Below are 41,258 nucleotides of genomic sequence, written 5' to 3'. Positions count from 1 at the left end.
GGGGGGGGGGGGGAGGAGGGAAGGAAAGAGGGCCCCCAAAGCGCGTTGGTTCTTCTCCTTGGGGGGGGGGTTTTGTCTTTTGCCCCCCCCCCCCGCACCCCGTCCGAGAAGGAGGCTGCGATGACCGCCGTCGTCGACGTCGAGCAGGCCGGCACGCCCGCGCCCGCCGCCCCTCCCGCGCCCCGCCGGCCGCACCGCGGCTGGGCCCGGGTGGTGCGCTACCGGTGGCTGCTGGTGATGATGCTGCCGGGCATCCTGTACTTCCTGCTGTTCCGCATCTGGCCGATGTGGGGCGCGCAGATCGCGTTCAAGAACTACGTGCCGTTCCTGGGGATCCAGGGCTCGGAGTGGGTGGGCTGGCACCACTTCCAGGAGTTCTTCTCCAACCCCGACTTCCCGCGGCTGCTGGGCAACACGCTGATCCTGGCCGCGCTGAGCCTGTTCGTGGCGTTCCCGCTGACGATCGTGCTGGCGCTGCTGCTCAACGAGGTCCGCCTGTCGGTGCTCAAGCGCACGGTGCAGACGCTGGTCTACATCCCGCACTTCCTGTCCTGGACGGTCGTGGTGTCGCTGACCGCGCTGCTGTTCGCGATCGGCACGGGCCCGCTGTCGTCCTTCCTGGACGGGCTCACCGGCACGGAGACCAACTACCTGGCCGACCCGGACTGGTTCCGTCCGCTGATCCTGCTGCAGACGATCTGGAAGTCCACCGGCTGGGGCACGATCATCTTCCTCGCCGCCCTGGCCAGCGTGGACCAGGAGCAGTACGAGGCCGCCGTCATCGACGGCGCGGGCCGCTGGCAGCGCACCTGGCACATCACGCTGCCCGCGATCCGCCCCACGATCATCGTGATGCTCATCCTGCAGACCGGGGAGATCCTCAACACCGGGTTCGAGCAGATCTACCTCATGTCCAACGCGCTCAACCGCACCGTCGCGGACGTCTTCGACACGTACGTGTACTTCACCGGCATCCAGCAGGGCGCGTACTCCTACTCCACCGCGGTGGGCCTGTCGAAGGCGATCGTCGGGCTGGTGCTGATCTTCGGCACCAACTGGCTCGCCAAGCGCTTCAACCAGCAGGGGATCTTCTGATGGCCGCACCGCTCACCACCGTGCCCACCGTGCCCACCGTGCCGCCCGGCCGCGCCTCCCGGCGCGCGTCCAGGCCCTCCACGCAGCACCAGCGGTTCAACACCCGTGCGGGGCGCGCGTTCGACGTCGTCAACGTCGTGCTGCTCGTCGCCGTCGGCCTGCTGGCGCTGCTGCCGTTCCTGTACGTGCTCGCGGGCTCGTTCGCGACCGAGCTGGAGATCACCACGCGGCCGTTCTTCCTGTGGCCGCGGGACTTCACGACCGACTCCTACGCCTCGATCCTGACCTCGGACGCGTTCGTGCGGGCCTTCGTCACCACCGTCGTCGTGACCTTGGTCGGCACGCTCGTCCAGCTCGCGCTGACGGCGCTGATGGCCTACCCGCTGTCGAAGGTCGACCTGCCCGGGCGGCGCACCATCATGACCGTCGTCGTGTTCACGATGGTGTTCTCCGCGGGCATGATCCCCACGTTCCTGGTGGTCAAGCAGCTCGGCCTGCTCGACTCGTACTGGGCGCTGATCCTGCCGATGGCGATCAACCCGTTCAGCCTGATCATCATCAAGAACTTCTTCCAGCAGCTGCCCCAGGAGCTGGAGGAGTCCGCGAAGATCGACGGCGCCCACGAGCTGCAGATCCTGCGGCACGTCGTGATCCCGCTGTCCAAGCCGGTGCTCGCGACGTTCGCGCTGTTCTACGCCGTCGGCATCTGGAACGACTACATGTCCCCGCTGCTGTACCTGAACGACCAGGACATGTGGACCCTGCAGATGTTCCTGCGGCAGGTCACCGCGTCGGCGTCGCTGTCCGCGCAGGACATGGGCGCCGAGCTGCCCCCGCCCGCGCAGGGCATCAAGTTCGCGGTGGTCATCGTGGCCACCATCCCCGTGCTCCTGGCCTACCCGTTCCTCCAGAAGCACTTCGCCAAGGGAATGCTCATCGGGAGCGTGAAGGGCTGACATGACCATCCACCTCGCGGGCGACTCGACCGTCGCCCCCACCGACCACGGCCGCACCTCGGGGTACCCGGAGATCCCGCTGCTGGGCTGGGGCGACGAGCTCGCGACGTTCACCGGCGACGTCGTGCGCAACCACGCGATCGGCGGCGCCACCACGGCGTCGTTCCGGGCCGAGGGACGCTGGGAGAAGCTGCTCGCGGAGCTGCGGCCCGGCGACACGGTGGTGATCCAGTTCGGGCACAACGACCAGAAGGAGCCCGACGAGCTCGCCGCCGAGGGCGGGTACACGGACCGGCTCGCGCAGTTCGTCGCGGAAGCGCGCGCGAACGGGGCGCGGCCCGTGCTGGCCACGAGCGTCGAGCGCCGCCTGTTCGACGGCGACGGCCCCGACGCTCCGCTGCGCTGGTCGCACGGCCCCTACCCGGCGGCGGTGCGGACGCTCGGCCACGAGCTCGACGTGCCGGTGCTCGACCTCACCGCGTTCACGCGCTGGCTGTACGGGTGGCTGGGCCGCGACGCCTCGGCCGCCCTCTTCCCGCACGGCGCCGCCGCGGCGGCGGGCCTGCCCGTCGACGAGAAGCTGGCCACGGACAACACCCACTTCACGACGGCGGGGGCGCGCGCCGTCGCCCGCTACGTCGGCGAGGCCCTGGCGTCGCTCGACGGCGTGCACGACGCCGAGGAGCCGCTCGGGGCGTGGGTGATGCAGCCGTGACAACGCCCGTGGTGGCGGGGACCTACCGCAACGCCCTGGCCGGTCCCGGCGACCTCGCCGGGTGGGTCGCGGAAGGCCCGGTCGGCGTCGAGCACCGCGACGACGGCCTGGTGCTGCGCAGCACGGCCGACGAGGCAGCGCTCGACGCCGACGGCCGCGGGGACCACGCGCACTTCACCTACTGGTGCCCGGACGTCTTCCCGGCGGACGTCGAGGTCGCGTGGGACTTCCGCCCGCTGGCCGGCGACGGCCTGGCGATGCTGTTCTTCGCCGCCACGGGCACCGACGGCCGCGACCTCTTCGACCCGTCGCTGGCCGAGCGCACCGGGTTCTACCCGCAGTACCACTCGGGGGACGTGTCGACGCTCCACGTGTCCTACCTGCGCCGCAAGTGGGCGGCCGAGAAGCGGTTCCGCACCTGCAACCTGCGCAAGAGCCCCGGCTTCCGCCTCGTCGCGCAGGGGGCCGACCCGCTGCCCGGGCCCGACGACGCCGACGGCCACTACCGCGTGCGCGTCACCAAGCGCGGCGCCGACGTCTCCTTCGCGATCGACGACCTCACCCTCTTCACGTTCCACGACGACGCGCCGCTGGGCGCCGGCCGGATCGGCTTCCGGCAGATGGCCCCGCTCGTCGCCCACTACCGCAACCTCGAGGTGACCCCGCTGTCATGACCACCGCCCCCGCCGCATCCCCGCTGACCGAGTCCGTCGAGACCCCGGACGGGGTCGACGTCCCGCTGCGCTGGCTCGACGACGTCGCGCCCGACCTCACGGTCGGCGGCGTCACCTGCGGCGTCCCGTTCCGCCCGGGCGTGGTGCGCGACGCCGCGGCGCTCGCCGTCGTGGACGCCTGGGGCCGCGCCGTCCCCGCGCAGACGTGGCCGCTCGCGACATGGCCCGACGGCAGCGTGAAGTGGTCCGGCGTCGCGCTCGGCGCGGCGACGCCGCCCAGCGCGTCGTACCGCGTGGTCGCCGCCCCGCTGGTCGAGCCGGTCGGGACCCAGGACGTCGTCCCGACGGGCTCGACCGACGGGGTGACGGTCGTCGAGCACGCGGACGAGGTGGTCGTGGACACGGGCGCGTGCACGGTGGTCGTGGGGCGTTCCGGCCCGGACGCCGTGCGGTCCGTGCGGGTGCGCGGCGTGGAGGTGGCGCGCGCGGGGCGGCTGGTGTCCAGCAGGCAGGACCGCCCGGAGCCCGACCACCGGGCGCGGCGCGAGTCCGTGGGCGTCGTGCGCGACGTCGTCGTGGAGCAGGCCGGACCGGTGCGCGCCGTCGTGCGGGTGACGGGCGCGCACCGCGACGTCGACCGGGCCCACGAGGACGGCGCGCCCGCCTGGCTGCCGTTCACGCTGCGCCTGGTGCTCGCGGCCGGGGCGCCCACGTTCCGGCTCGTGCACTCGTTCGTGTGGGACGGCGACCCCGAGCGCGACTTCCTCTCGTCGCTCGGCCTGCGCTTCGACGTCCCGCTGCGCGCCGCGCACCACGACCGGCACGTGCGCCTCGCGGGGGCGGACGGCGGCCTCGTGCGCGAGGCGGTGCAGGGCGTCACCGGGCTGCGCCGGGACCCCGGCGAGGAGGTGCGCGCGGCCCAGGTGGCGGGCCGCGCGACGCCGCCGCTGGAGGAGTGGGACGAGCGCGTCTCCGGCCGCCTGCGGTGGGTGCCGACCTGGGAGGCCTGGTCGCTGCGGCAGCTGAGCGCGAACGGTTTCACCGTGCACAAGCGGACGGCCCCCGACCGGCCGTGGATCGACATGGCGCAGGGCACGCGGTCCGAGGGTCTGGGCTACCTGGGGGACACGGGCGGCGGCCTCGCCGTCGGGCTGACCGGGTTCTGGCAGTCGCACCCGACCGGGATCGACGTCGAGCGCGCGACGTCCGACGTCGGGTCGCTCACGACCTGGCTCTGGTCGCCCGACGCCGCGCCGATGGACCTGCGCTTCTACCACGACGGCCTCGGCCAGGACACGTACGACGACCAGCTCGACGCCCTCGAGATCACGTACGAGGACTACGAGCCGGGGTTCGGGAACGCGCACGGCATCGGCCGCACGCACGAGCTCACCGTCACCGCGTTCGCCGGCACGCCCGACGCCGACGCGCTCGCGCGCCTCGCCGCGGGCACCGCCGTCCGGCCCCAGCTCGTGCCCGTCCCCGAGGCGCTGCACGCGGCGCGCGTGCTCGGCGACTGGGACCTCGTCGACCGCAGCACCCCCGAGCGGGCGGCGCTGGAGGACCGGCTCGCCACGATGCTCGACTTCTACGTCGGTCAGGTGGACCAGCGCTCCTGGTACGGGTTCTGGAGCTACGGCGACGTCATGCACGCCTACGACCCCGACCGGCACGTGTGGCGCTACGACGTCGGCGGCTACGCCTGGGACAACTCCGAGCTCTCCCCGGACCTGTGGCTGTGGACGTCGTTCCTGCGCACCGGCCGGGCCGACGTCTTCCGGCTCGCCGAGCGCATGACCCGCCACACGGGTGACGTGGACGTCTACCACGCCGGCCCCTGGCAGGGGCTGGGCAGCCGGCACAACGTGCAGCACTGGGGGTGCAGCGCGAAGCAGGTGCGCATCTCGACGCCGGCGTACCGGCGGCCGCACTACTTCCTCACCGGCGACGAGCACACCCGGGACCTCATGCTCGAGCTGCGGGACTCCGACCGGAACTTCCTCGGGCTCGACCCGACCCGCAAGGTGCGGCCCGACGCCGCCACGTACCGCCCGCGGCCCGAGGCGTTGGCGGTCGGGCTCGGCACGGACTGGAGCGCCCTGGCCGCCACGTGGCTCGCGGACTGGGAGGCGACGGGGAACGAGCGGTCGCGCGACCGGCTGGTCGGCACCATGACCGACATCGGCGCGCTGAAGCACGGCTTCTTCACCGGCGAGGCGCTGTACGACCTGGGCACCGGCCGGTTCGCCACCGACCGCGACCGCGTCACCGTCTCGCACCTGTCCGCCGTCTTCGGGCTGGTGGAGATCTGCTCGGAGCTGGTGTCGCTGGTCGACGCGGGCCTCGTCGACGCACCCGGCTTCACGGAGGCGTGGCTGCAGTACTGCCGCCTCTACCTCGCGACGCCGGCGGAGCAGGAGGCCGAGCTCGGCGTCGCGCCGTCCGGCACGAACCTCGAGCAGGCGCACTCCCGCCTCGCCGCGTACGCCGCGGCACGGCTCGGCGACGACGGCCTGGCCGACGTCGCGTGGCGCGCGTACTTCCGCGGCGGGGAGTTCATGGGCGAGGAGGCCTTCCACCCCGTGCCGGTGCTGCCGCCCGAGACCCTGGTGCGGATCGACGAGGCGCGGACGCTGTCCACCAACGACGCCGCCCAGTGCAGCCTCGCGACGATCCAGAACCTCGCGCTCATCGGCCATCGATGCGGCCGGGTCTAGGGCCGAAGTGCGCCCCGCCCAGCAAGAGCGGGGCGCATTCCGTGATCGCACGACTACCTGGACAATTCGGCCTCGCACTCTGGTGAAACGGCCGCCAGGACGAACCACGAACCGTCGGACTCGATGAGCTGACGACCTTCCTCTTCGCCTGAGGTCGTACCGAAGAACACGACCTGGAGTTCGAACGGGGCTGCCGTGACAGTGTCGTCGTCCTGACCAGGGTGTGAGACGGTCTCGAAGCGTGTCGACGGATCCGGAAGAGCGACCATGGACCTCAGTGCACCCAGCTCGGCCTGGACACAGGTGTCAGGCACCGCGGATCCGAGAATGACGGTTCCGGTGTCCCGCGGGTCGGGGTACGCCATCACGTTCCGTAGCGCACCGCTGTCGCTCGACCGTACAGCGTTGAGGTACTGCGTGGTTGCCTCCTCGCCGCCTGTCGCTCCTCCTGCCGTTGTGCTGCACCCCGACACGAGGAGCGTCGTGACGACCGTGAGTCCGGCCAGGGCGCGTGCGTGCGAGCTCAACGGGTCGAGGTCCAGCTCAGACTGGTGCGTGTCGCCTTCGGCTTGTAGCCGGTGTAGGTGCTGCCGTGCGCCGTCTGCTTCACCTTCGTCCACGAATAGGTATACCCAGGCCGTGAGGTGCTGAAGGTGTACTTCGGCACCTTTCCGTTGGTGACCTTTTGCGAGTACGAGAGATCCGTCTTCTTGATGATTGCAGCGTCACCGTGCGCCCATCGCGCTGCGGTGGTGGAGAGGGACGTGCGCTTCACAGTCGTCGAGCAGCCGATCTTCTGCGGCAGGGAGATAGAGAAGCCCGCGAACGAGTAGCCGACGCTGAATGCTGTTCCGCACCCGGTCCGTGAGCGTGAGAAGGTCGGTGTCGCCGAGTACACGTTGGAGCGGGCGGCCTGCGTCGACGCGACCCGCTGCGCCCAGCCACCGCTGCGTCCCGAGAACCCGCTGCTGGCGTTCTGCGTCTTGGACCACGTCGACGTGATCTCCGAGATGTAGTAGTCGGCGGACTTGTCCGAGTCCTTGAGGCGGTACTTCCAGGTGCAGTACTTCACGGTTCCACCTGCGCCGTGGGGCTTGTACCCCGGGTAGTACCCGCTGACACGGCCGTTCCCCACTCCCGCACGCCAGGAGAGCGCGCTGCTGCACCCTGACGACACGATGGTTGCAGGCACGGAAGCGGAGAGCGCGGAAGCGTGTGGAGCCGCTACGACGGGAGCCCCGACTGATGTCGTCGCAATCGCGACAGCGAGGACCCATCGTGTCCATCTTCTCGGGGCGTCGTGCATCGTACGGGTTGGGCTGGGCGAATGTTCGGTTGTGGCGCGCATTAACTTGTCTCCCGCGTGAGTGTGATGGCCGCGGCCTCGAAGAGCAGACCGAGAGGAGGCTAGGCGGCCGCTTCGGCAGGTGTAGGGAGATTGCGGAAACGTCAAGCCCGTCGTGGTGGGGTGTGGTGCTTGATATCTTCCGGCCGGACGAGCGGAGGTTGGATCTCAGGTGCCGACGATCACGCAGCTTCGAGCGCTGTACGCGATGTCTGAGCATGGATCGTTGACCAGCGCCGCTGCCGCGCTCGGCTACACCGTTAGTGGGGTCAGCCGGCAGCTGGACGCCCTTGAGGCGGTCATCGGCGGCTCCCTCCTCTTCCGCGGGTCCTCGGGATGGATGGTGACGAATCTCGGTCGGGACGTCTTGGACGAGGCGGAACCGTTGCTCCTTGCCCACGACCGGATCCGCCTGATCGCGGCTCGCCATCGAAGAACGACCAGGAGCGGGGTGGGCCGACCTGATGCGGCACGTTGCGACCAGGAGCCCCGGCTGGCGGGACCGGTGGGGTGAGAGCCACCAAGTACGCTGTGCGGCGGCAATCTTCACCGGACGTTCACGGGCGAGCGGCAGCGGTGAGCACGACGGCCCGCACGCGGGCCCGACGGACGGAGCACCATGAGCCTCGGCTGGACCAAGCACGGCGACGGAAGGCACGTCGGACCCGGCGACGTCGTCGCCCCCGACGAGCGGCTGAGCTGGCCGCGCACCATCGGCATCGGCATGCAGCACGTGGTGGCGATGTTCGGCTCCACGTTCATCGTGCCGCTGATGACGGGGTTCTCGCCTGCCACGACGCTGTTCTTCTCGGCGATCGGCACGGCGCTGTTCCTGCTGATCACGCGCAACCGGCTGCCCAGCTACCTGGGGTCCAGCTTCGCGTTCATCGCCCCGATCCTCGCAGCGACGGCGTCCCACGGGCAGTCCGTGGCGGTGGGCGGGATCCTCGTGACCGGCATTGTGCTGGCCGCGGTTGGCGTCCTGGTGCACTTCGCCGGCGCCCAGTGGATCGACGTCGTCATGCCGCCGGTCGTCACGGGCACGATTGTCGCGCTCATCGGCCTCAACCTGGCTCCGGCCGCGTGGGGAACCTGCAAGGAGAAGGTCGTCGACGGCGCGATCGTCCAGACCTGCGACAACGGGTTCCGCGCGGCACCCCTGACGGCGACGGTCACCCTGGTCGCGATCATCCTCGCGACGGTGCTGTTCAAGGGCATCCTCGGGCGGCTGTCGATCCTGGTCGGCGTGCTGGTCGGCTACATCGCTGCGCTGCTCCTGGGCGAGGTGAGCTTCGCCAAGGTCGAGGCGGCCGACTGGTTCGGCTTCCCGCACTTCGTCACCCCGTCGTTCGAGCCGGCGGTGCTGGGCCTGTTCGTCCCCGTGGTGCTCGTGCTGGTCGCGGAGAACGTCGGCCACGTGAAGTCGGTCGCGGCGATGACGGGCAAGAACCTCGACGACGTCGCCGGCAAGGCCCTGTTCAGCGACGGCCTCGCGACGACGCTCGCGGGCGTCGGCGGCGGCTCCGGCACCACGACGTACGCGGAGAACATCGGCGTCATGGCCGCGACCCGCGTCTACTCGACGGCCGCGTACTGGGTGGCCGCCGCGACGGCCCTGCTGCTGTCGATGTCGCCGAAGTTCGGCGAGCTCATCGCCACCATCCCGGCGGGCGTGCTCGGCGGGGCGACGACGATGCTCTACGGCATGATCGGCATCCTGGGCGCCCGCATCTGGGTGCAGGGCAAGGTGGACTTCGGCAACCCGGTGAATCTCACCACCGCCGCCGTCCCGCTGATCATCGGCATCGCGAACTTCACGTTCTCCGCCGGCGACCTCACCTTCGAGGGCATCGCGATCGGCACCGCGTCCGCGCTGGTGATCTACCACGGCATGCGGGCGATCGCGCGGTGGCGCGGCACCGGCCAGGAGCCCGCATCGCCGGCGTCGGCTCCCGCGGCGGCCGGGACGACGGACTGACGCCAGCCCGGGTGGCCCGGTCCTACTTCTTGGACAGGGTCACCTGGGGGATCGGCGTGATCTCGTCGGCGGGCACGCACCCCTCGACGTCCTCCATCGGGGTCTCGGCGTTCAGCAGCACGCTGTCCTCGCTGAGCGGCGGGCTGTACTCCTCGCCGACCAGCAGGTCGACGGTGTCGCCCTTGCGGTCGTCGAGCACGAGGCGGACGTCGGGGTACTGGGCCGCGAGGGTGTAGGCGCGGGTGATGCCCTTGGTGCCGAACCGCACCTCCGACTGGCCCAGCTTCTCCACCCAGTTGCCGGTGTCGACGATCTTGAACCCGCGCTCGCTGAGGACGTCCTCGTTCGCGCCCGCGAGCGGCTCGCTGCCGTCGGCGGCGTTGTAGACCCGCACCTTGACCTTCGAGTACGGCACGGGCAGGGCGCCGTCGGGCTGGCCCTTGACCTGCGGCAGGCAGGGCTCGGGCTGCGGCGCCTCGGCGACCGGCGTGTAGATGGGTCGCGAGAACGGCGAGCTGAACGCGCCCGAGTACATCGCCGCGGCCGCCAGGCCCGCGAGCAGCAGGAACGCGATGAGGAGCCCGAAGACCACGGCCTGCCGCTCGTGCTCGCGCTTGCGGCGCGTCTCGCGGACCGGGTCAGGGGCAGGTGATGTCACGCGAAGAAACTACCCGAGTTCGAGGGATCGTTCGCGGGAGCGCCGCCGGTCGTGGCGGGAGTCACCGGAGCACGAGGACCCGGGCGTGCAGCACGGGCCGCTGCTGGAGGGCGGCCCGCACGGCGCGGTGCAGACCGTCCTCGAGGTACAGCACGCCCTGGTACTCGACGACGTGGGCGAAGAGGTCGCCGAAGAACGTCGAGTCCTCCGCGAGCAGGTGGTCGAGGTCCAGCGTGCGCTTCGTGGTGACGAGCTCGTCGAGACGCACCTGGCGAGGCGGCACGTCCACCCAGTCCTTGGCGGTGACGTGCCCGTGGTCGGGGTAGGGACGGCCGTCCCCCACGGCCTTGAAGATCATGGCTGCCATCGTAGGGGCGGGCCTGTGACCGGCCGCCTCGTTGCCTCGCGATACGGACACGATCCCGTCACGATCCCGTCACGGGCGGGCCCCGTGGGGGCCCGTGCCGTGCCCGGGAGGACGGGCCTGGTCACGGCCGGGGCGCTGTGGCACGCTGGGACCGACAGCAGCGTGGGAGCGCTCTCATCATGCGGGCGCCGATCAAAGGAGATCGCCGTGGTCCTCGGTTCCTCTCGTCGTCCCTCCACCCCGACGGCGGTCCGGTCGGTCGTCGTCCTCGCCGCGGCCGCGGGCCTCGCCCTCGGCGGGCTCTCGGCGTCGGCGGCGCCGCCACCGCCCCCGGACCCGCAGCTGTGGGTTGACCCGGACAGCTCGACGATCGGTCACGTCGAGGAGCTCGGCCTGACGGGGGACGCGCGCGACGACGCGCTCGCGCTCGCGGGCGTGCCCTCCGCGAGCTGGTTCACCGGCGGTACGCCGCGCGAGGTGAAGCAGGACGTCAAGGACGTCGTCGTGCACGCGCACGCCGACAAGGCGGTCCCCGTGCTGGTCGCCTACAACCTGCCCTTCCGCGACTGCGCGCAGTACTCCGCGGGCGGTGCCACGTCGCTCGCGGAGTACACCGCGTGGATCGACGGGTTCGCGCGCGGGATCGGGAACAAGCAGGCGATCGTGGTCCTCGAGCCCGACGGGCTCGGCATCATCCCCTGGTACACGACCGTCGACGGCAACCAGGAGTGGTGCCGGCCGGCGGAGGCGGACCCGGCCACGGCCGCCGCGGAACGGTTCGCCATGCTCAACCACGCCGTCGACACCCTCGGCGCGCTGCCAGGAACGAAGGTCTACCTCGACGCCGGCAACAGCAAGTGGCTCAACGTCGGAGACAACGCCGACCGCCTCCTCAAGGCGGGCGTCGACCGGGCGGACGGGTTCTTCCTCAACGCCTCGAACTACCAGTACACCGAGAACTCGGTCGCGTACGGGCGGTGGGTCTCGTCGTGCCTCGCGCTCGTCACCCAGGCGGGCGGGGCGTTCGGCGACTGCGGGAACCAGTACTGGAACGGCGGCCCGGCGAACGGGTGGTCGGGCGTGGAGATGTCGCCGTACGGGCGCTGGTCCGCGGACGCCTCCGACCCGGCGCTGAGCACGGCGGGGGTGGACTCGCGGTACGCCGAGCAGCTCGGTGACGTGCGCGCCACGACGTCGTTCGTCGTCGACAGCTCGCGCAACGGGCAGGGGCCGTGGGACCCGGCGACGTCCGAGAACGTGTACGCCGACGCCGAGGACTGGTGCAACCCGCCCGGCCGCGGGCTGGGCCTGCGACCCACGCTGGACACCGGCGAGCCGCTGGTCGACGCCTACCTCTGGATCAAGGTGCCGGGGGAGTCCGACGGCCAGTGCTTCCGCGGCACCGGCGGGCCGCTCGACCCCGAGCGAGGCATGGTGGACCCGCCCGCCGGGCAGTGGTTCGTCGAGCAGGCGGACGAGCTGGTCGAGCTCGCGGTGCCCGCCCTGTCCTGACCGCCGCTACCGGCGCAGCTCCACCAGGTGCCGGGCCGAGTGCGCGACGAACGGGCCGTCGGCCCGGATCCGTTCGTGCAGGTCGCGCAGCTCGGTCCGGTACGCGTCGACCGTGAATCCCGGCACCATCCACACCACCTTGCGCAGGAACCAGACGACGGCGCCGACGTCGTGGAACTCGATCCGCAGGCGCTCGGCCCGCAGGTCGACGAGCTCGAGCCCGGCGGCGCGGGCGGCGGCCATCTCGTCCTCCGGGTCGCGGCCGCGCCGGACCTCCTCGGGCTGGGGGCCGAGGAAGAGCTCGACGAGCTCGAAGACGCTCGCCGGCCCGACGTGCTGCGCCAGGTACGTCCCGCCCGGACGCAGCACGCGCGCGATCTCCGCCCAGCGGGGCACGACCGGGTGCCGGCTCGTGACGAGGTCGAACGCGCCGTCCGCGAAGGGCAGGGGCGGCGAGCCCGGTCCGCCGTCGTCGTGCGCGACGACGGCCACGCCGCGCGGGTGCAGCAGGCGGGTGGCGGCCGCGACGTTGGGCGGCCAACCTTCGGTGGCGACCAGCAGGCGGGGGAGCGTCGGCGCGGCGGCGAGCACCTCGCCCCCGCCCGTCTGCAGGTCGAGCGCGGCGTCGACCGTGCCGAGCCGCTCGTGCAGCAGCCGGGAGAAGCGCCAGCTCGGGCGTTCCTCCGTGGCGCGGCCCTCCAGCCAGGAGAAGTCCCAGCCGGACATCGGTGCGGCGTCGGCCTCGGCGACGAGCTCGTCGAACGTGCGGTCCATCCCGCCATCCTCGGACGCCGACCAGGCGGTTGCTACCGAAATAGCCCGCGACGAGGGCGGATACCGGTGGCAACCGCGTGGTCGGCGCGGGCCGGCCTCGACGACGACGGGCCCGGGACCACTCTCGTGGTCCCGGGCCCGTCGGTCCGGCGGAGGATGGGGGATTCGAACCCCCGAGGGCGTGAACCCAACACGCTTTCCAAGCGTGCGCCATAGGCCGCTAGGCGAATCCTCCTGGAGCGCGACCCGCATCCTGCGCGGGCAGCCCCAGAAGAATAGCCGACACCCTGCCGTGGCTCCGAATCCTGCCGGGGTGACGGCGGTCTCTATCCTGTCTCCGCCGTGTCGCTGCCGCCGGTTTCGGGACGGGGCGGGGTCTCGGTTAGGCTGTCGTGCAGACCCCTCGTGCGGCACCATCTCGCCGAACTCCCCCAGGGCCGGAAGGCAGCAAGGGTAAGTGAGCTCTGGTGGGTGTGCGAGGGGTCCTTCACGTCAGACCCGGCCCTCGCAGCGTCGCGAGAGTGCCGCGGGTCACAGAATCCACCATGCGGACGGAGAATCGTCCACTGCATGAGATTTCCCGGCGATCGGCTTGGTGAACCGGGCAGCGGGTGGTCACTCTGAGGGCATGCCCCGCATCGCTCCCGCAGCCACCTCGACCGCGCGCACACGCCGTCGCGGCGAGATGTGCCGCGTCGTGATGACGACGGGCCGCATGACCACCTGCCGAATGTGCGAGCTCGGCTGACGCCTCCCCGGCATCGCCCGACGACGTCGTCGTCGCCCCTCCCCGGCCTGCCGGGGAACCCCGTTCTCTGCCGCCTCGAGCTGATGGCCGTGGCCGCCGCACCCACCCCGCTCTCTCACCGGCGCCGTACCCGGCGCCCGCCCGGAAGGACCCACCCGTGTCCCGTACCACCCGCAACCGCCTCCTCACCGTCACCGCGATCGCCGCGGCCGCCACGTTCACGCTGTCCGCCTGCGGCGGCGGCTCGGGCAACGCGGAGGGCGACGGCACGCTCCGCATCGGCGTCGTCGGCGCGTCCGACGACAAGTGGGCCGTCTTCACCGACAAGGCGAAGGAGGAGGGCCTCGACATCGAGCTCGTCGACCTGCAGGACTACACGCAGGCCAACCCCTCCCTCTCGCAGGGCGAGCTGGACGCGAACCAGTTCCAGCACCTGCAGTTCCTCGCCGGCTACAACGTCGACGCCGACGACGACCTGACGCCGATCGGCGCCACCGCCGTCTACCCGCTGGGCCTGTACTCGGAGAAGCACACCTCCCTCGAGGAGATCCCCGCCGGCGGCGAGGTCGCCGTGCCGAACGACCCGACCAACCTGGCCCGCGCGCTCCTCGTGCTGCAGGACGCCGGCCTCATCGAGCTCAAGGACGGCGGCAGCGCCGTCTCCACCGAGGCCGACGTGCTGCCCAGCTCCAAGGTCACCGTCACCCCGGTCGCGGCCGAGCAGACGCCGATCCAGCTGAAGTCCGTGGACGCGTCCATCGTCAACAACGACTTCCTCGCGGACTCGGGCCTCGACCCGGAGTCGGCCCTGTTCCAGGACGACCCCGACTCCGACGCCGCCGCCCCGTACATCAACGTGTGGGTCGCGCGCGCCGAGGACAAGGACGACCCGGACCTGAAGAAGCTGGTCGAGATCTCGCACTCCGACGAGGTCGTCGCCGCCGAGCAGAAGCAGTCCGGCAACACCGCTGTCATCAAGGACAACTCGCCCGAGGAGCTGCAGGAGATCCTGTCCGGCCTCGAGGACGACATCCGCAACGCCTCCTGACCCGACGACGGCCGGGGAACGCGGGCCAGCCCGCGCGCCCCGGCCGTCGTGCCGGGCACGATGGACGGCAGACCGGTCGGGCGGGCGACGGGCAGACCAGTGAGGACGAACAGGTGAGCGACAACACGGCCGGACCGGCCCCCGGGACGCCGGCGATCGAGCTGCGCGGGGTGTCGAAGACGTTCGGCGAGGGCGACCGCGCGGTGCACGCCGTCGACGACGTGTCCCTCACGGTCCGCGCGGGCGAGATCTTCGGCGTCATCGGCTACTCCGGCGCGGGCAAGTCCACGCTGGTGCGCCTCGTGAACGCGCTGGAGACCGTCACGGCGGGCTCCGTGCTCGTCGAGGGCACCGACCTCACCGGGCTGCCGGAGCGCAAGGTCCGCGGGATCCGCGCGCGGATCGGCATGATCTTCCAGCAGTTCAACCTGCTGAGCTCGCGCACCGTCGCGGGCAACGTCGCCTACCCGCTCAAGGTGGCGCGCTGGCCCAAGGAGAAGCGTGCGGCCCGCGTGGCCGAGCTGCTCGAGTTCGTCGGGCTGTCCGACAAGGCGCGCGCGTACCCGCGCCAGCTCTCCGGCGGGCAGAAGCAGCGCGTGGGCATCGCCCGTGCCCTCGCGACGTCGCCCACCATCCTGCTCGCCGACGAGGCGACGTCCGCCCTCGACCCCGAGACCACCCGCGACGTGCTCGCCCTGCTGCGGCGCGTCAACGCGGAGCTCGGCCTCACCATCGTCGTCATCACGCACGAGATGGACGTCGTGCGCTCCCTGTGCGACCGCGTCGCCGTCATGGAGCACGGCAAGGTGGTCGAGGTCGGCGACGTGTACGACGTGTTCTCCGCGCCCAGCGCCGACGCCGCCCAGCGGTTCGTCGGCACGTCCATGCACGACCGGCCCTCGCCCGACGCGCTCGCCCGACTGCGCGAGCGCCACCCCGGGCGCCTCGTCACCGTCGGCGTGCGGGAGGGCGCGAGCTCCGGCACCGAGCTCTTCCGCCTGCTGCGCGAGCACGAGGTGGACGGCTCCGTCGTCTTCGGCGGCATCAGCGAGGTCGGCCAACGGCCGTTCGGCTCGCTCACCGTCGAGCTCGTCGCGCCCGACGACCGCATCGCGGCGTTCCTCGCCGCGCTGCGCGAGCGCGCCGAGGTCGTCGACCTGGGCACCGCTGCGCGGCCGGTCGACGACCCGCGTGCGATCCGCGCCGACCGCGCCCCGCAGGGCGACACCTCCGCGGCGCCCGACGACGAGCTCGGAGATCCCTACCGCGAGGCGCGTGATGCGGTCACCCGCCACGGCTTCTTCGGCAACCTGGGAGGTCGCTCATGAACCGCGACTGGTCCACCCTGTGGCCGCTGCTGTGGGAGGCGTTCGGCCAGACCCTGCAGATGGTCACCATCGCCCTGCTCACGGGCGGCATCGCCGGCCTCGCGCTGGGGCTCGCGCTCTACGTGACCCGGCCGGGCAACCTGCTGGCGAACAAGGCCGTGTTCGGCGTCCTCAACGTGGTCGTCAACATCGTGCGCCCGATCCCGTTCATCATCTTCGTGACGCTGCTCGGGCCGGTGACGCTGCAGGTCGTGGGCACGACGCTCGGCACGGAGGCGTTCATCTTCCCGCTGTCGGTCATGACGGCGTTCGGGACGTCGCGGATCGTCGAGCAGAACCTCGTCGGGATCGACCCGGGCGTCGTCGAGGCGGCCCGCGCGATGGGGGCGTCGTCGTGGCGCATCATCACGACCGTCCTCGTGCCCGAGGCGCTCGCCCCGCTGATCCTCGGGTACACGTTCCTGTTCATCGCCGTGCTCGACATGTCCGCGATCGCCGGCCTCATCGGCGGCGGCGGGCTCGGTGACTTCGCCCTGCGGTACGGCTACCAGCGCTACAACTGGATGGTCGTGCTGGTCACCGTCGCGGTGATCATCGTCATCGTGCAGGTCGTGCAGTGGGTGGGGAACCGCCTGGCGCGCAAGGTGCTGCACCGCTGACGCCCTCGACGTAGCACCTGGTGGCGGTTCGACGGCCTGAATCGTCACCAGGTGCTACGTCGAGAGCACGCGCGGACCGGCCTGTGCAGCGGCCTCGTCGGTGTCGGCTGCGGCGTCTAGGGTTGGGCGGGTGACGACAGCCCTGTACCGCCGCTACCGGCCCGAGACGTTCGCCGAGGTGATCGGCCAGGAGCACGTCACCGCACCGCTCATGCAGGCCCTGCGCAGCGGGCGCGTCAACCACGCCTACCTGTTCTCCGGGCCGCGCGGGTGCGGCAAGACGACGTCCGCCCGCATCCTCGCGCGCACGCTGAACTGCGCGCGCAACACCCCGGAGACCCCGCTCGACACCCCGTGCGGCGAGTGCCCGTCGTGCGTCGAGCTGGCGCGCGGCGGCCCCGGCTCTCTGGACGTCGTCGAGATCGACGCGGCCAGCCACAACGGCGTCGACGACGCGCGCGACCTCCGCGAGCGCGCCACGTTCGCGCCCGCCCGCGACCGGTACAAGATCTTCATCCTCGACGAGGCGCACATGGTGACGCCGCAGGGCTTCAACGCCCTGCTCAAGATCGTCGAGGAGCCGCCGCCGCACGTGAAGTTCGTCTTCGCGACGACGGAGCCGGACAAGGTGATCGGCACCATCCGGTCCCGCACCCACCACTACCCGTTCCGGCTCGTGCCGCCGGACGTGCTGGGCCCCTACCTCGAGCAGCTCACCGCCGCCGAGGGGATCGAGCTGGGCGGCGGCGTCGTGCCGCTGGTGACCCGCGCGGGCGGCGGCTCCGTGCGCGACAGCCTCTCCGTGCTCGACCAGCTCATCGCCGGCGCGACCGACGGGGTCGTCGAGTACGACACGGCCGTCGGCCTGCTCGGCTTCACGCACGCCACCCTGCTCGACGACGTCGTCGACGCCCTCGCCGCGGGCGACGGCGCGTCGATCTTCCGTGTGGTCGACCAGGTGATCGCCACCGGGCACGAGCCGCGGCGGTTCGTCGAGGACGTGCTCGAGCGGCTGCGCGACCTCATCGTCATCGCCGTCTCCGGCGACGCGGCCGAGGCCGTGCTGCGCGGCCTGCCCGCCGACCAGCTGGAGCGCATGCGCGCCCAGGCGGGGCGCCTCGGCGTGTCCGAGCTGTCGCGCGCGGCCGACCTCGTCAACGCCGCGCTCACCGAGATGACCGGAGCCACGTCGCCCCGGCTGCACCTCGAGCTCCTCTGCGCGCGGCTGCTGCTCCCCGGCGCCGACGACGGCACGGAGGGGCTCGCCGCACGCATCGAGCGGCTCGAGCGGGGCAGGATCGCCGCCGGCGACACGCCCGTGCCGGCCGCGCCGCGCGCTGACCGGGACGTGGCCCCGACGCCCGCCCCGCAGTCGTCCGCGGGCGGAGGCGGCGGGCTGAGCGGCGCTGCCGCCGCACGGGCCGCCCTGCAGGCGAGCCGGCGTCCGGTCGCCGAGCCCGAGGGCGCCGCGGAGCCGGAGCCCACGGTGCCCCAGCCCGAGCCCGTTGCCGAGCCCGAGTCCTCGGTGGTCGAGCCTGTCGAGCCCTCCGCGACCGTCGAACGCGAGCCCGCGGTGGACGAGCTCGTCGAAGCCCCCGCGACTGTCGAGTCCGAGCCTGCGGTGGACGAGCCCGACGAGCCCGACGAGCCCGACGAGGCCGCAGAGGCTGCCGAGCCCGACGGGCCCGACGAGGTCGAAGAGCCTGCCGAGTCCGCAGCGCCCGCGCCGGTCGAGCCGGTCGAGGCCACTCCGTCCACCGAGCCGGCGCCCGAGCCCGCGCCGTCCGCTCCCGCGAGCGCCGTCACCACCGAGGTGGTCCGGCGGCGGTGGCGCGAGGTCCTGACCGCCATCCAGAGCCCGCAGGCCGCCGCGTTCCTTGGTGAGAACGCCCAGGTGAAGAGCCTGGAGGGCGACGTGCTGCGCCTCGGGTTCGCGCCGGCCGTCGTCGGGCTGGCGCGCCGCGGACGGCCGGAGACCATCTCGGACGCCGTCTATCAGGCGCTGGGTATCGCCGTGCAGGTCGAGATCGTCGAGGACGTGCCCGGCCGGCGTCCGCGGGAGGCCGGCAGCGCTCCGGCCCCGTCCGACCCGGGCGCCGACGCCGCCGAGGAACCCGACGACTCCGGGCGGCCCGCCGACCCCGCGTGGCCCGACGTCCCCCCGCCCGGCGAGGGGCGCTCCGGTGGGGGCGGCGGCGCCACGGCCGGCGGCCCGGGCCCCGGAGCCGGCCCACGCCCGTCCGCCACCACGGTGGCGGCGACCGGGTCGCGCCCGGCCACCGCCGTCGCCGTCGTCGACCCGCCGGCGCCGTCCGCTCCGCGCGCGACGCAGGGTGCCCCGCGGACCCCGCAGCCGCAGCAGCAGGCGAGACAGGTCGCCTCGGTCGACGAGGCCGACGCGGCCTGGCTCGCCGGCGTCTCCCTGCACGAGCCCCCGCCCGACGACCTCCCCGAGCCGCCGCTGGACGAGCCGGTCGCAGCCCCGGTGGCCCGGCCCGTCGCGCCGCCGCGACCCGCGCCCGAGACACCGCCGGTCGCGAGCGCGCCCGCGGCCGCCCCGGCGTCGTCGTCCCCGCCCGCCCCCGCGGTGCCGCCCGCGCGCGAGACCCCGCGGCAGGCCGCCGAGCGTCGGGTGCGCGAGGCGCAGCAGTCGGAGGGCCGGTCGTCCCGGGCGTCCGCGTCCGGAGGGAACCCCGCGGACGACGAGCCGTCCGCCGACGACCCCGACATCGCGTCCGCCGGGCTGGTCGGCGTGCAGCTCGTGGTGCAGGTGCTCGACGGGAAGGTCATCGAGGAGATCGCGGAGCAGCCCTGACATGACCGGCCACACCACCACCGACGGCACGACCCGCACCACCACGCTGCACATCGTCGCGGCCGTCATCGTGCGCGACGACGGCCGCGCGCTGCTCGTGCGCAAGCGCGGCACGACGGCGTTCATGCAGGTGGGTGGCAAGATCGAGCCGGGCGAGGAGCCCGTCGCCGCGCTCGTGCGGGAGTGCGCCGAGGAGATCGGCCTCGTCGTCGACCCGGCCGCCGTCGGCCCGCTCGGGCGCCGGACCGCCGTGGCCGCCAACGAGCCGGACCACGTGGTCGACGCGCACGTCTTCGAGGTCGCGCTCCCCGCCGGGTTCGCCGTCGAGACGCGCGCCGAGCTCGCCGAGCACGTCTGGGTCGACCCGGCTTCCCCGGTCGCGCCGCACCCGCTCGCGCCGCTGTCCGCGGACCTCATGACCGACGTCGCCGCACGCCGCCCGGCCGGATGAACGACGTCCCGCGCCGCGGGGCGATCCACCACGTCGAGCTCTGGGTGCCCGACCTGCCGCGCGCCGTGCGCTCCTGGGGCTGGCTCCTCGGCGAGCTCGGCTACCGGCCGCACCAGTCGTGGGAGCACGGGCGGTCCTGGCTGCTGGGCGACGGCTACGTCGTCGTCGAGCAGAGCCCCGCGATGACCGCGGCAGCCCACGACCGGCGTCGGCCGGGCCTCAACCACCTCGCCCTGCACGCCGGGTCGCGCGCACAGGTCGACGCGCTGGCTGCCGCCGCACCCCGGCACGGCTGGACGCTCCTCTTCCCGGACCGGCACCCGCGCGCCGGCGGCCCCGAGCACTACGCCGCCTATCTCGAGGACGCGGACGGCTTCGAGGCCGAGCTCGTCGCGGGCTGACCGCCCCCGGCCCGGTACTACCTCGCGGGAGCCTGTACTACCTCGCGGGAGCCCGTACTACCTCGGCAGGGCGGCGCGCAGGTCGTCCAGCCAGCCGGCGAGGTTGGCCACGGAGTCGGGCATGAACGGCACCTCGTCGAGCATGCGCAGGAACCGGGCGGCCGGCACCCACGCGCCCCACGCGACCTCCTCGGGCTGCCACGTGACGGGTCCGTCGTAGGTGCACTCGAAGAGGAACTCGCGCATCCGGGTGCGGTCGTCGGCGTAGTCGGCCACGCCGAGCGGCGCCAGCTCCACGCCGGTCACGCCGAGCTCCTCCGCCAGCTCGCGGCGCGCGGAGTCGAGCGGCTCCTCGCCGGCGCGCAGCACGCCGCCCGCGCAGAAGTCGTACCGGCCGGGGTACAGGTCCTTCGTGTCGGTGCGGCGGTGCACGTAGACGTCGCCGGCGGCGTTGCGCACGACGACGGCGGTAGCCGCGTGCCGCAGGTTCTCCGCGCGCACCTGCGCGCGTGGCGCCGTCCCGCACTCGCGCCCCGCCTCGTCGTACAGCGCCACGACCTCGGCCCCCGCGACCTCGCCCATACGAGCATCCTGCCGCACCCGCCGGCCGGCATGACAGATGTCACGGCCCGCCCGTGCGCGGCTCACGTCACCCGGTGACGGGCGGCACTACCTGCGACGACGCCCCGCGGGGAGGGTGGAGGCATGACTTCGGAACCCATCGTCCACGTCCGCGGGGCACGCCGCCGGTACGGCACGTTCGAGGCCGTCCGCGGGGTCGACCTCGACGTCCACCGCGGGGAGCTCGTCGCCCTGCTCGGCACCAACGGCGCGGGCAAGACGTCGTTCGTCGAGCTCGTCGAGGGGCTCGCGCCTGCCTCCGGCGGCACGGTCCGCGTGCTCGGTCACGACCCGTACCGCGAGCGGCGGCGCGTCGTGGGGTCCCTCGGGATCATGCTGCAGAGCGCCGGGTTCTCCGGCGACCTCACGGTCGCGGAGACGGCGCGCACCTGGGCCGGCACCCTGTCGCGCCCGCGACCGGTCGCCGACGTCCTCGGCGCGGTCGGGCTGGAGCACCGCGCCGACGTGCGCGTCGCCAGCCTCTCGGGCGGGGAGAAGCGCCGCCTGGACCTGGCGCTCGCCACCCTGGGCGACCCCGAGCTCCTCTTCCTCGACGAGCCCACGACCGGCCTCGACCCGGAGAGCCGCCGCGCCACCTGGGCGCTGGTGCAGGGCATGCTCGACGCGGGCACCACGGTGCTGCTCACCACGCACTACCTCGAGGAGGCGGAGCAGCTCGCCGACCGGATCGCGATCATGCAGGCCGGCCGCGTGGTGCGGACGGGGTCGGTCGCCGACGTCGTCGCCGCCGAGCCCGCCCGCGTCGAGGCGGTGGTGCGCAACGACGGCGGCCGGGCCGTCACGCCCGCGGTGGCGGACCTGCCCGCGCTGGCCGGCCTCGTCGGCGCACCCGACGTCGACCGCACCGGCCGCCTGCGGCTGCGCACCACGCGCCTGCAGGACGACCTGCTCATCCTGCTGCAGTGGGCCGACGCCCGGCGCCTGCGGCTCGACGACCTCGACGCCCGGGCGGCGTCGCTCGAGCAGGCGTTCCTCGCCCTCGACGACACCGCCGGCACGCCCGGCGCGCAGCGCACGACCGACACGGAGGCAGCGGCATGACCACCACGACCACCACCCCCGCCCGGGCCACACCGGGCACGGGCGGCGGCGCCCGCCGCGTCGCGGCGCTCGCCCGCGCAGAGCTGCGCCTGCTCGTGCGCAACCGCACCGCGCTGTTCAACGCGCTCGCCCTCCCGCCGATGACGGTCGGGCTGTTCGCCGCGCTCGGCGTCGTCGGGGACGGGACGCCCGCCGCGGCGGGCGCCGTCCTGCTGAACCTGCTGACGTTCATGGCGCTCGCGTTCGTCGTCTACTACAACCTCACCGTCGCGTTCGTGGCCCGGCGCGAGGAGCTGGTGCTCAAGCGCTACCTCGTGGGGGAGTGCTCCCGGGCGGAGATCCTGGTCGGCACCGCGGTGCCCGCGGTCGTGGTGGCGCTGGCGCAGACGCTGCTGGGGATCGTCGCGGTGTCGGTGTTCCTCACGCCGCCGGCGTTCGTCAACCCGCTGCTGATGGTCGTGGCCGTGCTCGGCGGGGCCGCGATGCTCACGGTGCTGGCCGCCGCGACGTCCGGCCTGTCCCGCACCGTGGAGTCCGCGCAGCTCACCACGCTGCCGCTGCTCGTCGTCGCGATCCCGTTCGCCGGCCTCTTCGGAGCGCCCGGTGCGTCGAGCGGCGTGCTCGACACGATCGGCACGTTCACCCCGCTGCGCCCGGTCACCGACCTCATGCTGCTCGGCGCCGGCGGGATCGACGGGGACGGCCACGTGGTGACGTTCGCCGAGACGTTCGGCGCCGCCGCGCTGCCTGCCGCCGTGCTCGCCGCGTGGACCGTCGTGGGCGTGCTCGCCGCCCGGCGGTGGATGCGCTGGGAGCCGCGTCGGTGACCCACCTGCCACCGGGGCGGCCGGTCCTGGCACCATGGCAGGCTGACGGCGTGAGAACACGTCGTCGGCCCACGGCCCTGGCAGGTGGTGCGCGCGGGGTCGAGACGTACACCCGCGTGAGCCTCTACTCGTTCGTCCTCCTCGAGCCCTTCTTCTCCCTGTACGCGGTGGCGGCGCTGGCCGGCACGGACGAGGTCCCCGCGGTCGGCCCGGCGGCGGTCCTGGCGGTCCTGGGCCTCGTGCACGTGGCGCTGTGCCTCGGCACCATCCACGTCGGGTTCGACGAGCCGCTGACCACCGGGCGGCGCCGCCCCCGCCCGGTGGTCGCGGCGCTGCTCGCGGTGACGGGTGCCGTCGTGGTCGTCTCCGTCGTCGTGCTGCCCGAGGCCGTCGGGGACGGCCTCATGGGCGACCCGCGCAGCATGATGATCGCGGTGGCCGGGGCGGCGACGTGCGGGGCGCTCGCCGTCGCGACCCCGATCCGGCGCGTGCTGACCGTGGGACTTGCTGTGCCGGTCGTCGTCATCGGCGTCAGGCTCGCCTCCGACCCGACCGCCGGGACGGTCGCGTCCGCGCTCGGCACCGGCCTGGGCGCGTACGTGTTCCTCCTGTTCTGGGCGTCGACCGTGCGGCTGTCCATGTGGATCGTCGAGGTGGTGCGCGAGCTCGACACCGCGCGGCAGGCCTCGGCGCGGCTCGCCGTCGCGGAGGAGCGGCTGCGCATCGCGCGCGACATGCACGACGTCGTCGGCCGAGCGCTGTCCGCCGTCGCGGTGAAGTCCGAGCTCGCGGCCGCGCTCGCGCGCCGCGGCGACCCTCGGGGTGCCGACGAGATGGACGATGTGCGCTCGCTCGCCCAGGACTCTCTGCGCGAGGTGCGCCGCGTCGTCGCCGGCTACCGGGCGGCCGACCTGTCGACGGAGCTCGACGGAGCCCGGTCCGTGCTGCGCGCGGCGGGGGTGACCGTGCGGGTCGTGGGCGAGGTGCCGGAGCTGGCGGCCCCGCAGGCCGACGCGCTGGCCTGGGTGGTGCGCGAGGCCGTCACGAACATCGTGCGGCACTCCGCCGCACACGAGTGCCGGATCGATCTTGACCGGCAGGAGGAGACGGGGGAGATGGTGCTGAGGGTGAGCAACGACGGAGCCCGCGTGGGCGTCGCCGGGGTGGCCGGGCTGGAGGGCGGCGCCGGCCTCGTCGGGCTGCGGGAGCGGCTCGCCGCCGTCGGGGGAGCGCTCGACGTGGCGGCCGACGGCGACCGGTTCGTCCTCACGGCCCGCGTGCCGGGGGAGGTGGACGCGTGATCCGCGTGGTGCTCGCCGACGACGAGACGCTGATCCGGGACGCGGTCGCCCAGCTGCTCGCCCTCGAGGACGATCTCGAGGTCGTGGCGGTCGCGGGGAACGGGACGGAGGCCGTGGCGACGATCGAGCGACACGCCCCCGACGTGGCGGTGCTCGACCTGCAGATGCCGGGCGCCGACGGGATCGAGGTCGCCGAGGCGGTCCGCAGGACGGTGCCGGCCTGCGGTGTCGTCATCGTCACGAGCCACGGCAGACCCGGGCACCTCAAGAAGGCGCTCGCCGCGGGGGTCCGGGGCTTCCTGCCCAAGTCGGTGTCGGCGGCCGTGCTGGCGGGCGCCGTACGACAGGTCGCGGGCGGCGGCCGGTACGTGGACCCGGAGCTCGCGGCCGACGCGATCTCCGCGGGCGACTCGCCCCTGACCGCGCGCGAGGCGGACGTGCTCGAGCTCGCGGCGGACGGCGCCCCCGTCGAGGAGATCGCGGAGCGCGCCGCCCTGGCGCCCGGCACGGTGCGCAACTACCTGTCGTCGGCGGTGGCGAAGCTCGGCGTCGCGAACCGGCACGAGGCCGTCCGGCTGGCGCGCGCCAAGGGCTGGCTCTGAGAGGCCGGACCGTCCCCGCCAGCCCGTAGGCTGGACCCTTGTGTACGAGGGCGCAGTCCAGGACCTGATCGACGAGCTCGGCCGCCTCCCCGGCGTCGGGCCCAAGAGCGCGCAGCGGATCGCGTTCCACCTGCTCGCGGCGGACGCGGCCGACGTGCGCCGGCTCGCCGACGCGCTCACCGAGGTCAAGGCGCGCGTGCAGTTCTGCGAGACGTGCGGCAACGTCGCCGAGTCGGAGCGGTGCCGCATCTGTGCCGACCCGCGCCGCTCCGACGACGTGATCTGCGTGGTCGAGGAGCCCAAGGACGTCGTCGCGATCGAGCGCACCCGCGAGTTCCGCGGCAGGTACCACGTGCTCGGCGGCGCCATCAACCCGATCGAGAACGTCGGCCCCGACGACCTGCGCATCAGCCAGCTCATGACGCGCCTCGCCGACGGCACGGTCACCGAGGTCATCCTCGCCACCGACCCCAACATCGAGGGCGAGGCGACGGCCACGTACCTGTCGCGGCTCATCGCGCCCATGGGCGTCACCGTCTCCCGCCTCGCGTCGGGTCTGCCCGTCGGGGGAGACTTGGAGTACGCGGACGAGGTGACCCTCGGCCGCGCGTTCGAGGGCCGGCGGGTCGTCGGCGGCTGACCAGCCGAGACGCACCCGAGACTCGCACCGACCGCATCACCGACGCCGCCACCGCGGCGGGAGGGGGCAGCACCGTGGGGGAGATCGAGGCGGGATCGGAGTTCCGGGACGTCGCCGAGCAGATGTCCGCGCAGGCACGCGTGTTCCTCTCGACGACGACCCAGGTCGCGTCGGGCGCCGCGCCGGGCGCGGAGATCGCGCTGCTCATCCTCGCGACGTCCGACCTGCTGTCCGCGGGCGCGCGGCTCGCCGCCATCGTGGACGTCGTCCCTGCCGAGCGGTGGGAGCCCGACGCCGGGCCCGAGACCGACGTCGATCCGCTGCGCGACGCGCTCGCGCAGATGTTCGACGGCTTCGACGACTACGTCGAGGTGTCCGACCCGGCGCTGAGCGCCGACGTCGCGCCCGCGACGCTGTCCGGCGACCTGGCGTGCGTCGCCGAGGAGATCGCCAAGGGCCTGCAGCACTTCGACGACGGCCACGAGCTCGAGGGCCTGTGGTGGTGGCAGTTCAGCTACCTGTCGGTGTGGGGCGAGCGCGCGTCGTCGGCGCTGCGCGTGCTGCAGGGCGTGCTGGCGCACCTGCGGCTCGACGTCGCGGACGACGTCGCCGCCGAGGCGGAGTACGACGCCCTGCACTCCTGAGCCCGGGCGGGGCTCGTCAGCCCGCGGCCGCCGCCGCGCGGGCGTAGTGCTCGCGCTGCGCGGGGTAGTACGACTCCCACGCCACCGAGTCCGCACCCCGGCCCGAGCGCACCGCGACGAGCCGGTCGAGGTAGTACTCCCACCCGGGCCCGATCGAGGCGACGTCGTCGTCCGCGCCCAGCCGCTGCCGGAACGTCAGCGTCGTCACGCCGTCGTCCTCCGAGAGGTCGAGCGCCAGGTGCCAGACCCCGCCGGGGGCGGCCGTGTCGACGGCGTACCCGCGCGGCGGCTCGCACCGCGTGATGACGCACTCGGCGGCCTCGGCGTCCGCGCTCTCGGCGGTCATGAAGAACTGGATCGTGCCGGTCGCCGGGTCGCCCTCCCAGCGGCCGACCCACGCCTCGAGCGGTCCGGGCTCGGTGATGCTGGCCCACACGTCGGCGGCGTCGGCGTCGAACCTGCGCACGACGACGAGCTCGCGCCCGCCGGGCCCGTGCTCGACGGTGCCGGTCGCCGCGACGGCGGGACGCTGCTCGTCCGTCATGCCTCCCAGGGTGGCACGGAGAGGCGTGCGTCGGGAGAGGGGACGGGCACCGGCCGACGGCGGGCATGACAGGATTCCCCGGTGCCCGACCTCGACACCCTCACCATCGTGCTGCTCGTGCTGGCCGGGCTCACCGCCGGCTGGGTCGACGCCGTCGTGGGCGGCGGCGGCCTGATCCAGCTCCCCGCCCTGCTGCTGGTGCCCGGCATCTCGCCGGTGCAGGCGCTGGCCACCAACAAGCTGGGCTCGATCATGGGCACGTCCACCAGTGCCGTGACCTATTACCGGCGCGTGGGCCCGGACCTCACGACGGCGGGACCGATGGCGGTCGCCGCGTTGGTGGGGGCGTTCGGCGGCGCCGCCCTGGCGAGCCGCATCCCGGCCGACCTGTTCAAGCCGATCATCCTCGTCGTGCTGATCGGTGTGGCCACGTACACCGTGCTCAAGCCGAAGCTCGGTGCGCACGACAACCTCCGCTGGGAGGGCAACCGGCACCGCTGGACGGCCGCGGGCATCGGCCTCGTCATCGGCGCGTACGACGGGCTGCTCGGCCCGGGCACCGGCACCTTCCTCGTCATCGCGCTGGTGAGCGTGCTGGGGTACGCCTTCCTGCCGGCGTCGGCGCTGGCCAAGATCGTCAACTTCGCGACCAACCTCGGCGCGCTGCTGTTCTTCGTGCCGCACGGCGCCGTCCTGTGGGGCCTCGGGCTGATGATCGGCGCCGCCAACCTCGTGGGCGCGTACGTCGGGGCGCGGATGGCGGTGGCGAAGGGCAGCGCGTTCGTGCGCGTCATCTTCGTCGTCGTGGTGGGCGCCCTGATCGTGAAGCTGGGCTACGACGTCGTCACCGGCGCCTAGCGGTGCGACGGACCGGCGGGGAACTCGTTCAGCAGCGCTGACGTGACCTTCACGTCCCGCAGCTCGCTCCAGCCGACCGCACGCGTGAGCCGCCACCAGGCGTCTCTCGTGTAGACGCGCTCCCTGCGGCCCTCGTGGATCCGGTAGAGGTAGCCCGTCCGGTCGGACCTGGCGAAGAACGAGATGGGCTCGACGTCGAAGGCGTCCTTGGCCCGGGCGGGGATCCGGGGGTCGGTGCAGTCGCCACCCCAGTGGCGCACGGTGCCGCAGGCGGTCGCCCACATGAGGTCGCCGTTGCCGTCGAGCATGACGTAGCGGCCGGACGGCACCCGGGCCCAGCGGGAGTCGAAGTCGGTGCCCCGCTCCAGGCTCGTCAGGAACGTGCGGCTCGCGTACGAGGCCCGGCCGAGCCGCTTCGCCAGCGCGGCGCGCGCCCTGGTGCTCGTGAGGAGGTGCCGGGTGCTGCCGGAGACGAACCACACCTCGTCGCGGGTGGCGTGCGGCCGGTACTCGACGAGGTACCCGGTGCTCTTGTTCCACAGGTGTCCCCACCTGGCCTGGTCGTGCGCGACCTTGCTGCGGATCTCGGTCATGCGCCGGGAGATCGAGGCACCCGGGCAGGCGGTGCTGCCCACGTCGCGGTGCCCGGAGATCCGGGCCTCGCGCGAGCCGTCGAGGGTGGTGTAGCCGCGGGCCGGGACGCCGTGCAGGGCGAGCTTCCAGGCCAGCAGGTCGATGACGCCGCGGACGGCCGCGTCGCTGACGGTGGCCTGCTCGTAGTTGCCGAGGACCGAGACGCCGACGGTCTCGTCGTTCACCCCCACGGCGTGCGCCCCGACGATCTCGAGCTCGACGCCGCCGGTGCGTCCCTCCCAGATGCGGCCCCACCGGTCGACGAGGAAGTTGTAGCCGATGTCGCCCCAGCCGCGGGTCTTCGCGTGGTACGTGTAGATGCCGCGGATGATCGACGGCACCTGCGAGGACGTGTAGCTGTTGGTCCCGGCGGTGTGGTGGATGATCGCGCCCTCGACCTGCCCCTGCCGCGGGGTCCAGGTCATGAGGGACTCGTCGGCGCCCCAGTCGGCGCGGGACCGGATGGCGGGGCCGTCGTGCTGGTCCCCGGTCGCCACGGCGCCCGGGAGCCGCACGACGCCGCCGGCACCCTTCCCAAAGGGCGAGAGAGCGCCGTCGTCGTCGAGCGACGGGTCCGCGGCGGCGCGGTCCACCGCCCCCCGGCCGGGGTCGACGACGACGAGCTCGACGTCGCGCACGTCCTCGGCCGCGACGTTCCCGACCGCCACCTCGACCCGGTCCACCTCCCCGACGACGAGGGGCGCGGACCCGCCCTCGGGCGCGCCCGGATCGGGGGCCTCGACCTCCAGCGGGCCCCAGGCCGACCAGGTGGCCCCGCCGTCGTCGGAGGTGCGGGCCGCGACGTCCAGGTCGGCGTCGGCGCGACCCGACCAGGTGACGCCGACGGTCGCGAACCCGCTGACGTCGGAGGTGGCGGTGACGACGTCGTCGCCCGTGGCCCGCGCCTCGTCCGAGCTGAAGGTGCGGGCGGTGCCGGGGGCGGGCGGTGCCGCCGGCGTCACCTCGACGGTCGCCTCGACGGCGGACGGGTCGCCGCCCGCGCCGCCCCCGGCGGACGTCGTGGCGGACCGCGCTGGGAGGTGCGGCACCGCCACGGTCGCGGGAGCCCCGGTGGCGACGAGCGCGAGCGCCACGGCGACGGCGGCGGCGGATGTCCAGCGGCGTGCTGTCATCGGTCGGTCTCCTGGCGCGGACGGCAGGTGGACGACGCCAACATAGACCGGCTCGTGCCGTCGCGCGGCCCGGAGCGCGCGGGCCGACCCGGACCGCACGGCGCCGTCGGTGCCGGGTGCGCACGGGTGCCACGATGCGAGACGGCGGCGGTCGGCCCGCCGGGACGGCACGTACCATCGATGGGCAAGCACAAGCCCCGGCGGACCGTTGAGAGAGACGGAGGCCGGCCAGCAGAAGGTTGTGACATGGCACTTGTCGTGCAGAAATACGGCGGATCATCCGTCTCCGACGCCCACAGCATCAAGCGCGTGGCGAAGCGGATCGCCGCGACCAAGCGAGCGGGGAACGACGTCGTCGTCGTGGTGAGCGCCATGGGCGACACCACGGACGAGCTCCTCGACCTCGCCGGGCAGATCACCCCCCTGCCCCCGCAGCGCGAGCTGGACATCCTCCTCACCTCGGGTGAGCGCATCTCGATGTCCCTGCTCGCGATGGCGATCACGAACCTCGGGGTCAAGGCGAAGTCCTTCACCGGCCAGCAGGCCGGGCTCATGACCGACGCGGTGCACGGCCGCGCGCGGCTCGTGGACGTGGTGCCGCACCGCATCCGCGAGACGGTGGAGAAGGGGCAGGTCGCGATCGTCGCGGGCTTCCAGGGAGTCAGCTCCACCAACGACGTGACGACGCTCGGCCGCGGCGGCTCGGACACGACGGCGGTCGCGCTCGCGGCCGGCCTCGACGCCGACGTCTGCGAGATCTACACCGACGTCGACGGCGTGTTCACCGCCGACCCGCGCATCGTCCCGAGCGCCCGCAAGATCGACCGCGTCACCTACGAGGAGATGCTCGAGCTCGCGGCGTCCGGCGCGAAGGTCCTGGCCCTGCGTGCCGTGGAGTACGCGCGCCGCTACGACGTGCCCGTGCACGTGCGCAGCTCGTTCAGCAGCACCACCGGCACCCTCGTCACCGGCACGCACGGCGACGCGATCGACCCGAACGCCCCGGCGGCCGAGGAGGAAACCCAGATGGAAGCCCCGATCATCTCCGGCGTCGCGCACGACCGCAGCGAGGCCAAGATCACCGTCGTCGGCGTGCCGGACAAGCCCGGCACCGCGGCCCGCATCTTCGAGGTCGTGGCCGGCGCCGGCGCGAACATCGACATGATCGTGCAGAACGTCTCGGCCGCCCACACCGGGCTGACGGACATCTCCTTCACGCTGCCGCACGCCGACAGCCCCAGCACCCTGGCGGCGCTCAACGCGCTGCAGGAGGAGCTCGGGTTCGCCTCGCTGCAGTACGACGACCAGATCGGCAAGCTGTCGCTGGTCGGCGCGGGCATGAAGTCGCACCCCGGCGTCTCGGCGCGCCTGTTCGGCGCCCTGCGCGACGCGGGCATCAACATCGAGATGATCTCCACCTCGGAGATCCGCATCTCGGTGGTCACCCGGGAGGACGCCCTGGACGACGCCGTGCGCGCCATCCACACCGCGTTCGACCTGGACTCCGCCGACGGCGAGGCCGTCGTCTACGCCGGCTCGGGGCGGTGACGCGCTGATGGTCCAGATCAACGAGTCCGGGATCAACGTCGCCGTCGTCGGCGCCACCGGCCAGGTCGGCGGCGTGCTGCGCCGCCTGCTCGCGGAGCGCGCCTTCCCGGTCAAGGAGCTGCGGTTCTTCGCGTCCGCGCGCTCGGCGGGCAGCACGCTGCCGTTCGAGGGCGTGGACGTCGTCGTGGAGGACGTCGCGGCCACGGCCACCGACGACCTCGCGGACGTCGACGTCGCGATCTTCTCGGCCGGCGGCGGCACGTCGCGCGAGCACGCGCCCCGGTTCGCCGAGGCGGGCGCCGTCGTCATCGACAACTCGTCCGCGTGGCGCCTCGACCCCGAGGTGCCGCTGGTCGTCTCCGAGGTGAACCCGGAGGCGATCGCCGACGCCGCCAGGGGCATCGTCGCGAACCCCAACTGCACCACGATGGCTGCGATGCCGGTGCTCAAGCCGCTGGCCGACGAGGCCGGGCTGGAGCGGCTGCGCGTCGCGACCTACCAGGCGGTGTCGGGCTCGGGGCTCGGCGGGGTCAAGGAGCTCGCCGACCAGGCGCGCGCCGCCGTGGCCGGCGACCTGGAGGGGCTGGCGCACTCGGGCGGGGCCGTGACGTTCCCGGAGCCGGAGAAGTATGTCGCGCCCATCGCGTTCGACGTGCTGCCGCTCGCGGGGAACCTCGTGGACGACGGCTCCGGCGAGACGGACGAGGAGCAGAAGCTCCGCAACGAGTCCCGCAAGATCCTCGGCCTGCCCGACCTGGCCGTCGCGGGGACCTGCGTCCGCGTACCGGTGTTCTCCGGGCACTCGCTGGCGATCCACGCCGAGTTCGGCGCCGCGATCACGCCGGAGCGGGCGCGCGAGCTGCTGGCCGCCGCGCCGGGCGTGGAGCTGGCGGACGTGCCGACGCCCCTGCAGGCGGCGGGCGCCGACCCGTCGTTCGTCGGGCGCATCCGCACCGACCAGTCCGTGCCCGGCGGGCGCGGCCTCGTGCTGTTCGTCTCGAACGACAACCTGCGCAAGGGCGCGGCGCTCAACGCCGTGCAGATCGCGGAGATCGTCGCTGCGGACCTGGCCGAGCTGGACGCGCTCGACGACGTCGACGCGGCCGAGGCGGCGCCCGCCTGACGTCGGCGCACGACCACCCCGGGGCCCGGTGACGAGCGATCGTCGCCGGGCCCCGCCCCGTACCGGCGGTGTGGTCAGGCAGCGTCGAGGATCAGACGGCTGACGCCGCCGGGGTCCTCGAGCATGGCCACGTGCCCGACCCCGGCCAGGTACTCGACGCGGGCGCCGGGCGCGGCCTCGTACCGGCGCGCCGACGCCGGGTCCCAGCGCGGGTCGGCGTCGCCGAAGACCACCAGCGGCGCGGCGCCCGCCGCGGAGAGCCGGTCCGGCAGCGGCCGTTCGGCGAGGTAGGCCGCGTAGCCGTCCATGATCTGCCGGAAGTCCCGGTACCGGGTGCGGCGCACGTCGGCGAGGAAGCCGTCGGGCACGACGACCGGGCGCGCGGTCACCGAGCGGATCCCGCGGCGCAGCATCCCCGTCGTGCGCAGCGGCCAGAGCAGCGGGCCGAACGGCCGCCCCATGAGGACGCGCACGGCAGCGGCCTCCGGGAGCATCGCGTCCGGGGCAGGCCCGGTGCTCAGCAGGACCAGCGACCCGACCAGGTCCGGTCGCCGCACGGCGAGCTCCGTCGCGACGTACCCGCCGCTGGAGTGCCCGACCACCCGGGGCGCGGCCACGCCCAGCTCGTCGAGGAGCGCCGCGACCCGGTCGGCCTGCGCGGGGACGTCGTACGGGGGCGCGGGCGCCGAGCGGCCGCAGCCGGGCAGGTCGATCGCGAGGACGCGACGGGACGCCGCGAGGGTCGCGACCGTCGGCGACCAGCTGGCCGCGGTCGCCCCCGAGCCGTGCAGGAGCAGCAGCGGAGGCGCGTCGGGCGGCCCGTCGACGACGACGTGGATGCCGGCCACGACCCTGTCGCGGCGGTCGCGGGTGCGGGGATCGCTCACGTCCCCAGCATCGCCGGTCCCGCCGCGCGTCGCCGGACGGGTGACGGGGTGCGCCCAGCGCCGTCGAGCACGGCGGCGAGGTCGGCCCCGGCCTTCATCAGAGCCACGGACCGCACCGCGATCCGGTCCAGCCGCTCCCGCAGCGCGGCCTCGGCCTCGGCGGTGCCGCCGAGCCCCCGCAGCGCGGACACCACGGCGCGCAGCGCGGGGATGCCGTACCCGGCGGCGCGGAGGGCGGCGACCACGCGGGCGGTCGCGCTGGCGGGCGCGTCGTAGACGCGCGCGCCCAGAGAGCCCACCCGCTGCGGCTCCAGCAGCCCCTCGGCCTCCCAGTGCCGCAGCGTGGACGTGCGCACGCCGAGCGCGTCGGCGAGCTCGGTGATCGACAGGCTGCTCCCGGGGGAGGGCGCCGCGGCTTCGCTCCGGATCGCGTCGAGCGCGGTCAGTGCCTGGAGGGTCTGGGCCCGCTCGGCCGCGAGCCCGGCGTGCAGGTCGTCGACCGCGGCGGCGGCGTCCGCGAGGGGCGCCCCTGGGAGCGCGGCCATCGTGCGTCGCGCGACGACGGGCCCGACGGCGGTGGCGAGCCCCCGATAGGCGCGGGCGGCCAGGACATGGCGGGTGTCGTAGGTGCGGTACCCGTTCGGCTCGCGGCGGGCGGGAGGGAGGACGCCGAGCCGTTCGAGGTCGCGCACCTGCTGGACCGAGTAGCCGGCGGCGCGGGCGACGTCGACGGTATGCAGCGGACGATCCATCCTCACCCCACAGAAGCACTTCAAGGTCACGCTTGAACCATGAGCACGAGTATGGAACAGATCATCGACACGGTGCGGCGCCTCGACGGGGCGTTCGTCCTCGAGCCCCGCCCGGGGGACGGGACGCCGGAGATCGCGTGGGGCGACGCGTTCTTCTACTACGCCCCCGACGGGCAGGTGCCGACCACCGTGCAGCCGTACGGCACGGTCGTCACCAAGAACTACCCCGACGACGTCTCCTGCGACCTCGACCGGCCGGACCGGTGGCGCGTCAACGTGCACGTGGGTCGCGAGCGGGCGCGGGAGCTCGTGGGCGGCGGCCGGGAGCGCATCGCGGTCGTCCCCGACGTCCTGCTCCCGCACCCGCTGTACGGGGACCTGGGGTGGGTGTGCGTGGTGAACCCGGGGGAGCGCACGAGCGACGCCGTCCTCGGCCTGCTGCGCGGCGCGCACGACGCCGCGCGCCGTCGGTACGAGCGCCGCCGCGGGCTCTCCTGACCGCCGGTCCCGGGCGGCGAGGAGGCCCCCCGCCTCCTTCACTGGGGAGATGGCGTGGTCCGCGGACACCTGGTCGAGCCTGGGGTTCGTCGTCGCGGGTGCCTGGATCCTCACGACGGTGCGGCGGCCTGGTGCGGGAACGGGGCCGCGCGCCGCGCTCGGCGTCCTCGCCGTGCTGGTCGGCGTCGGCTCGGGGGTGCAGCACGGACCCGCGCCGCCGTGGAACCCCGTCGTGCACGACCCGCCCCTGCTGGGCGCGTACGCACTCGTCGCCGCGGACGCCGTCGCCGACCTCACCGGGCGGCGTCTGCGGGCCTGGTGGTGGCTCGTCCCGACGCTGGCCGACGTCGTGCTGGCGGCCCTCTGGCCCGGGGCGTCCGTCGTCGCGCAGGGCGCGGCCGCGGCTGTCGCCGTCGTGGCGGTGCTGCTGCGCGCCCGGGCCCGGCCGCGTCTGAGGGCAAGGCTGCTCCTGGCGCTGGCCGTGCTCGGCGTCGGCACCCTCGCCGGGCAGCTCTCGCACCCCGCCTGGCACGTGCTCGCGGCGACCGCGATCGCGGTGGTCGCGCCCACGGTCGGACGGCGCGCGCCACCGTGAGAGGTACTACCTCGCGGAAACCGGGACTACCTCGCCGAGATCCGTACTACCTCGCCGGAAAGGGTTGCGCGCCGACGCGGGTCTATGGTTCATTAGTCGAGTAATGAACCCCAGAACCACTGAACCTGCCGTGAGGAGGCCCGCGTGTTCGACGGTCCCGAACCCATCTACGTGCAGATCGCCACGATGATCCGCGCGCAGGTGCTCGCCGGTGAGCTCGCGGAGGAGGAGCAGGTCATGTCGACCACTCAGTTCGCCACGACGTTCCGCATCAACCCCGCCACCGCCGCCAAGGCCTTCGCCGGCCTGGTGGACGAGGGCGTCCTGTACAAGCGCCGCGGCCTGGGCATGTTCGTCGCCCCCGGCGCCCGCACGCGGTTGCTGGACCAGCACCGCACCGCGTACTTCGACGACGTGCTCGGCCCGGCGCTCGCGCAGGCCGACCTGCTCGGCATCTCGACCGACGAGCTCGTCGCGTACGTGCTCGGCACCGGCCGCCGGGAGCCCGGCGGCCCCACGACCACCACGGAGGAGCCATGACCCCCGCACCCTTCGGCGCCCGTCTCGACGACGTCGTCGTCCGGTTCGGAGCCCAGCGCCGCCTGACCATGGACGGCGCGGCCGTCAAGGACGAGGCCGGCACCGCTCTCGACGGCGTGACGCTGGACCTGCGGCCCGGCGTCATCACGGGCGTGCTCGGCCGCAACGGCGCCGGCAAGTCCACGCTGCTGACCCTGCTGGCCGCGTTCAACCGGCCCACCGAGGGCACGGTCCGCGTCGGCGCCGGCGAGCTGCTCGAGGACCCGTGGGAGAACCCGTGGGTCACCGCCAACGTGCAGCTCGTGCGCGAGAGCGGCGACCTCATGGACGACGAGCGGGTCTCCGAGACCCTCAAGTACTACGCCGACCTGCGCCCGTACTGGGACGCCGACCTGGCCGCGCGGCTGCTCGACACGTTCGAGGTGAACCCCCGCAAGAAGCCGACCGCCCTGTCGCGCGGCAAGCGGTCCGCCGTCGGGGCGACCATCGGCCTCGCGGCGCGCGCGCCGCTCACCATCCTCGACGAGGTCTACCTCGGCATGGACGCCCCCACGCGGTACGCGTTCTACGACGAGATCCTCGCCGACTACGCCGAGCACCCGCGCACCATCCTGCTGTCCAGCCACCTGGTCGAGGAGGTCGAGCGGCTCTTCGAGGACGTCGTGGTGCTGCACCGCGGCAAGGTCCTCCTCGCCGAGACCGCCGAGGAGATGCAGTCCCGCGGGTTCAGCCTCACCGGACCGGTCGCCGCGGTCGAGGAGCTCGCCCGCGGGCGGCGCGAGCTGCACCGGCAGCGCCTGGGCGCGACCGTGCAGGTCACGATCGAGGGCGCGCCCGACGAGGGCACGGCCGCCGCGGCCCGCGCGGCCGGCGTCGAGCTCGGGTCGCTGCCGCTGCAGGACCTGTTCGTGCGCCTCACCCAGCCGGAGCCCGCCGGCGCGACGGAGGGGCGGCGATGAGCGCCGTCGTGGTCACCCCGGCCGAGCGCGACGCGTTCACGGCCCGGGCGCACGCGCGGGCGGTCCGGCGCGTGATGCGGTCCGTCGGCCAGGTGATGCTCGTCATCGGCGGCGTCTTCTGGGCGATCTTCCTCTTCGTCACCGTGGGCGTGCCGCTGGTCGTGCGCCAGGTGGGCGGCGTCATGGGCGGGGGCGCGATGACGGGCGCCGAGTACGCCGCGCCGTGGTTCGCGCTCTCGCTGGGCCTGATCGCGGTCGCCGCGCTCGTCGTGCCCCACCTTGCCGCGGGTGGCACCCGCCGGTCCCTGTTCACCGGCGCGCTGGTCGCCGCGCTCGCCGCGGGCGTCGCCTACGGCGTGGCGTACGCGCTCCTCCTGCTCGTGGAGCGTGCCCTCTTCGGCGCGCTCGGCTGGGAGTGGGAGCAGCTCGGGAGCGGGCTCGACGCCGGCGGTGCCTGGCTCGTCGTCACCGCCGCGGGCGAGGCCATCGTCGTCGTCGTGTACGCCCTGGTCGGCGTCGCCGCCCAGGCCTCCTACCGGACGTACGGCGTGTGGCGGGGCACGGCGCTCCTGCTGCCGGGCCTGGCGCTGCTGGTCCTCGTCGACCACGCCACCCGCCACGGGGCGTTCGCCGACGCCTTCGGCGCCCTCGGCCTGGGCGGGGACGGCGCGCCCGCCGCGCTCGGGCTGCTGCAGGCGCTCGTCGTGCTCGCGCTGGCCGCCGGCTGGGCGTGGTGGCAGCTGCGCACCCTGCGACTCAGGCCGACGAGGTGAGCGCGATGACCACCACGACAGCCCCCTCGACACCCGATGCCGGCACGCTCCAGCGGGTCGCGTCGGCGGCGGTCCGCCGCCGGTTCGTCCGGAGGCTGCTGGCCGCGGGCGCCTGGTTCTGGGGCATCTGGGCCTTCGTCGTCGCCGTGGTCCCGGCCGCCGTGGACCGGTGGGGCGGGGAGCTCGTCGGCCTGACCTACGAGCTGGCGGGCGCCCCGGCGCGATGGGTCGCCCTCGCGGTCGCGGCCGTCTACTGCGGAGCCTGGCTCCGCGGGCACCTCGCGGCGGGCGGGACCCGCCGGTCGCTCGTCATCGGTGTCCTGCAGGGAGCGGCGATCGTCGGCCCCGTGTTCGGCGTGCTGACGGTCCTGCTCACCCTCGCCGAGGAGCGGGTCTTCCGTGCCATCGACGAGCCGTGGCCGGGAGGTGCCACACCGGTGCCGCTCGACACGGTCGCCGGGATCGTCGTCACGATCGTCGGCGAGACCCTCGTCGTCCTGACCTATGCGCTCGTGGGCGCCGCGGCGATCGGCTACTACCGGGCGATGCCGGCGCGCCTGTACCTCCTGGGCCCCCTGCACGCCGTCCCGCTGCTGGTCCCGCTCGCGATCGTCGACCTGTCGACGCGCACCGGTCTGCTCGGCATCCCGCTGCGCGGCGGGTACGACGACCCCGTCGTCGCGGCGCTCGTCGTCGCGGGCGGCGGCGTCCTCGCCGTCGCGGTCGCCGGCGTCGGAGCTCTCCGGCTGATGGCCCGCGTGCGGGTCCGGCCGTGATCCACCCGAACCTCGCTGTCCGCAGACACCGAGGACCCCTGAACCGCACGACCGAGAGGAGCATCGAGATGGCCGACCCCATCGTGGAGGTCCGCAACCTCCGCAAGACGTACGGACCGAAGGTGGCCGTGGACGACGTGTCGTTCGCCGTCCAGCCCGGCGAGATCTTCGGCATCCTCGGCCCCAACGGGGCCGGGAAGACCACGACCGTCGAGACGCTGGCCGGCCTGCGGCAGGCCGACGGCGGCACCGTGCGCGTGCGCGGCATCGACACGCAGCGCGACCCGGCGGCCGTCAAGGACATCCTCGGCGTGCAGCTCCAGGAGGCGATGCTGCACGACAAGATCACCGTCGGGGAGGCTCTCGGGCTGTTCGCCGGGTTCTACTCCGACCCCGCCGACCCCGGGGAGCTCCTCGACCTGCTCGACCTGCGCGAGCACGCCGACAGGCAGTTCGGGAAGCTGTCCGGCGGCCAGAAGCAGCGGCTGTCGATCGCTCTCGCGCTGGTGGGCAACCCGGAGATCGCCGTGCTCGACGAGCTCACCACCGGCCTCGACCCGCAGGCACGGCGCGCCACCTGGGACCTCGTCGAGCGGGTGCGGGCCACCGGCGTGACGATCCTGCTCGTCACCCACTTCATGGAGGAGGCCGAGCGTCTCTGCGACCGGCTCGTCGTCATCGACGCGGGCCGCGTCGTCGCCGCGGGCACGCCGCAGGGCCTGATCGACGGGCTCGACGACGGGCGCACGGTCGTCGTGCGGTTCGCACCGGACGACGTCGCGCGCGGCCGTGAGCTCCTGGCGGACCTCGCCGCCCGGGACGCCGAGGTCGCGACCGCCGAGGCGCAGGGCGCCACCGAGGTCGCCGTCACCGGCACGCGCCGCGTGCTGTTCGCCGTCGTCCCCGCCCTCGCGGCGGCCGACCTCGTGCCCGACGACGTCCGCACCGTCACCCGGTCGCTCGAGGACGTCTTCCTCGCCGTCACCGGCCGCACCTACCAGCCGGACGCCCAGCCGGACGCCCAGCCGGACACCTCGACGGGCACCCCGCTCGTCTCCGCCACGACCCGAGAAGGAGACCGGTCATGACCGCCATCACCGCCGACGCCGCCCCGCGCCCGACCGCCGGCCGAGGCTGGCGCGGGTACGGGCGCCTGGTGCGCACCGAGACCCGCGTCTGGCTGCGCGACTTCGGGTCCGTGTTCTTCGGGATCCTCTTCCCGTCCGTGATCCTGCTGGGGGTCGGGTTCGGCATCCCCGGGATGCGGGAGCCGATCACCGACGCCCCGGCGGACTCGATCTGGTACGGGGTCACGCCGATCGCGACCTACCTGCCGACCGTGCTCTCGATGGCGATCGGCACCCTCGCCGTCCTGTCGCTGCCGGTCACGTTCGCCACCTTCCGCGACAAGGGGGTGCTGCGGCGGCTCTCCACCACGCCGATGCGGCCGCAGGCGCTCATCGTGGCCCACCTGACCATCAACGTCGCCACGACGCTGGTGGGCGTCGCCCTCGCGCTCGTCGTCGCGCAGCTGGCCTTCGGGCTCGTCGCGCCGACGCAGCTCGGCGTCGTGCTCCTCGCCTTCGTGCTTGGGATGCTCGCGATGTTCTCCGTGGGGATGCTGCTGTCCGCCCTGGTGAGCAAGCCGTCGACGGCCAACGCCGTCGGCTCGCTGATCTACTTCCCCATGCTGTTCCTCGCGGGCCTGTGGACGCCCGGCCCGATCATGCCCGACGTCGTCCGGCAGATCGGGCAGTTCACCCCGATGGGCGCGACCGCGCAGGCCATGGACACCGGCTGGTTCGGCGACGGGTTCCCGCTGCTGCAGGTGGTCGTCATGGTGGTGTGGACGGCGGTGCTCCTCCCGCTCGCGGGGCGGCTGTTCCGCTGGTCGTGACGTCCCGTCGCCCGCACCGGGCGGAGAGTAGGGTGCCACCCCATGCGCAGAGTTGCAGAGCTCGTGGGTCAGTGGTTCGCCGTGCTCGTCCTGCTCGGTGCGGTCGCCGGGCTGGCGGCCCCGAGCACGTTCGCGCCGCTGGCCGCGCACGTCCCGCTCCTGCTGGGGATCATCATGTTCGGCATGGGGCTGACCCTGACGGGTCGGGACTTCGCCCTCGTCGCGAAGCGCCCCGCGGCCGTCGCCATCGGCGTCGTCGCCCAGTTCACGATCATGCCCCTGCTGGCGTGGGCGATCGGCCACCTGTTCGGGCTCGAGGGCGACGCGATGATCGGCATGATCCTCGTGGGCGCCGCGCCCGGCGGCACGGCGTCCAACGTCATCGTCTACCTGGCCAAGGGCGACACCGCGCTGTCGGTGGCGCTCACGACGGTCTCGACGCTCCTCGCCCCGCTGCTCACCCCGGCGCTCGTGCTGTGGCTGGCCGGCACCGACCTCGACGTCACCTACGGCTCGCTCGTGACGTCGATCGCCCAGGTGGTCCTGTTCCCCGTGATCGCCGGGCTCCTGGTCCGCACGTTCGCGGGCCGGGTCGTCGAGCGGTACATGCTGCCGTACCTGCCGCTGGTGTCCGTGCTGGGGATCGTGATCGTGGTGGCCGGCATCGTCGGGGCCAACGCCGACGCCGTCCTGAGCACGGGCCTGCTGGTCGCCCTCGCCGTCATCGTGCACAACTGCGCCGGGCTGCTGCTCGGGTACGGCGCGGCCGCCGCCGTCCGTTTCGACGAGCCCGCCCGCCGCGCGGTGAGCGTGGAGGTCGGCATGCAGAACTCCGGGCTGGCCGCGAGCCTCGCGACCACCTACTTCAGCCCCGCCGCGGCGCTGCCGGCCGCGCTCTTCTCCGTGTGGCACAACGTCTCGGGCTCGCTGCTCGCGTCCTACTGGGCGCGGCGTCCGGTGGGGGAGAGCGCGCGGGCGACGGCGTCGGCCGAGGCCTAGCCTGCACCGGTGAGACCGTTCCTCTTCCTCGGCACGCGGGCCGAGGACGTCGCCGCCGACGGCGAGTACGACGCCGTCCTGCGCTACTCCGGGCTGAGACCCGCGTCCCTGCGCCGCGTGCGCCTCGAGCGGGAACCGCTGCCGCGCGTCGACCCGGAGGAGCTGTCCGGGGTGATCGTCGGGGGCGGGCCGTTCAACTCCTCCGACCCCGAGGAAGAGAAGTCCGCCGTCCAGCACCGCGTGGAGCGGGAGATGGCGGACCTCCTCGACGTGCTCGTGGAGCGCGACTTCCCGTTCCTCGGCGCCTGCTACGGCGTCGGGACGCTCGGCACCCACCAGGGCGGCGTCGTCGACCGCACCTACTCCGAGCCGGTGGGCCCCGCCGAGATCGAGCTGACCCCGGAGGGGCTGGCGGACCCGCTGCTCGCGGGCATGCCCGCGCGTTTCACCGCGTACCTGGGCCACAAGGAGGCGGTGCGCGAGCTGCCGCCGTCGGCCACCCTGCTCGCCCGGTCCGCCGACGCGCCCGTGCAGATGTTCCGCGTGCGCCGGAACCTCTACGCCACGCAGTTCCACCCCGAGCTGGACCTGGCCGGCATCGAGCAGCGGGTCGAGGTGTACCGGACCTACGGGTACTTCCCGCCCGAGGAGGGCGACCGCATCGTCGCGCGCTCCCGCGAGCACCGGGTCACCGAGCCCATGCGCATCCTGCGGAACTTCGTGACGCGCTACGCCCGATCCGCGAGATAGAGAGGGCAGACCCGCGAGATAGAGAGGCCCGGACGAGACCGCATCCCTGCGGTCT

General features: G+C 73.6%; 42 protein-coding genes, 1 tRNA gene and 1 other RNA gene. 34 read left to right on the top strand and 10 right to left on the bottom strand.

What is annotated here, in order from left to right:
- Nucleotides 1–120: 120 nt before the first annotated feature.
- Genes ACFCZN_RS15390 through ACFCZN_RS15370 form a run of 5 tightly spaced genes read left to right on the top strand, consistent with a single transcriptional unit; the run spans nt 121 to nt 6,157 of the window.
- On the top strand, nt 121–1,095 hold the full coding sequence (locus tag ACFCZN_RS15390; protein WP_429766572.1) for an ABC transporter permease: 975 nt from the start codon (nt 121–123) through the stop codon (nt 1,093–1,095).
- Nucleotides 1,095–2,051: a carbohydrate ABC transporter permease gene (locus tag ACFCZN_RS15385; protein ID WP_430557308.1), complete on the top strand. Its 957-nt coding sequence runs from the start codon at nt 1,095–1,097 to the stop codon at nt 2,049–2,051. Before ACFCZN_RS15390 ends, ACFCZN_RS15385 begins: the two co-directional genes overlap by 1 nt.
- Before the next feature lies 1 nt (nt 2,052).
- Nucleotides 2,053–2,766, top strand: a complete 714-nt coding sequence (locus tag ACFCZN_RS15380) for a rhamnogalacturonan acetylesterase (protein ID WP_429766576.1) — start codon at nt 2,053–2,055, stop codon at nt 2,764–2,766.
- Nucleotides 2,763–3,440, top strand: coding sequence for a DUF1961 family protein (locus ACFCZN_RS15375; protein ID WP_429766578.1), 678 nt, complete (start codon nt 2,763–2,765; stop codon nt 3,438–3,440). Before ACFCZN_RS15380 ends, ACFCZN_RS15375 begins: the two co-directional genes overlap by 4 nt.
- Nucleotides 3,437–6,157 (top strand): Tat pathway signal sequence domain protein, encoded by a 2,721-nt coding sequence (locus tag ACFCZN_RS15370; protein ID WP_430557307.1) that lies wholly within the window; start codon nt 3,437–3,439, stop codon nt 6,155–6,157. The genes ACFCZN_RS15375 and ACFCZN_RS15370 overlap by 4 nt, the downstream gene beginning before the upstream one ends.
- Nucleotides 6,158–6,680: 523 nt before the next feature.
- On the opposite strand, the gene ACFCZN_RS15365 is transcribed toward ACFCZN_RS15370, so the two are convergent.
- The gene (locus tag ACFCZN_RS15365) at nt 6,681–7,229 is read right to left on the bottom strand and encodes a hypothetical protein (protein WP_429766581.1); all 549 of its coding nucleotides are present in this window, start codon (nt 7,227–7,229) and stop codon (nt 6,681–6,683) included.
- Nucleotides 7,230–7,674: 445 nt separating this feature from the next.
- Between ACFCZN_RS15365 and ACFCZN_RS15360 the strand changes: the two genes are divergently transcribed.
- Nucleotides 7,675–8,016 carry a LysR family transcriptional regulator gene (locus ACFCZN_RS15360; RefSeq protein ID WP_429766583.1) on the top strand — a complete coding sequence of 114 codons (342 nt, stop codon included), beginning with the start codon at nt 7,675–7,677 and terminating at the stop codon, nt 8,014–8,016.
- A 105-nt stretch (nt 8,017–8,121) separates the two neighbouring features.
- Nucleotides 8,122–9,480: a uracil-xanthine permease family protein gene (locus ACFCZN_RS15355; protein WP_429766585.1), complete on the top strand. Its 1,359-nt coding sequence runs from the start codon at nt 8,122–8,124 to the stop codon at nt 9,478–9,480.
- Nucleotides 9,481–9,502: 22 nt separating this feature from the next.
- Here the strand turns inward: ACFCZN_RS15355 and ACFCZN_RS15350 are convergent, their stop codons facing one another.
- Together ACFCZN_RS15350 and ACFCZN_RS15345 are read right to left on the bottom strand one after the other, a co-directional pair.
- Nucleotides 9,503–10,138 (bottom strand): LytR C-terminal domain-containing protein, encoded by a 636-nt coding sequence (locus ACFCZN_RS15350; RefSeq protein ID WP_429766587.1) that lies wholly within the window; start codon nt 10,136–10,138, stop codon nt 9,503–9,505.
- Between the two features lie 61 nt (nt 10,139–10,199).
- Complete coding sequence (locus ACFCZN_RS15345; RefSeq protein ID WP_380320948.1) at nt 10,200–10,496, bottom strand: type II toxin-antitoxin system VapB family antitoxin; 297 nt, start codon at nt 10,494–10,496, stop codon at nt 10,200–10,202.
- A 216-nt stretch (nt 10,497–10,712) separates the two neighbouring features.
- Here ACFCZN_RS15345 and ACFCZN_RS15340 point away from each other — a divergent pair, with 216 nt between their 5' ends.
- Nucleotides 10,713–12,017, top strand: coding sequence for a glycoside hydrolase family 6 protein (locus tag ACFCZN_RS15340; RefSeq protein ID WP_429766588.1), 1,305 nt, complete (start codon nt 10,713–10,715; stop codon nt 12,015–12,017).
- 6 nt (nt 12,018–12,023) lie between these two features.
- Here the strand turns inward: ACFCZN_RS15340 and ACFCZN_RS15335 are convergent, their stop codons facing one another.
- Nucleotides 12,024–12,791, bottom strand: a complete 768-nt coding sequence (locus tag ACFCZN_RS15335; protein ID WP_429766590.1) for a class I SAM-dependent methyltransferase — start codon at nt 12,789–12,791, stop codon at nt 12,024–12,026.
- A gap of 150 nt (nt 12,792–12,941) precedes the next feature.
- Nucleotides 12,942–13,026, bottom strand: a tRNA-Ser gene (locus ACFCZN_RS15330).
- A gap of 159 nt (nt 13,027–13,185) precedes the next feature.
- Here ACFCZN_RS15330 and ffs point away from each other — a divergent pair.
- The 7 genes from ffs to ACFCZN_RS15295 all read left to right on the top strand — a co-directional run bounded on the left by ffs (nt 13,186) and on the right by ACFCZN_RS15295 (nt 20,241).
- An RNA gene (gene ffs, locus ACFCZN_RS15325) (signal recognition particle sRNA small type) lies at nt 13,186–13,282 on the top strand.
- 414 nt (nt 13,283–13,696) lie between these two features.
- A complete protein-coding gene (locus ACFCZN_RS15320) occupies nt 13,697–14,587 on the top strand; it encodes a MetQ/NlpA family ABC transporter substrate-binding protein (protein WP_430557306.1) in 891 nt (296 codons plus the stop codon).
- A 113-nt stretch (nt 14,588–14,700) separates the two neighbouring features.
- Nucleotides 14,701–15,915: a methionine ABC transporter ATP-binding protein gene (locus ACFCZN_RS15315; protein ID WP_430557305.1), complete on the top strand. Its 1,215-nt coding sequence runs from the start codon at nt 14,701–14,703 to the stop codon at nt 15,913–15,915.
- A complete protein-coding gene (locus tag ACFCZN_RS15310; protein WP_430557304.1) occupies nt 15,912–16,574 on the top strand; it encodes a methionine ABC transporter permease in 663 nt (220 codons plus the stop codon). Before ACFCZN_RS15315 ends, ACFCZN_RS15310 begins: the two co-directional genes overlap by 4 nt.
- A gap of 130 nt (nt 16,575–16,704) precedes the next feature.
- Nucleotides 16,705–19,389, top strand: a complete 2,685-nt coding sequence (locus tag ACFCZN_RS15305) for a DNA polymerase III subunit gamma and tau (protein WP_430557303.1) — start codon at nt 16,705–16,707, stop codon at nt 19,387–19,389.
- A 1-nt stretch (nt 19,390) separates the two neighbouring features.
- Nucleotides 19,391–19,840: an NUDIX domain-containing protein gene (locus ACFCZN_RS15300; RefSeq protein ID WP_430557302.1), complete on the top strand. Its 450-nt coding sequence runs from the start codon at nt 19,391–19,393 to the stop codon at nt 19,838–19,840.
- Complete coding sequence (locus tag ACFCZN_RS15295) at nt 19,837–20,241, top strand: VOC family protein (RefSeq protein ID WP_430557301.1); 405 nt, start codon at nt 19,837–19,839, stop codon at nt 20,239–20,241. Before ACFCZN_RS15300 ends, ACFCZN_RS15295 begins: the two co-directional genes overlap by 4 nt.
- A 57-nt stretch (nt 20,242–20,298) precedes the next feature.
- Here the strand turns inward: ACFCZN_RS15295 and ACFCZN_RS15290 are convergent, their stop codons facing one another.
- On the bottom strand, nt 20,299–20,823 hold the full coding sequence (locus ACFCZN_RS15290) for an NUDIX hydrolase (protein ID WP_429766601.1): 525 nt from the start codon (nt 20,821–20,823) through the stop codon (nt 20,299–20,301).
- A gap of 123 nt (nt 20,824–20,946) precedes the next feature.
- On the opposite strand from ACFCZN_RS15290, the gene ACFCZN_RS15285 reads away from it, so the two are divergent.
- The 6 genes from ACFCZN_RS15285 (at nt 20,947) to ACFCZN_RS15260 (ending at nt 25,938) form a co-directional block, all read left to right on the top strand.
- On the top strand, nt 20,947–21,924 hold the full coding sequence (locus tag ACFCZN_RS15285; protein ID WP_430557300.1) for an ABC transporter ATP-binding protein: 978 nt from the start codon (nt 20,947–20,949) through the stop codon (nt 21,922–21,924).
- Entirely contained in the window at nt 21,921–22,751 is an 831-nt protein-coding gene (locus tag ACFCZN_RS15280) for an ABC transporter permease (RefSeq protein WP_430557299.1), read from the top strand. The genes ACFCZN_RS15285 and ACFCZN_RS15280 overlap by 4 nt, the downstream gene beginning before the upstream one ends.
- Before the next feature lie 50 nt (nt 22,752–22,801).
- Nucleotides 22,802–24,052, top strand: a complete 1,251-nt coding sequence (locus ACFCZN_RS15275) for a sensor histidine kinase (RefSeq protein ID WP_430557298.1) — start codon at nt 22,802–22,804, stop codon at nt 24,050–24,052.
- Nucleotides 24,049–24,654: a response regulator gene (locus tag ACFCZN_RS15270; RefSeq protein WP_430557297.1), complete on the top strand. Its 606-nt coding sequence runs from the start codon at nt 24,049–24,051 to the stop codon at nt 24,652–24,654. The genes ACFCZN_RS15275 and ACFCZN_RS15270 overlap by 4 nt, the downstream gene beginning before the upstream one ends.
- 40 nt (nt 24,655–24,694) lie before the next feature.
- Complete coding sequence (gene recR / locus ACFCZN_RS15265) at nt 24,695–25,294, top strand: recombination mediator RecR (protein ID WP_429766609.1); 600 nt, start codon at nt 24,695–24,697, stop codon at nt 25,292–25,294.
- Between the two features lie 74 nt (nt 25,295–25,368).
- Complete coding sequence (locus ACFCZN_RS15260; protein WP_429766611.1) at nt 25,369–25,938, top strand: DUF5063 domain-containing protein; 570 nt, start codon at nt 25,369–25,371, stop codon at nt 25,936–25,938.
- Between the two features lie 16 nt (nt 25,939–25,954).
- Here ACFCZN_RS15260 and ACFCZN_RS15255 read toward each other — a convergent pair whose 3' ends face one another.
- Nucleotides 25,955–26,482: an SRPBCC domain-containing protein gene (locus tag ACFCZN_RS15255; RefSeq protein WP_429766613.1), complete on the bottom strand. Its 528-nt coding sequence runs from the start codon at nt 26,480–26,482 to the stop codon at nt 25,955–25,957.
- 81 nt (nt 26,483–26,563) lie between these two features.
- Between ACFCZN_RS15255 and ACFCZN_RS15250 the strand changes: the two genes are divergently transcribed.
- Complete coding sequence (locus ACFCZN_RS15250; RefSeq protein WP_429766615.1) at nt 26,564–27,340, top strand: TSUP family transporter; 777 nt, start codon at nt 26,564–26,566, stop codon at nt 27,338–27,340.
- Here ACFCZN_RS15250 and ACFCZN_RS15245 read toward each other — a convergent pair.
- A complete protein-coding gene (locus tag ACFCZN_RS15245) occupies nt 27,337–29,106 on the bottom strand; it encodes an N-acetylmuramoyl-L-alanine amidase (RefSeq protein WP_430557296.1) in 1,770 nt (589 codons plus the stop codon). The genes ACFCZN_RS15250 and ACFCZN_RS15245 overlap by 4 nt on opposite strands.
- A gap of 246 nt (nt 29,107–29,352) precedes the next feature.
- Here ACFCZN_RS15245 and ACFCZN_RS15240 point away from each other — a divergent pair, with 246 nt between their 5' ends.
- Entirely contained in the window at nt 29,353–30,654 is a 1,302-nt protein-coding gene (locus ACFCZN_RS15240) for an aspartate kinase (protein WP_430557295.1), read from the top strand.
- Nucleotides 30,655–30,661: 7 nt separating this feature from the next.
- On the top strand, nt 30,662–31,777 hold the full coding sequence (locus tag ACFCZN_RS15235; protein ID WP_430557294.1) for an aspartate-semialdehyde dehydrogenase: 1,116 nt from the start codon (nt 30,662–30,664) through the stop codon (nt 31,775–31,777).
- A gap of 74 nt (nt 31,778–31,851) precedes the next feature.
- On the opposite strand, the gene ACFCZN_RS15230 is transcribed toward ACFCZN_RS15235, so the two are convergent.
- The gene (locus ACFCZN_RS15230; protein ID WP_430557293.1) at nt 31,852–32,664 is read right to left on the bottom strand and encodes an alpha/beta fold hydrolase; all 813 of its coding nucleotides are present in this window, start codon (nt 32,662–32,664) and stop codon (nt 31,852–31,854) included.
- A complete protein-coding gene (locus tag ACFCZN_RS15225; protein WP_430557292.1) occupies nt 32,661–33,416 on the bottom strand; it encodes a MerR family transcriptional regulator in 756 nt (251 codons plus the stop codon). Before ACFCZN_RS15225 ends, ACFCZN_RS15230 begins: the two co-directional genes overlap by 4 nt.
- 39 nt (nt 33,417–33,455) lie before the next feature.
- Here ACFCZN_RS15225 and ACFCZN_RS15220 point away from each other — a divergent pair, with 39 nt between their 5' ends.
- From ACFCZN_RS15220 to ACFCZN_RS15175, 10 genes are all read left to right on the top strand, one after another.
- The gene (locus tag ACFCZN_RS15220) at nt 33,456–33,914 is read left to right on the top strand and encodes a DUF6194 family protein (protein ID WP_430557291.1); all 459 of its coding nucleotides are present in this window, start codon (nt 33,456–33,458) and stop codon (nt 33,912–33,914) included.
- Nucleotides 33,915–33,963: 49 nt separating this feature from the next.
- Nucleotides 33,964–34,509, top strand: a complete 546-nt coding sequence (locus ACFCZN_RS15215; RefSeq protein ID WP_430557290.1) for a hypothetical protein — start codon at nt 33,964–33,966, stop codon at nt 34,507–34,509.
- A gap of 144 nt (nt 34,510–34,653) precedes the next feature.
- Nucleotides 34,654–35,049 (top strand): GntR family transcriptional regulator, encoded by a 396-nt coding sequence (locus ACFCZN_RS15210; RefSeq protein WP_429766628.1) that lies wholly within the window; start codon nt 34,654–34,656, stop codon nt 35,047–35,049.
- Entirely contained in the window at nt 35,046–36,008 is a 963-nt protein-coding gene (locus ACFCZN_RS15205) for an ATP-binding cassette domain-containing protein (protein ID WP_430557289.1), read from the top strand. Before ACFCZN_RS15210 ends, ACFCZN_RS15205 begins: the two co-directional genes overlap by 4 nt.
- Nucleotides 36,005–36,781 carry a hypothetical protein gene (locus ACFCZN_RS15200; protein ID WP_430557288.1) on the top strand — a complete coding sequence of 259 codons (777 nt, stop codon included), beginning with the start codon at nt 36,005–36,007 and terminating at the stop codon, nt 36,779–36,781. Before ACFCZN_RS15205 ends, ACFCZN_RS15200 begins: the two co-directional genes overlap by 4 nt.
- Nucleotides 36,782–36,786: 5 nt before the next feature.
- Nucleotides 36,787–37,557, top strand: coding sequence for a hypothetical protein (locus ACFCZN_RS15195; protein ID WP_430557287.1), 771 nt, complete (start codon nt 36,787–36,789; stop codon nt 37,555–37,557).
- 68 nt (nt 37,558–37,625) lie between these two features.
- Nucleotides 37,626–38,645 carry an ABC transporter ATP-binding protein gene (locus ACFCZN_RS15190; RefSeq protein ID WP_429766636.1) on the top strand — a complete coding sequence of 340 codons (1,020 nt, stop codon included), beginning with the start codon at nt 37,626–37,628 and terminating at the stop codon, nt 38,643–38,645.
- The gene (locus ACFCZN_RS15185; RefSeq protein ID WP_429766638.1) at nt 38,642–39,454 is read left to right on the top strand and encodes an ABC transporter permease; all 813 of its coding nucleotides are present in this window, start codon (nt 38,642–38,644) and stop codon (nt 39,452–39,454) included. The genes ACFCZN_RS15190 and ACFCZN_RS15185 overlap by 4 nt, the downstream gene beginning before the upstream one ends.
- 42 nt (nt 39,455–39,496) lie before the next feature.
- Nucleotides 39,497–40,453, top strand: a complete 957-nt coding sequence (locus ACFCZN_RS15180) for a bile acid:sodium symporter family protein (protein ID WP_430557286.1) — start codon at nt 39,497–39,499, stop codon at nt 40,451–40,453.
- Nucleotides 40,454–40,462: 9 nt separating this feature from the next.
- Nucleotides 40,463–41,203 carry a glutamine amidotransferase gene (locus tag ACFCZN_RS15175; RefSeq protein ID WP_430557285.1) on the top strand — a complete coding sequence of 247 codons (741 nt, stop codon included), beginning with the start codon at nt 40,463–40,465 and terminating at the stop codon, nt 41,201–41,203.
- Nucleotides 41,204–41,258 lie beyond the last annotated feature (55 nt).

This window comes from Isoptericola sp. NPDC056134 (genome assembly GCF_042264825.1).
Lineage (GTDB): Bacteria > Actinomycetota > Actinomycetes > Actinomycetales > Cellulomonadaceae > Isoptericola > Isoptericola nanjingensis.
This window is presented reverse-complemented; position numbering and strand designations above follow the sequence as displayed.

What these genes read in the sequence shown, in the direction of transcription:
- ACFCZN_RS15295 (WP_430557301.1), top strand. Translation starts at nt 19,837, where the DNA reads ATGAACGACGTCCCGCGCCGCGGGGCGATCCACCACGTCGAGCTCTGG.
- ACFCZN_RS15185 (WP_429766638.1), top strand. Translation starts at nt 38,642, where the DNA reads ATGACCGCCATCACCGCCGACGCCGCCCCGCGCCCGACCGCCGGCCGA.
- ACFCZN_RS15290 (WP_429766601.1), bottom strand. Translation starts at nt 20,823, where the DNA reads ATGGGCGAGGTCGCGGGGGCCGAGGTCGTGGCGCTGTACGACGAGGCG.
- ACFCZN_RS15235 (WP_430557294.1), top strand. Translation starts at nt 30,662, where the DNA reads ATGGTCCAGATCAACGAGTCCGGGATCAACGTCGCCGTCGTCGGCGCC.
- ACFCZN_RS15245 (WP_430557296.1), bottom strand. Translation starts at nt 29,106, where the DNA reads ATGACAGCACGCCGCTGGACATCCGCCGCCGCCGTCGCCGTGGCGCTC.
- ACFCZN_RS15385 (WP_430557308.1), top strand. Translation starts at nt 1,095, where the DNA reads ATGGCCGCACCGCTCACCACCGTGCCCACCGTGCCCACCGTGCCGCCC.
- ACFCZN_RS15215 (WP_430557290.1), top strand. Translation starts at nt 33,964, where the DNA reads ATGGCGTGGTCCGCGGACACCTGGTCGAGCCTGGGGTTCGTCGTCGCG.
- ACFCZN_RS15180 (WP_430557286.1), top strand. Translation starts at nt 39,497, where the DNA reads ATGCGCAGAGTTGCAGAGCTCGTGGGTCAGTGGTTCGCCGTGCTCGTC.
- ACFCZN_RS15355 (WP_429766585.1), top strand. Translation starts at nt 8,122, where the DNA reads ATGAGCCTCGGCTGGACCAAGCACGGCGACGGAAGGCACGTCGGACCC.
- ACFCZN_RS15195 (WP_430557287.1), top strand. Translation starts at nt 36,787, where the DNA reads ATGACCACCACGACAGCCCCCTCGACACCCGATGCCGGCACGCTCCAG.
- ACFCZN_RS15205 (WP_430557289.1), top strand. Translation starts at nt 35,046, where the DNA reads ATGACCCCCGCACCCTTCGGCGCCCGTCTCGACGACGTCGTCGTCCGG.
- ACFCZN_RS15285 (WP_430557300.1), top strand. Translation starts at nt 20,947, where the DNA reads ATGACTTCGGAACCCATCGTCCACGTCCGCGGGGCACGCCGCCGGTAC.
- ACFCZN_RS15280 (WP_430557299.1), top strand. Translation starts at nt 21,921, where the DNA reads ATGACCACCACGACCACCACCCCCGCCCGGGCCACACCGGGCACGGGC.
- ACFCZN_RS15335 (WP_429766590.1), bottom strand. Translation starts at nt 12,791, where the DNA reads ATGGACCGCACGTTCGACGAGCTCGTCGCCGAGGCCGACGCCGCACCG.
- ACFCZN_RS15200 (WP_430557288.1), top strand. Translation starts at nt 36,005, where the DNA reads ATGAGCGCCGTCGTGGTCACCCCGGCCGAGCGCGACGCGTTCACGGCC.
- ACFCZN_RS15370 (WP_430557307.1), top strand. Translation starts at nt 3,437, where the DNA reads ATGACCACCGCCCCCGCCGCATCCCCGCTGACCGAGTCCGTCGAGACC.
- ACFCZN_RS15190 (WP_429766636.1), top strand. Translation starts at nt 37,626, where the DNA reads ATGGCCGACCCCATCGTGGAGGTCCGCAACCTCCGCAAGACGTACGGA.
- ACFCZN_RS15310 (WP_430557304.1), top strand. Translation starts at nt 15,912, where the DNA reads ATGAACCGCGACTGGTCCACCCTGTGGCCGCTGCTGTGGGAGGCGTTC.
- ACFCZN_RS15380 (WP_429766576.1), top strand. Translation starts at nt 2,053, where the DNA reads ATGACCATCCACCTCGCGGGCGACTCGACCGTCGCCCCCACCGACCAC.
- ACFCZN_RS15390 (WP_429766572.1), top strand. Translation starts at nt 121, where the DNA reads ATGACCGCCGTCGTCGACGTCGAGCAGGCCGGCACGCCCGCGCCCGCC.
- ACFCZN_RS15255 (WP_429766613.1), bottom strand. Translation starts at nt 26,482, where the DNA reads ATGACGGACGAGCAGCGTCCCGCCGTCGCGGCGACCGGCACCGTCGAG.
- ACFCZN_RS15345 (WP_380320948.1), bottom strand. Translation starts at nt 10,496, where the DNA reads ATGATCTTCAAGGCCGTGGGGGACGGCCGTCCCTACCCCGACCACGGG.
- ACFCZN_RS15220 (WP_430557291.1), top strand. Translation starts at nt 33,456, where the DNA reads ATGAGCACGAGTATGGAACAGATCATCGACACGGTGCGGCGCCTCGAC.
- ACFCZN_RS15240 (WP_430557295.1), top strand. Translation starts at nt 29,353, where the DNA reads ATGGCACTTGTCGTGCAGAAATACGGCGGATCATCCGTCTCCGACGCC.
- ACFCZN_RS15225 (WP_430557292.1), bottom strand. Translation starts at nt 33,416, where the DNA reads ATGGATCGTCCGCTGCATACCGTCGACGTCGCCCGCGCCGCCGGCTAC.
- ACFCZN_RS15300 (WP_430557302.1), top strand. Translation starts at nt 19,391, where the DNA reads ATGACCGGCCACACCACCACCGACGGCACGACCCGCACCACCACGCTG.